Source organism: Defluviimonas salinarum, from assembly GCF_026013545.1.
In the GTDB taxonomy this organism is placed as follows: domain Bacteria; phylum Pseudomonadota; class Alphaproteobacteria; order Rhodobacterales; family Rhodobacteraceae; genus Albidovulum; species Albidovulum salinarum.
Map to the genome: position 1 here is coordinate 220,316 of NZ_JAPDOG010000003.1, position 56,920 is coordinate 277,235.

Here is a 56,920-nt window from a genome sequence, read left to right on the forward strand (position 1 = left end):
CAACGCCAGCGAATCGCCCAGAAAGGTGCCCTCGCACGAGATCACCTACTGCCGACTCCGCGACATGATTCTCTTCGGTCAGCTCGCGCCTGGCCAGCCGGTGACGATCCAGGGTCTGACCGCGACGCTCGAGGCCGGCATGACCCCCGTGCGCGAGGCGATCCGCAAGCTCACCGCCGAAGGTGCGCTCGAACTTCAGGGCAACCGCCGCGTGTCGGTGCCCCAGCTCACCGTCTCGCAACTCGACGAGATCGCCTTTGCCCGCCTGACGATCGAACCGAAGCTGGCACAGATGGCGACCAACCATCTGCGGGCAAATGATATCGCCGCACTGGCGCGGATCGACGGCGAGATCGACCAGGCCATCGCCGGAGGCGATGTCCAGCGCTACCTGCGCGGCAACTTCAACTTTCACTTCACGCTCTATGAACGCGCGGAAGCACCGATTCTGCTGTCGATCGCCCAGATGCTCTGGCTGCGTTTCGGCCCCTCGCTCCGGGTGGTCTGCGGCCGATACGGCACTGCCAACCTGCCCGACCGCCACGGCGAGGCGCTGGATGCGATGCGCTCGGGAGATGCCGCCCAGCTCGCCGCGGCGCTCGAGGGTGACATCGCCCAGGGAATCGAGCAGGTACGGCTTTCGCTCCCCCCTTCCGGAATTTGATCAAATTCTATTGACATCGCCGGTTTTGATCATATCCTGTGCGTGACTGACAGACTGGCCGACGCCCGCCCGACGCGGCGCCGACCGCACTGCGACACCCGCCCTACAGGCCCGAACACGACAGGTTCCGCGATGACCAAGATCACCAATCACATGCCCACGAAAGAACTCCAGGCGCTTGACGCGGCGCATCACATGCACCCCTTCACCGAGGATGCCGCGCTCGCAAAGAAAGGCGCGCGCATCATCACCCGCGGCAAGGGCGTCTATCTCACCGACAGTGAGGGGAATGAGATCCTCGACGGCATGGCCGGCCTCTGGTGCGTGAACCTCGGCTATGGCCGCAAGGACATCGCCGAGGTGGCGGCGCGGCAGATGGAAGAGCTGTGCTATTACAACACCTTCTTCCAGACCAGCCACGTTCCCGCCATCGCGCTCGCGGCGAAGATCGCGGAACTGGCGCCGGGCGACCTGAACCACGTGTTCTACGCCGGATCTGGCTCGGAGGCGAATGACACCAACATCCGCCTCGTCCGCCGCTACTGGGACGTGAAGGGCAAGCCCGAGAAGAACATCATCATCGCCCGCAAGAACGGCTACCACGGCTCGACCATGGGCGGCGGCTCGCTCGGCGGGATGGCCGGCATCCACGCCCAGGGCGGTTTGCCGATTCCGAACATCGTCCATATCGGCCAGCCGCATTGGTACGCCGAGGGCGGCGACATGACGCCCGAGGAATTCGGTCTGGTGCGCGCCCGCGAGCTTGAGGACAAGATTAACGAGTTGGGCGCCGACCGCGTCGCCGCCTTCATCGGCGAGCCGGTCCAGGGTGCGGGCGGCGTGATCATCCCGCCCTCGACCTACTGGCCCGAGATCCAGCGCATCTGCGACAAGTACGGCATTCTCCTGATCGCCGACGAGGTCATCACCGGCTTCGGCCGCACCGGCAACTGGTTCGGCTCCGAGACCATGGGCATCAAGCCGCATATCATGACCATCGCCAAGGGCCTGTCGTCGGGCTACGCGCCGATCGGCGGCTCGATCATCTGCGACGAGGTCTACCACACGGTCGCGAACTCGGGCGACGACTTCAACCACGGTTACACCTATTGCGGCCATCCCGTCGCCGCGGCCGTCGCGCTGCGCAACCTCGAGATCCTGGAAGAGGAAAACATCCTCGACCATGTCCGCAACGTGGCCCATCCCTACCTCGCCGAACGCTGGAACGCCCTGGCCGACCATCCGCTGGTGGGCGAGGCGCGGCTCATCGGCCTCATGGGCTCGATCGCGCTGACGCCGGACAAGGCGAACCGCGCCGCCTTCGCCTCCGAGGCCGGCACCGTCGGCTACCGCTGCCGCGAGCGCTGCTTCGCCAACAACCTCGTGATGCGCCATGTCGGCGACCGCATGATCATTTCGCCGCCCCTCGTCATCACCCCGGCGGAGATCGACGTCTTCATCGCCCGCGCAACGAAGTCGCTCGACGAGACCTATGCTGGGATCAAGGCGGACGGCCTGCTGAAGGCGGCCTGAGCGGGGCCGCATGGACATCCTTTACGCCAATGACAGGGCCGGGGAATATCCCCGGTCCTGGTACGCCGACAGCGCCGAGGCTCCGGGCCCCTACGCGCAAGCCACGGGCGATCTGACCTGCGACGTCTGCGTCGTCGGCGCGGGGTTCACCGGTCTCTCGGCGGCGCTTCACCTCGCCGGGCGCGGCTTCGACGTGATCCTGCTCGACGCGCATCGCGTCGGCTGGGGCGCGTCGGGCCGCAACGGTGGCCAGGTAGGGACCGGCCAGCGGCTCGACCAGGAGGCGCTGGAGAAGCTGGTCGGGCTCGACCACGCCCGGGCGCTCTGGCACCTCGCGCAGGAAAGCGTCGCGCTGACGAAGGCCCTGGCGGCCGAGCACGCGCCGGATGCCGGCTTCGCGCCGGGGATCATCCACGCCTGCCACCGCGCCCGCTATGTCCCCCATGCCCGCGACTACGCCGAGAAGATGGCGCGCGACTACGGCTACGACCTGATCCGCCCGCTCGACCGCGAGGAGATGCGCCACATGGTCGGCTCGCCCGCCTATCACGGCGGCGACATCGACATGGGCGGCGGCCACCTGCATCCCCTGCGCTACGCCTTCGGCCTCGCCCGGGCGGCGCAGGCGAAAGGCGTGCGGATCTTCGAACGCTCCAAGGTCACGGCGATCACTGAGACCGCGCCCGCCACGGTTGCGACGGAGAAGGCGAAGATCATTGCGGGCCATGTCGTCCTTGCCTGCAACGGCTATCTCGGCGACCTAAACAGGCGCGTCGCCACCCGCGTCATGCCGATCAACAATTTCATCGTCGCGACCGAGCCTATGATGCCCGAGAGCCAGGAAAGCCTGATCCGGGGCAACCACGCCGTCGCCGACACCAAGTTCGTGATCAACTACTTCCGCTTCTCGGACGACCACCGCCTCCTGTTTGGCGGCGCAGAGAGCTACGGTTACCGCTTCCCCGATATCGCGGCGCTGGTGCGCAAGCCTATGCTGGAGATCTATCCCCAGCTCAAGGATGCGAAGATCACCCATGCCTGGGGCGGCACGCTCGGCATCACGATGAACCGGATGCCGCATTTCGAACGGCTCGCCGGGAACGTCCTTTCCGCCTCGGGCTATTCGGGGCATGGCGTCGCGCTCGCGACGCTCGGCGGCAAGCTCGCGGCCGAGGCGATCGCCGGCCAGGCCGAACGGTTCGACCTGATGGCCTCGGTCCCGACCCGCGCGTTCCCGGGCGGGATCGCGCTGCGCTGGCCGCTCCTGGTGCTGGCGATGCTGTGGTTCTCGCTCCGCGACCGGCTCTGAGGCGGCGAGGCCGGGGGCGCTGCCCCCGGACCCCCGGGGTATTTCAGCAATGAAGAAGCTCCGGGGCGGAACTGCGGGCCCGCCCTAGGCGCCGGAGCCGAAGCGCGCGAGGCGGAAGGGGCCGAGGTCGTGGCCGGGCGCGCGGCCGTCGACGAGATCGGCGGTGACGCGGCCGATGCCCGGACCGATTCCGAAGCCGTGGCCCGACAGGCCGGTCGCGATGGTGAGGCCCGGCAGCGCCGCGGCGTGGTCGATCACCGGCAGGACATCCGGCATCGTGTCGATCATGCCGGCCCAGGCGGCGGCGATCGGCGGCTTTCCGAGCCCGGGGAAGGCGGCGGCGAACCGGTCGCGCATCCGTTCGACCTGCGGCAGGTCGGGGGCCGGGGCGAGGATGCGCATCCGCTCGAACGGGGTCTCCTCGTCCGCGGTCCAGCGGCGCGGCGTCCGCCAGGCATCGGGGAAGTGGCGCGGCGCGGCGGGCTTGAACCGCGTGCCGGCGATGTCCTTGCGGATCAGGGGCAGATAGGTCCGGAAATGCCGGAACGCATCCGGGCCGAGGTAGAAGTCGTGGGTGAGCCGCAGGGCAAGCGTGTAGCCTCCATCCTGCCGCCGCCGGAGCGCGAAGCGGCTGTCGGCCGCCGCGCCTGCGAAGATCTGCGGCAGGGGGGCGGTCGCTGCAACCGTCGCGCGGACCGAGAGCTGCGGCAGCCCAAGCCCATGCGTCCGGGCGAAGAGTGCGGACCACGATCCGCCGGCGAGCACCACCCGGTCCGCCGCGACGCGCCCCATCTCGGTCATCACGCCCGCGACGCGGCCCGCCGTGATGTCGAGCGCCCGCACGGCGCAGTTCTCGACGATCCGGACGCCGCGCGCCGCCGCCGCCTCGGCGAGCCGCGGCACCGCGATCCAGGGTTCCGCCTGTGCGTCCGAGGCGGTCCAGATCCCGCCGGTCCATCCCGCGTCGCCCGGTAGCATCGCTGCGACCTCGGAGCGCGACAGCACCCGCGTGTCGATCCCGTGCGCCCGCGCATGCGCCGTCCAGGCTTCGTGCGCCGCCATGTCCCTCGCCCCGTTGGCGATGTAGAGAACGCCGGTCTGGCGAAAGCCGAGCGAGGCGCCCGCCTCGGCCTCGAGCCCTTTCCAGATCGACAGCGCCTCGATCATGATCGGCAGTTCGGCCGGATCGCGGCCCTGCTGGCGCACCCAGCCCCAGTTGCGGCTCGACTGTTCCCCGGCGATCCGGCCCTTCTCGCAAAGGACGACCCGGACACCGCGGCGGGCGAGGTACCATGCCGTCATCACGCCGATCACGCCGCCGCCGATCACCACGACGTCGGCGGCCTTCGGCAGCGGGCCGGGGAAGCGGACCGGGCTCGCGACGGAGATCGGAAACGCCACTCTGAAACCTGCCTCCGCCCCGGGCGTGCTCAGTGCATCTTCTGGCGGATCCGCCGGATCATCAGCCAGACGGCGAGCAGCATCGGCGGCACCAGTGCCGCGGTCAACAGGCTTTTCTTCAAGCCCATCGCATCGGCGAGGGGCTGTAGGAAATAGCTGCCGAGGCTCACCGCGTAATAGGAGATCGCGACGACCGAGAGCCCCTCGACCGTGTGCTGGAGCCTGAGCGCGAGGTCGGCGCGGCGGTCCATGCTCTCCAGGAGCTTCTGGTTCTGGCCCGAGCGTTCGACGTCGACGCGGGTCTGCAAGAGCTCGCCGGCGCGTTCGGCCCGCTCGGCCATTTGCTCAAGCCGCCGCTCGGCCGATTTCACCGTCCGCATCGCCGGATCGTAGCGGCGGGTCATGAACTCGGCGAAGGTCTGGCGGCCGTTGAACCGCGTTTCGCGCAGGACCTGCACCCGCTGGGTGACGAGCGCCTCGTAGGCACCGGTCGCACCGAAGCGGAAGGCATGGCGCACGGCCTGCGCCTCAAGCTCGGCGGAGATCGCCAGAAGCTCGTGCAGCGTGTCCTCGGCGTCGCGGCCCTTGTCGGACATCGTCGCGACCAGCTCCGACAGCTTCGGGTCGAGCGCGTTGAGCCGGCCATTGAGCTCACGCGCCCGGCCGAGGCCGAGCATCGACATCGCCCGGTAGGTCTCGATCTCGCAAAGCCTTTGGACGATGCGGCCGATGCGGCGGGCGCCGGTGCCCGGCCGGGGAAAGATCGCGAAGCGCATGAAGCCCGCGGGGTCGATCTGGAAGTCGCCGGCGATGATCGCCGCCTCGTCCAGCACCCAGGAACAGGCGAGACTTTCGGGGACGAACCACTCCTCGAGCCGCGTCTTGACGGTCTCGAGGTCGTCGGGCAGCGGCTCCACCCGGATCAGGATCGCGGCGACGCGCCTGCCGGGCGCCCGCGCGGCCCAGTCGGCGGGGAAGACCTCGGCCTCGGCCGGGTTGAAGGCGCGGTCACCGACGCCCCTGCCGAAGGCAGAATAGGTCACGAACTCGGTATGGCTTTCCCATTTCAGGTCGTGCCGTCCGATCCGCGCGGCGTGGTGGGTTGCGCCGTCGGGCGGATGCGCGGCGCCATGCCGGTCGAGGAGCGACAGGAGATGACCGCGGTCCTCGGCCCGGTCGCGGTTATGGGCGTCGACCGGCTGCTTCACCGCGAAATAGACGGCGTGGCAGGGCAGGTCGAGCGACGGGAAGGGCCGCGCGTGGAGTTCGTTCACAAGCGCGTAGCGCAGGGGATGGTCGTCGATCATGGGTTGCGTCTCCGTGCCGGACCATAGCGCCCGCCAGGGCATTTGCGGGGGGAAAGCGTGCCGGTGACAGGCACACCGAAGTATACTTGCTTTTAAGCAACGCTTTAGCGGTATCGCGGCGCGATGAGAAGGGCCGCGAGCGCCGCCGCGGCGGCGGCCGCGAAGGTGGCGCCCGGCCCCGACAGCGTCCAGAGCGCACCGGCGAGGGCGTTGGCGCCGAGCGTGGCAACGCCGCTCATCAGGTTGAACGCGCCGAAGGCCGTGCCGCGCAGCTCCGACGGGGCGGCGCGGGCGATGGCGGCGGAGAGGAGGCCTTGGCTCAACCCCATATGGACGCCCCAGAGCGCGATGCCCACGAAGGCGGACGCGAGCCCGCCCGTCGCGGCGAAGATCAGATGCGCGGCCGCGAGTGTCAGGATCGAGAGGCGCAGGAGCCCGCCCTGCCCCGCCCGGTCCGACAATGCGCCAGCCGGCCAGGCGACCACGCCGTAGACGAGGTTCATCAGGACGAAGACAGCGGGCGCCCAGGCTGGTTCGAGTCCGGCATCGGCGGATTTGAGGATCAGGAAGGCCTCTGATATTCGCGCAAAAGACAGGGCCGCGCCGAAGGCAGCGACGCGCCAGAAGGCCGGGCCGAGGGCGGCAAGGGTCCGGCGGTCGAGGCGCGGCGGCACCTTCCGCTCGCCGTCGTGTCGCGGCGGCTCGGAAACGCCGCGCCAGAGGACGAGAACCGCGACGGCGGCGGGCAGGACGGCCACGGCGAAGACGAGCCGGATATCGCCACCCGACAAAAGCATCAGCGCGATGGCCAGGAGCGGCCCGAGGAACGCCCCCGCCGTATCGAGCGACTGGCGCAGGCCATAGGCCGCGCCCCTCTGATCCTCGGGCACGAGGTCGGCGACCAGCGCGTCGCGCGGCGCGCCCCTGATGCCCTTGCCGATCCGGTCGGCCATGCGCGCGGCGAGCACCGTTCCCGCGCCACCCGCCACCGCGAAGACCGGCTTCGTCAACGCCGCGAGCCCGTAGCCCGCGATAAGGAGCGGCTTGCGCCGTCCGATCCGGTCCGACCAGGCGCCGGAGAAGACCTTGACGATCTGCGCTGTCGCCTCCCCCGCCCCCTCGATCAAGCCGACCGCGAGCGCCGTCGCGCCGAGCGTCCCGGTCAGGAAGAGCGGCAGGAGCGCATGGATCATCTCGGAGGAGACATCCATGAAGAGGCTGACGAAGCCGAGCGCGACGACGCCTTTCGGAAGGTTTCGGAACATGGCCCCCTCAAAGAAAAACCCCGGCCGCCTGGGCCGGGGTTTCGCTTCAGTCGAGCATCGGCAGGAGGCTGTCCACCGACTTCTTGGCGTCGCCGTAGAACATCCGCGTGTTATCCTTGTAGAACAGGGGGTTCTCGATGCCGGAATAGCCGGTGCCCTGGCCGCGCTTGGAAACGAAGACCTGTTTCGCCTTCCAGACCTCGAGGACCGGCATCCCGGCGATGGGGGAGTTCGGGTCCTCCTGTGCGGCCGGGTTCACGATGTCGTTCGAGCCGATGACGATGGCGACGTCCGTCGAGGGGAAGTCGTCGTTGATCTCGTCCATCTCCAGCACGATGTCGTAGGGCACCTTGGCCTCGGCCAGGAGCACGTTCATGTGGCCCGGCAGCCGGCCCGCGACGGGGTGGATGCCGAAGCGCACCTCCTTGCCCTTGGCGCGGAGCTTGCGGGTCAGTTCCGCGACCGACTGCTGCGCCTGCGCCACCGCCATGCCGTAGCCCGGCACGATGATGACGGAGTCGGCGTCGTTCAGCGCCGCCGCCACGCCGTCGGCGTCGATGGCTATCTGTTCGCCCGCGATCTCCATCGCCGGACCGGCCGTGTTGCCGAAGCCGCCGAGGATGACAGAGATGAAGGACCGGTTCATCGCCTTGCACATGATGTAGCTCAGGATCGCACCCGAGGAACCGACGAGCGCCCCGGTCACGATCAGGAGGTCATTCCCGAGCGAGAAGCCGATCGCCGCCGCGGCCCAGCCCGAATAGGAGTTCAGCATCGAGACGACGACCGGCATATCCGCCCCGCCGATCCCCATGATCAGGTGATAGCCGATGAAGAGCGCCGCCAGCGTCATCAGGAAGAGCGGGAAGAAGCCGCCGGTGTTGAAGTACCAGATGAGGCAGATCACCGAGAGCGCCGCGGCGCCCGCGTTCAGCATGTGCCCGCCCGGCAGCTTCTCGGCCTTCGAGGTCACCTTGCCCGCGAGCTTGCCGAAGGCGATGACCGAGCCGGTGAAGGTCACGGCCCCGATGAAGATGCCGAGGAACAGCTCGACCCTGAGGATCGACTGCTCGACCGGCGTCTTGTGGGCGAGGACGGCGGCGAAGCCTTCGAGCCCGTGACGGGCCTCCTCGCTCATCGCCAGCACGTTGCCGAGCTCAAAATGCGCGTTGAAGCCGACGAAGACGGCCGCGAGGCCGACCAGCGAGTGCATCGCCGCGACGAGCTGCGGCATCTCGGTCATCTGGACCTTGTTGGCGACGTAAGTGCCGATGATGCCGCCGCCCGCGATCAGCAGCACCGACAGGAGCCACAGCCCCGAGCCCGGCCCGATCAGTGTCGCGGCGACGGCGAGGCCCATGCCGACGATGCCGTACCAGACCGCGCGCTTGGCGCTTTCCTGCCCCGAAAGCCCGCCGAGCGACAGGATGAAGAGAACCGCCGCAACGACATAGGCGGCCGTGGTGAAACCGAATTCCATCTCTGCGGCCTCCTTCAGGATTTCTGGAACATGGCGAGCATGCGCCGGGTGACGAGGAAGCCGCCGAAGATGTTGATTCCGGCCATGAAGATCGAAAGCGCCGCGAGCACGATCACCAGGAACGAGCCCGATCCGATCTGCATCAGGGCGCCGAGGATGATGATCGACGAGATCGCGTTGGTGACCGCCATCAAGGGCGTGTGCAGCGAATGCGAGACGTTCCAGATCACCTGGAAGCCGACGAAGACGGCAAGCACGAAGACGATGAAGTGTTGCATGAAGCTCGCCGGAGCCACGAGGCCCACGCCCAGCAGAAGCGCGCCGCCGACGGTCAGAAGCGTGACCTGGCTGCGGGTCTGTTTCCTGAAGAGCGCGATTTCCTGCGCGCGCCGCTCCTCCGGCGTCAGTTCCTTTGCCTTCTCCTTCGGCTTCTGCGCCGCGATCGCCTGCACCTTCGGCGGCGGCGGCGGGAAGGTGATCTCGCCGCCATGGGTCACCGTGGCGCCGCGGATCACGTCATCTTCCATGTTGTGGTTGACGACACCGTCCTTGCCCGGCGTCAAGTCCGCCATCATGTGGCGGACGTTGTTGGCGTAAAGCGTCGAGGACTGCGTCGCCATGCGGCTTGGGAAGTCGGTGTAGCCGACGATGGTCACGCCATTGTCGGTGACGATCTTCTCGTCGGCCTTGGTCAGCTCGCAGTTGCCGCCACGCTCGGCGGCAAGGTCGACGATGACCGAGCCCGGCTTCATCGCCTCGACCATGTCCTTGGTCCAGAGGACCGGGGCATCACGGCCGGGGATGAGCGCGGTGGTGATGACGATGTCCACCTCGGGCGCGAGCTCGCGGAACTTCTTCAGCTGCGCTTCGCGGAACTCGGGGGAGGACGGGGCGGCATAGCCCCCCGTCGCGGCACCGTCGGTCTGGCTCTCGGCGAAGTCGAGATAGACGAACTCGGCACCCATCGATTCGATCTGTTCGGCCACTTCGGGGCGCACGTCGAAGGCATAGGTGATGGCACCGAGCGAGGTCGAGGTGCCGATCGCGGCGAGACCGGCGACGCCGGCGCCGACGACGAGCACCTTCGCGGGGGGCACCTTGCCCGCCGCCGTCACCTGGCCGGTGAAAAAGCGGCCGAAGTTGTTGCCCGCCTCGATCACCGCGCGGTAGCCGGCGATATTGGCCATCGAACTGAGCGCGTCCATCTTCTGCGCGCGGCTGATCCGCGGCACCATGTCCATCGCGACGACGGTGGCGCCCTGCTTGTTCGCGAGCTCCAGAAGTTCCTTGTTCTGCGCCGGATAGAAGAACGAGATCAGGGTCTGGCCCTTCGAGAGCCGCTTGGTCTCGGTTTCCGAGGGCGGCCGCACCTTGGCGACCACGTCGACTTCCTTGAAGAGCGCGGCCGCGGTCTTGACCACCGTCACGCCGGCCGCCTCGTAGGCCTTGTCCGAGAACCCGGCCGCCGCCCCGGCGCCGGTCTCGACGAAACACTCGTGCCCCAGCTTCTTCAGCAGTCCCGCCGAGTCGGGCGTCAGCGCCACCCGCGCCTCGCCCTCGAATATCTCCTTCGGTGCCCCGATCTTCACTGTCCATTCCCCTCCGCGATGGCGCCGATGCCCGTATTCGCCGCATCGTCGCGCGTTTCCGACGTTCGCCCTGCGTTAATAGCTTGCTGCGCCGCAGCGCGACAAGGGTGTTTCCGTTCTGTCAAAGCCACCGACGGGTCCGCTGACGGTAGGCTTCGAACTCTTCTCCGAAATGCTCCGCGAGCCGCTCCTCCTCGCCGCGGATGAAACGCAGGTCGATCACCCACATGAAGACGGCCACCAGCGGCAATGCGACAAGCGCATCCCAGGCGATGAACAGGCCGGCAAGAAGCAGGGCGTCACCGAGATAGATGGGATTTCGGCCGAGGCGGAACACGCCGCCCGTGACCAGCGCACCGGGATCCCGGCGCGGGATCACGGTCGTGCGCGCCAGCAGCATCTGCACCACCGCAACAAACATCAGCGTCACGCCGGCAATCACCAGCGCCGACCCGACATAGGCATTCGCCGCGGTCTCGACCGGAAATATCTTTCCGGCGATCCCTCCGAGCACCGCGAACCCGGCCAGCCAGACCGGCGGGAAATCGATATCCTTGGCCATCAACTGGCGTCCTGTCCCCAAACTTACCGGACCCTAGTTCCCGAAGCCCGTCGAGCGCAAGCCGCCGTCCCGAGAAAGGCGCGTTATCCGGAGGAGTTTGTGTCGCCTCCGCACCGGATACGATCGCGCTGGCGCCGTGGCACGAAGACTCGTACACAAGGAACAGACTTGCGAAGGAGACCGTCCGATGGCCGCCGATTTCGCCGCGACCCGCGCGATGTTCCAGCTTCCCGACGGCGTGATCTATCTCGACGGCAACTCGCTCGGCCCGCTGCCGCGCGGTGCGGCCGAGCGCGTGGCCGCCTGCATCACCGCGGAATGGGGCGGGATGCTGATCACCGCCTGGAACCGGGCAGGCTGGATCGACCTGCCGCGCCGGCTCGGCGACCGGATCGGACGGCTGATTGGGGCGGAACCGGGCACGGTCGTATTAGGCGACACTTTGTCGATCAAGGTCTACCAGGCGCTCGCCTCGGCGCTGGAGCTACGGCCGGGCCGCCGGGTAATCCTGTCGGACACCGGGAACTTCCCGTCCGATCTGTACATGGCTGACGGGCTCGTCCGCACGCTCGGCCAGGGCTACGAGCTGCGCACGGTCGCGCCCGAGGCGGTCGAAGCGGCGATTACCCCCGATCTCGCCGTCCTGATGCTGACCGAGGTCGATTACCGCACCGGGCGCCGCCACGACATGGTGCGCCTGATCGCGAAGGCGCATGATGCCGGGGCGCTGGTGGTCTGGGACCTTGCCCATTCCGCCGGCGCGATCGAGGTCGACCTCGCCGGCGCGGCGGCCGATTTCGCCGTGGGTTGCACCTACAAGTATCTCAATTCCGGCCCCGGCGGCCCGGCCTTCATCTATGTCGCGCCACATCTCGCCGACCGGGTCCGGCCGGCGCTGTCGGGCTGGCTCGGGCATGAAGCCCCCTTCGCCTTCGATCTCGACTACCGCCCCGGCACGGGGATCGAGCGGATGCGCGTCGGCACCCCGCCGATCCTGCAGATGGCCGCCCTCGATGCCTCGCTGGACATCTGGGACCGGGTCGAGATGCCCGATGTGCGGGCCCGCTCAATCACGCTGTCCGAAGCGTTCATTCAGGGCGTCGAGGCCGCCTGCCCGACGCTGGAGCTCGCTTCGCCGCGCGATCCCGAGGCGCGCGGCAGCCAGGTGAGCTTTCGCCATCCCGAGGGCTACGCGATCATGCAGGCATTGATCGCCGCAGGTGTGATCGGCGATTTCCGCGCCCCGGACATTCTGCGCTTCGGCTTCACGCCGCTTTACACGACGATGGAGGAGGTCGAGGCGGCGGTCGGGATCCTCGCCGGGATCATGGCGACATCGGCCTGGGATCGCGCGGAGTTCCGGACCCGCGCGAAGGTGACATGAGGGCTTCCGGGCCTTTTCGGCCCGGACCGGGGCGGGGGGCTCCGCCCCCCGCGCCCCCCGGGGGTATTTACGCAATGAAGAAGGGAAAGGGCGGCACCTGCGGCCCGAGGAGGTGGAATGGCGGATCCCTATGACCCCGGCCGGGAAGGCGCCGAGATGTCCTTCGAGGGGCAGATGTCCTATGGCGATTATCTCGCGCTCGACGCTATCCTCTCCGCGCAGGCACCCCTGAGCGACGCGCATGACGAGATGCTGTTCATCGTCCAGCACCAGACCTCGGAGCTCTGGATGCGGCTGATGCTGCACGAACTTTCGGCGGCGCGGGCGCGCATCGCGGCGGACGATCTCGCGCCGGCATTCAAGATGCTCGCCCGCGTCGCGCGGATCATGGAGCAGCTGAACTCGGCCTGGGATGTGCTTCGAACCATGACGCCGTCGGACTACACGCGGTTCCGGACCGCGCTCGGGGCGTCCTCGGGATTCCAGTCCTGGCAGTACCGGCTGATCGAATATGCCGCCGGCAACCGCAACCCGGCGATGCTGAAGCCGCATGCGCACCGGCCCGACATCCTTGCGCGGCTCGAGGCCGAACTCGCGCGACCCTCGCTCTATGACGAGGCGTTGCGCGCCGCCGCCCGCGCCGGCTTGCCGGTGCCCGAAGAGGTGCTGACGCGCGATCTGAGGGCGCCCTGGACCGCGCATGACGGCGTCGAGGCCGTCTGGCGCATCGTCTACGACGATCCCGAGGCGCATTGGACGCTTTACGATCTGGCCGAGAAGCTCGTCGATTTCGAGGACTACTTCCGGCGCTGGCGGTTCAACCATGTGACCACGGTGGAACGGGTGATCGGATTGAAGCGTGGCACCGGCGGCACCGGCGGCGTGAGCTACCTGCGCCGGATGCTGGAGGTCGAGCTGTTCCCCGAGCTCTGGCACCTGCGCACCGGGCTCTGAGCCGGGGCGCGGGCGCGGTGAGCGGCCTTCATCGCCGGAACGATGCGCCCGCAGGCGCGACATTTGCCGTGGCACCCGACAGGAGACCCGCGACGCGGGGGTCGAGGCTCGGCGAGCCCTTGTCGTAGAGCCCGACCTGCCGCATCGCCGCCCTGAGGTCGATATTGCTGCCGAGGAAGCGCCAGACGATCGGCGCGCTGAAGGGCGCGCGGTTGCGGCTGGTGATGCCGAAGGTGGCGCCGCGCAGGTAGGTCTGCTGGCCGCGCCCCACGGGGTAGAGCACCGTCTCGACCAAAGCGTCCCGCGCGAGGCTCTGGAATTCCATCACGAAGATCCGGTTGCCGAGCATCGCCACCCGGCCGTGGTACTTGGACAGGTAGAGCGTGCCGTCATCCGGGTCGACCGAGCGCTCCACCGACTTGCAGTGCACCATGCCGTCGCGCTCGTCGATCCGCACCAGCGCGCAGATGATCGCGTTGTTCCAGCTCTCGGTCGGAAAGTAGCTGAGGTAGTAGCCGAGGTAGCGGCGCAGCGGGATCGTCTGGCCCTCGAAAGCGCTGTCGAAGCCGCGAGTGCCGGGATGCGGCCGCACCATGCCCTGCAGGCGCGGCGCCACCGTCGGATGGGTCTCGAACTCTTCCGGCGGCAGCAGGAGTTCGGCCGGGCGGACGCCGAAATGCAGGGCGATCCGGCGCAGGTTCGCCGCCGACGGGGTCGAGGCGCCGCTGAGGTACTTGTTGAACTGCTGGCGGTTGATCCCGATCTGCCGGCAGGTCGCCGAGATCGACGAATCGGTCGAGCAGAGAAGCCGCAGATTCGTTGCGATAGCAGTGTCTTCCAAGCGCGGTCCTTGCGTATGGGGCCAGACAGGCGGTTTCATCGCCAATCTATTTCGCGACCTGACGCGAATACAGCGCAAATTCGCGTCAGGTCGCTGCCGGCGGCGAAATTGTTCGCCTGTCGCTTCCGCGCTTTCCTGAGAGCGAACCGCCGCATCCCGGCGCGTCACACAGCAGGGAGAACATCATGACTTCGCAGAACATCACCTGGAGCCGTGTCGGCCTGCCGCGCCGCGCGTTCCTCAAGGGGGCAACGGCGCTCGGGCTGGCGTCGGTCGCCGGTCTTTCGCTGCCGCGCGGCGCGCGGGCCGAGGGCGGCACGCTGAAGACCCGGACCTATGCCGACATCCGCTCGATGGACCCGGCCTTCAGCCAGGGCGTGGTGGACGAGGAGATCCACGCCGCGATCTACAACAAGCTGATACAGTACAAGCCGGGCCGCGAATGGGGCTGGCAGCTCGACGCCGCGGCGATGGTCGAGCAGGCCGACGACACCCATATCAACTTCGCGCTCCGCGACGATATCGGCTTCACGGGCGGCTTCGGCGCGATGACCGCCGAGGACGTGAAGTTCTCGTTCGAGCGGATCATCGACGACGCGCTCGAATCCACCAACAAGCCCGACTGGGGGCCCCTTGACCATGTCGAGGTGACCGGCGAGCGCACCGGCACGATCGTCCTGAAGAACGCCTTCCAGCCGCTGTGGAACATCACCCTGCCCTACATCGCCGGCAACATCGTCTCGAAGGCCGCCTTCGAGCAGGCAGGTGGCAAGATCGACACCCAGCCGGTGGCGACTTCGGGCCCCTACCTGCATGCCGGCTGGGAGCCGAAGCAGAAGACCACGCTGAAGCGCAACCCCGATTGGAAGGGCGAGGCGCCCGCCTACGACGAGATCCAGATCTTCCACATCGACGACGAGAAGGCCGCCGAGATCGCCTTCGAAGCCGGCGAGATCGACTTCACGCGCGTCAGCCTCGACTCGGTGGAGCGGCTGAAATCCGCGCCGATCGAGGGGGCGACGCTCGATGAATACCCCTCGCTCTACTACGCCTGGGTTGGCATGAACCTCGACAATCCGAAGCTTGCCAACATCAAGCTCCGGCAGGCGATCCAGTACGCGATCGACGTGCCCTCGATCATGGCGGGCGCCTATTTCGGCGCGGCCGAGCCCTCGACCGGGATCATCGCGCCGGGCCTCGCCGGCCACCGCGAGGCTTCCATGACCGGCGCGGCTGCCGATCTCGAAAAGGCGCAGGCGCTGATGGCGGAATCGGGCGAGACCAATGTTTCGCTGACCATGGACATCCTCAACAAGTCGGCCAATGTCACCGCGGCGCAGATCATCCAGGCGAACCTCGCCGCGATCGGCATCACGCTGGAAATCAAGCTCAACGAGGGTGCCACCTTCTGGGAGCTCGGCTCGAACGAGGGGCTGGAGCTGGTGCTGAACCGCTTCTCGATGACGCCGGATCCCTATTACGCGACCTCGTGGTTCATCGCCGAACAGGCCGGCATCTGGAACTGGGAGCGCTTCAGGAACGAGGAGTTCGACCAGCTTCACATCGCCGCCCAGTCCGAGGCCGATCAGGCGAAGCGCGCGGAGATGTATGTCCGGATGCAGAACCTGATGGAGGAAAGCGGCGCCTACAAGTTCATAACCCATGAATCGACGCCGGTGATCTACCGCAACACCGTCGCGCCGGCGCTCCGGCCGGACGGCCTGCCGCTCTATCGCTACTTCGGCGCGGCCTAACCAGCTCCCTGCGGACGGAGGGGGCGCGGGTCCGCCCGTGCCCCCTTCACCTTCAGGCGGTCGACAGCGTTCGGGGAGGAACCATGCTGACCTATATTCTGCGCCGGTTGGGACTGGCGGCGCTCATCACCATCCTTGCGGTGACGCTCCTGTTCCTGATCATCCACATGATTCCGGGCGATCCGGTCTCGACCATGCTGGGGCCGAAGGCCTCGCCGGAGCTGCGCGCCGCGCTCGAGGCGCGGATGGGCCTCGACAAGCCCTTGCCGGTGCAGATCGGCCTCTTCTTCGCCAACATGCTGCGGGGCGATCTCGGCATGGATGTGTTCACCAACCGTCCGGTGACCACGATCGTGCTCGGGCAGATCCCCTACACGCTGGTGCTGATCCTGTCCTCGATCCTCTGGTCGGCCGTGCTCGGCATCGCGCTCGGCTGTTACTCGGCGGTCAACCGCAACTCGCTCGGCGACCGGCTCGCCGGCGTACTGTCGGTCTCGGTCATCGCGGTTCCGGCCTTCGTCGTCTCGCTCTACTCGCTTCTGATCTTCGCGGTGAAGCTGCAATGGTTCCCTGCGATCGGCGCGGGCGAGCCGGGCGCCTGGGGCGACCAGTTTCACCACCTGATCCTGCCGAGCCTCGCGATCGGGCTCTCCTGGGTCGGCTACATCGCCCGGCTCGTCCGCGCCTCGATGCTCGAGGTCATGGGCGAGGGCCATGTCCGCACTGCCCGCGCCTTCGGCCTGCCGGAACGCTGGATCACCTACCGCTACGCGCTGCGGCTCGCGATCCTGCCCACCGTCACCGTGATCGGCGTCGGCATGGGCTTCCTCCTCTCGGCCGCCGTCTTCACCGAGATCGTCTTTTCGCGCCCCGGCCTCGGCAAGCTGGTGATCGATAGCATCACCACCCGCAACTACCCGGTCGTGATGGGCTCGGTGCTGTTCTCGACGCTGATCTTCGTCGCCTCCACGACACTCGCCGACATCATCAACGCCATCCTCGACCCGCGCATCCGGGCCGGCAAGTGAGGGGGAGAGAATGACCGATACCGCAATCGTGCTGCCCAGGGCCCGTTCCGAACTGGGCGAGATCCTCTACCACCTCGTCCGCGATCCCCTGGGCCTCGCCGGCCTGATCATCGTCGTGGCGATCGTCGGCTCGGCGCTCCTCGCGCCCTGGATCGCGCCCTACGACCCGGTGGCGATGAACATTCCCGACCGGCTGCAGGGGCCGAACGCCGCCCATCTCCTCGGCACCGACCAGATCGGCCGCGACACCTTCTCCCGCGTGATCTGGGGCGGCCGCGTGGCCCTGAAGGTGGCGCTGCCGACGATCGCCGGGGCGATCGTCTTCGGGCTCCTGCTCGGCATGATCGCGGGCTACGGGCCGAAATGGCTCGACAGCCTCATCGTGCTTCTCTTCGACACCCTGCGCTCCTTCCCGACGGTGATGTTCGCGCTCGCCGTCGTGGCGCTGGTGGGACCGAGCCTCAACACCGTCATCTTCGTCATCATGGTCACCTCGATTCCGACCTACGGACGGGTCGTGCGCACGCTGACCCAGTCGATCAAGCAGTCCGAGTTCATCACGGCCGAACTCTCGCTCGGCGCCACGGTGCCGCGGATCATGGGCATCCACATCCTGCCGAACGTCCTCGGCCCGCTCGCGGTGCTCGCCGCGATGGACATCCCGACCGTTGTCGGGCTCGAGGCCGGCCTCAGCTTCCTCGGCATGGGGGTAAAGCCGCCCACGCCATCCTGGGGCGTGCTTCTCTCGGACGGCTACGCGCTCATTCGCAACACGCCCTGGCTCATCATCGCGGGGGGCATCCCGCTCATCCTGACCACGCTCGGCTTTACCTTCCTCGGCGAGGCATTGCGCGACGTGGTCGATCCGAAACTGCGCGGCAAGGGGGGCAAGTGATGGCCGTTCTCGACATTCGCGACCTCTCGGTCAGCTACTCGACGCCACGCGGGAGCCTCAGGGCGCTCCGGAACGTCTCGATGACGGTGCCCGAGGGCAAGATCGTCGGCATCGTGGGCGAGTCCGGCTGCGGCAAGTCCACGCTGATCTCCTCGATCATCCGGCTGATGGCGCCGAACGCACAGGTTGGCTCGGGCGAGGTGCGCTTCAAGGGGACGGACCTGCTGGCCCGGTCTGAGGCCGAGATGCGGGCGCTGCGCGGCACCGAGATATCGATGGTCTTCCAGGACCCGATGCAGACCCACAACCCGGTCCTGACCGTCGGCCAGCAGATGGTCGACATCCAGTACCGCGACAAGAAACCCAAGGCCGAGAAGCTGAAACGGGCCGCCGAGATGCTGGCGCTCGTCGGCATCCCCGACCCCGAGGCGCGGCTCAACCAGTATCCGTTCGAGTTCTCGGGCGGGATGCGCCAGCGCATCGCGATCGCGATGGCGCTGATGGCCCGGCCGGCACTTCTCATCGCCGACGAGCCGACGACCGCGCTCGATGCCACGCTCGAAGTGCAGATCATCAAGCGGCTGAAGGAGTTGCAGGACGAGATCGGCTGCGGGGTTCTCTTCATCTCGCACCATCTCGGCGTGATCGCCGAGCTCTGCGACGAGGTCGTCGTGATGTACGCCGGGGAAGTGGTGGAAAGCGGCACCGTCCGCGACGTCTTCCACAATCCCGCCCATCCCTACACGGCCGCCCTTCTCGACTGCGATCCCGGCCACATCAAGGTGAAGACGCGGGTTCTGCCGACGATCCCGGGCAACATCCCAGACCTCGTCAACCTGCCCAAGGGCTGCATCTTCGCCGACCGCTGCGACAAGCGCCACAAGGCCTGCGACACGCGCCCCGCGCTGTGGACCGCGCGCGCGGGCCACCGGGCCGCCTGCCACCTGATTGCCGAGAAGGAAACCGCATGAGCGCGCTGCTGCAGATCCGCGACGTCTTCGTCCGCTTCCACCTCCGCGGCGGCATCTTTTCCTCCGCCGGAACGATCGACGCCGTCTCCGGCGTCAGCCTCGATGTCGAGGAGGGCAAGACCTACGGCATCGTCGGCGAGAGCGGCTCGGGCAAGACCACGCTCGCCCGCGCCGTCGCGGGGCTCCACCACGCCTCCGAAGGCTCGATCATTTATCGCGGACAGGAACTCGTGAACCTGCCCGAGGCGGAGTTCCGCAAGCTCCGGCGCGAGATCGTGATGATGTTCCAGGATCCGATCGGCTCGCTCTCGCCCCGTCTCACCATCAAGTCGCTGATCACCGAGCCGTTCCGCATCCAGGGTATGAAGGATCGCGACCTCGACGCCGAGGCGCGGCGGCTCCTGACCATGGTCGGCCTGCCGCCGGAATTCGCGTCGCGCTATCCTTACCAGATCTCCGGCGGTCAGGCGCGTCGGGTGGGCGTGGCGCGGGCGCTGGCACTCGACCCGAAGCTCCTGATCGCCGACGAGCCGACGGCCGGTCTCGACGTCTCGATCCAGGGCGAGATGCTGAACCTCCTTGCCCGCCTTCAAGACGAGCTCGGCCTGGCGATCATGATCATCACCCACAACCTTAACGTCGTGCGCCATATCACTGACAAGGTTGGCATAATGTATCTAGGTAAGCTGGTGGAGGAAGGCGCGACCGAGGAGGTTTTCGTCCGCCCGCAGCACCCCTACACGCTGGCCCTCCTGGCAGCCAACCCCGAGCCCGACCCCGACGCGCAGCTGATGCGGGTGGAGCTTCAGGGCGAGCCGCCGTCGATCCTGCGGCGGCCGAAGGGCTGCGAGTTCCACACCCGCTGCCCCTTCGTCCAGGCCCGCTGTTCGCGCGACGTGCCCGCCTGGACCACCCATGCCAGCGGCGCGCATCGTTGCCATTTCCCGGAAATCTGGACGCGCGAGGTTCAGGCCGCATCATGAGTGCCACGATCTTCACTGGCGGCCCGATCCTGACGATGGATGCGGCCAACTCCACCCCCGAAGCAGTGGGCATCGCGGGTGAGCGCATCGTCGCGGTCGGGCCGCTGCCCGACGTCCGGGTCGCGCTGCCGGGCGCGCGGGAAATCGACCTTGCCGGACGGACGCTGATCCCGGCCTTCATCGACCCGCACGGGCATTTCCCGGATTCGGCCTTCGTGACACTCCTGCGCGCCGATCTCGCCTCGCCGCCGCGGGGGGGGTGCCGCACGCTCGCCGACATATTCGCGCGGCTCCGCGCCAAGGCCGCCGAGACACCGAAGGGCGACTGGGTCATGGGCGCGGCGCTCGACGAGACCCTTCTGACCGAGGGCCGGATGCCGACCCGCGACGAGCTCGACGCGGTGTCTTCCGATCATCCGATCTGGGTGATCCACACCTCGGGTCATTGCGGCGTGGCGAATTCCCTCGCACTCGCCCGCCACGGCGTGGGCGAGGATACGCCCGACCCCGCCGGGGGGCGCTACCTGCGCGATGCCGGCGGCCGACTCACGGGCGGGATCGAGGGGCTGTCGGCCATGGGCGAGATGGGCGACACGCATTTCCTGATCGACGCCAGCAACTTCCGCCGCTGCTTCGACGTCGCGCGCGAAGAATACATCTCCCACGGCGTGACGCTGGCGCAGAATTCCTGGACCGCGCAGCCGCTTCTGGATCTTTTCGCCGAGGTCGCGGCGGCGGGCGATCCGGGCATCGACCTCGTCCTCCTGCCCATCGCCGAGATCGAGCCCGACTTCTCGACCAAGGGGCTCGGAACCCGCTGGCCGGAGCAGGCGCATGTCACGCTCGGGCCGCGCAAGCTCCTGACCGACGGCTCGTTCCTGATGCGCACCGCCTGGCTCACCGAGCCCTACCATACCGGCGCCCCCGGCAAGGCCCCCGATACTGGCCTGCCCTACATGGACCGCGAGACGCTCTTCGCCGAGGTCCGGAAGCTCCACGACCTCGGCTTCCAGATCCACACCCATTGCAACGGCGATGCCGCCTCCGACTTGTTCCTCGATGCCGTCGAGGCGGCAACCGCGGCCAATCCGCGCCCCGATCACCGCCACACCATCATCCATGGACAGGTGATGCGTCAGGACCAGCTCGCGCGCTGCGCAGCACTCGGCGTCACGATCAGCTTCTTTCCCGCCCATGTCTGGTTCTGGGGCGACAAGCACCACGACGAGTTGCTGGGCCCCGAGCGGGCCGCGAACATCTCGCCGGCCGCCTGGGCCGAGGCGGCCGGCGTCCGTTTCACCATCCACAACGACGCCTCGGTGACCCCGACCCGGCCGCTGCAGCTGATCCATACGGTCGTGAACCGGCGCACCCAGAGCGGTCGGCTGCTTGGTGATCACCAGCGCGTTTCCGCCCTGAGCGCGCTCCGCGCCCACACGATCGACGCCGCCTGGCAGGTGTTCCAGGAAGCCGAACGCGGCTCGATCGAGACGGGCAAGCTCGCAGATCTGGCCGTGCTCGACGCGAATCCGCTCGCGAAGCCTGAAAACATCGAAAATGTTCAATTAGTGCAAACTTGGCGGCGCGGATTGCCGATTTTCGCGGCTGAAATAGGAGAAATAAACACCACGAAACGCATCGGAGCCGGCGCATGAGCTACGCGATCTACATCGGCCGCAACCACAGCCGGACCAGTCACGCCTGGCTTGGCGGCTACGGCGACGAACCTTCCTCACACTGGCTCGAGATCGTCCCTGCGGCCGACCATCCCGCCGGCGCGACGATCGGGGTCGGCGTCGGGGCCGAGGCCGACATGCCGGGCGTCCGCAGCTCGATCCCGCAGGTCGGCCATACGCTCCGGCACATGCGGGTCAGCTATTCCTATTACAAGGGCGTGCCGGCACCGATCACCAATGGTGGCGTCAACGAGAAGGGCGTCGCGGTGCGCGACGTCTGGTCGACCTCGCGCGACGAGCTGATCGCGATGACGCCCGTGGACCAGACCGGGCCGAACTACAGCGACCTCGCGCGGGTCGCGCTCGAGCGCGCGGGTACGGCGCGCGCGGCGGTCGAGATCTGCGGCGCGCTGATCGCGGAACATGGCGAAAGCACCTATGGCGGCAACTCCCACCTCTTCGCAGATGCGGACGAGGCCTGGGTGATGATCCAGTTCGCCGGCGGCAAGGGGCTCTGGGTCGCCGAACGACTGGGCCCGGATGCGATCCGCGCCTCGCGCCCCGGCTATGTGCTAGAGGTGCCGGTCGATACGCCCGATCACCCCGATTTCCTCTGGTCGCCCAATTTCGTCAGCTTCGCGCGCGAGATGGGCTGGTATGCCGGTGGCCCCTTCGACGCCAACACGGTCTACGGCGACGGCAAGGGCCGCTGGGACGGCGTCTGCTGGATCGAGGCCGAGATGGCCGAGCGCGCGGCGCGGGCCGGAAAGATCGGGATCGAGGACGTGATCTGGGCGGTGCGAACCGAACGGCTCACCGGCGACACGGCAGGCTACGGCCAGGTCGTGCCGCTCGTGACACCAGCCGATCCGGATCTCTACATGATGTGGCACGCCCCGACCGGCGCGATCGCGGCGCCCTTCGCGCCGGTCTTCCTCGGTCAGCGCGACGTGCCGGCGGAGTTCGGCCCCCACCGCTACCTGACGACGGGCGAGTCGCACCGGTTCATGGACCTGCGCAAGGCCGTGAGCGGCGGAGTCGACACGGTCTCGCTGGTGCCGCAGGCGGCCGAGGCCACCCGCTCCGCGGTCGCGGAATCGAAACGCCTGATGTACCTGCTGCACCTCCTCGGAGAGGACGCGCTTGCGCGCGCGACGCGGGCCTTTGCCGCGCGCGAGGCGGCGCTCGCCGGCCGGACCGAACGGCTGCAGCGCGTGGTCGAAGCCGCGCTCGCGGCGGGTCTGCGCGAGGATGCGCTTGGGCTGCTCGGCGAGTTCAGCGCGAGCGAACTCCGGGCCGGGCTCGACATGGTGATGGCGCTTGCCGGCGGGTTCGCTGCGGAACTGTCGGCGCTCGGTCCGGTCGAGGCGCGCCAAGAGCCGGTCGCGTTCCTTCAGCTCTGGTGACCGGCGTTACCGCGCTACCTCGGCCAGTTCGCGCCTGAGCCGCGCCCATTCGTCCTCGATCAGATCGCCGAGACGGTCGATCTCGTCCCGGCCGGTCGGCTCGGCGATGACCGAGACACGGATCACCGCCCGGCCCTTCCAGTCCGTGGTGCGGAGAAAGACCGTCCCCGTCGCGTTCAGACGCTCGACCAGATGCCGGGTCGCGGCATCGGGAACGGTCCCTTCCCCGCCCTCGCAGGCGAAGACGACCTGATTGCAGTCCACCTGGTTCAGGACCCCGAGCCCCGCGACGCCGGACAACCGCTCCGCGAGCGCCGCCGCCAGCGCGCAATGGCGCCGGACGAGGTCGCGCACCCCGGACCGGCCGAGCCCCTGCAGAACGGCCCAGGCCGCGAAGCCGCGCGCCCGGCGCGACAACTCCGGATTGTAGTCCTTCGGGTCGCGCCCGTCGTCGGGCGCGGGCGCGATATAGGCGGCGGTCATGTCCATCGCCCGCCGGTGCGCCTCGCGGTCGCGGATGATGGCGAAGCCGGAATCGTAGGGCACCTGCAGCCATTTGTGGCCGTCGACCGACCAGCTGTCGGCCCGCTCGATCGCCGAGGTCAGCGCCGCCTTCTCCGGCAGAACGCGGAGCCAGAGGCCGAACGCGCCGTCGACATGGAGCCAGGCGCCATGCGCTTGCGCGAGATCGGCCAGTGCGGCGAAATCGTCGAAACCGCCGGTGTTGATCTGGCCGGCCTGCCCGATCACGATCTTTGGCCCCTCGTGTCGCGCCATCGCCTCTGCCAGTTCCGGCACCCGCATCACGCCCTGGCCGTCGGACCCGATCCGCACGAGGTTCGCCTCGCCGAAGCCGAGGAACCGCAACGCGGTATGGTTGGAGACATGCGCTTCGTCGGAGAGGTAGATCTTGACCAGCGGCGCGCCCTGAAGCCCCAGCCGGTCGATGTCATGCCCGGCGCGCCGGAGCACGGCGCCGCGCGCCGCCGCGAGGCCGACGAAACCGGCCATCGTCGCGCCGGTGACGAACCCCACCGAGCTTTCGCGCGGCAGGTCGAGCAGATCGAGGATCCAGCCCTCCACCGCCTCCTCGGCGATCGCTGCGGCAGGCGAGCACTGGTAGGTCGCCGCGTTCTGGCCCCAGACCGAGGCGAGCCAATCAGCCGCGACGCCGGTCAGGTTCGATCCGCCCATCACCCAGGCGAAGAACGCGCCGTCGGTATTGCCGACTAGGCCGGGCTCGGCGGCGGCGATCAGATCCTCGATCACCGCCGCGCCGTCGCGCCCGGCTTCGTCAAGCGGGCGGCAGAACCGGCGCCGGAGCGCCGGCGCGCCCTCGACCGGATGGAGCGGATGGCCCTTGTGGCGAAACGCGGCGCCGTAGTCGGCGGCGCGCCGCAGGGCGGAAACCTCGGCCGCCATGATCACCTCCGGTTTCATCGCGGATGCAGCCAGTTCGGCAGGAAGCTGTAGGCGTTCTTCTTCATCTCGGGATCGAACGCCACGCCGTGCTCGGTCAGGAGCGCCTTCAGGCTGCCGTCGTTGAAGGCGTCGAAGGTCTCGGTCGCTCCGCCGAGATGCCGACCGCCCACGAAGATCTGCGGGATCGTCGGCACGCCCAGCCGCTCCAGCAGCGCCGCGCGAAGGTCGCCGCCGAGATCGTCCTTCTGGTAGGCGACCGAGTCGAGGTCGACCGACCGGTATTCGATCCCCGCCGCGGCGAAGAGCTTGCGCACCGACCAGCAGAACTCGCACCATTCGAGCGCGAACAGCACGACCGGCCGATCCGGGTCGGTCACCATCTCCTCGACCATCGCGAGGGCCTCCGGCTTCGCCCCGGCGCCAGCCGCCGCCGGCACGGGCGTCGCGGCAGTGTCGAACCGGTAGCGCGGGGTCGACTGGGCGATCTCCATCTCCTCGCCGGTCATCGTCTCCTCGATATCGGCGAAGAGCGGGGTCGAGAGGTAGCGCTCGCCGGTATCGGGCAGCATCGCGAGGATGCGCGTGCCTTCCGGTGCGGCCTCGGCCACCTTCAACGCGGCGGCAAACGTCGCGCCGGCGCTGGTGCCACAGAAGATGCCCTCCTTCGCCGCCAGGTCGCGCGCGCATTGCAGCGCGTCGTCGCCGGAAACCGGCTGGTAGAGGTCGATCAACTCAGCATCGAGCACGTCGCCCGCGAGCTTGGGAATGAAGTCGGGCGTCCAGCCCTGCATCAGGTGCGGGCGGAAGCCCGGATGGCTGGCCGCGGCGCTGCCGTCGGGATTGCGCGCCTGCTCGATCCCGCTCGACAGGATCCGGGCGTTGTCGGGCTCGGCGACGACGACCCGCGTGCCGGGGCTCTTCTCCTTCAGGACCCGCGACACGCCCTTGAGCGTCCCGCCGGTGCCGAAGCCCGACACCCAGTAGTCGAGCCCGATCCCCTCGAAATCGGCGAGGATCTCCTCGGCGGTGGTGCGCGAGTGGACGTCGGGATTGGCCTCGTTCTCGAACTGGCGGCAGAGGAACCAGCCGTGCTTCTCGGCCAGCTCGCGCGCCTTGGCGATCATGCCGGTGCCCTTCTCCGAAGCCGGGGTCAGGACCACCTTCGCGCCAAGAAAGCGCATCAGCTTGCGCCGTTCGACGCTGAAGTTCTCGGCCATCGTGACGACGAGCGGATAGCCCTTCTGGGCGCAGACCATGGCGAGCCCGATCCCGGTATTGCCCGAAGTCGCCTCGATCACGGTCTGGCCGGGCTTCAGCGTGCCGTCACGTTCGGCCGCCTCGATCACGCCCAGCGCGAGCCGGTCCTTGACGGAACCCATCGGGTTGAAGGCCTCGATCTTGACGTAGAGCTCGACATGCTTCGGGCCGAGGTTGTTGATCCGCACGATCGGGGTGTGTCCGACGGTGTCGAGGATCGAGGCGCGGATGCCGGTCGAGGCATGGCGCTCCCGGTCGGCGCGGGATTGGTCGGTGAGTCTGGTCTCGAACTTGGTCATGGGTCCGTCCTGTCCTGATCTCGGTGCCGCTTCAGACGAGAAGCGGCACGGCGCAGTGGGCGAAGATGCCGAGGGCGGCGAGGCCCGAGGCATAGGCGATGGCGCGGCGGCGGCGCGGTGTCCCAGCCCGCAGCTTCTCGCGGCGCGGCCACTCCGAATAGGGACCGATGATCTCGGGAACGGGCAGATCGGCGGTCGAAAACTTGGTCATCGCGGTCATTGTCAGTCTCCCAGTTTTGGCTTTCGCTGATAAGACCTTTTTGCCCGAACCTTGGGATCGCGCCGTGATCCCGGGGCAAAAGCCACCGTGAATTCGCCGTCAATTCTGGATTCTCCTGCAAATTCCGTCGGTTCCGACCGAAACCTTTCCCTTGTCGGGCAATTTTGCGTACACTTTCCCTTGGGGGGACGCACTGCGATGCTCACGATCAGGCTCTTTGGCAAGCTGACGGTGGCCGGTCCCGACGGGGCCGAGGTGCCGATCGCGGGCGCCAAGACGCAAGGGCTCGTCGCCTATCTGGCGCTCAACACCGGCATGCCGCCGTCACGCGACCGGCTCATGGCGCTGTTCTGGGGCGACCGGTTCCCTGAACAGGCGCGGCAGAGCCTGCGCCAGGCGATCTCGAAGCTGCGCAGGAGCTTCGACGGCGATGCCGATACAATCCGCACCGAGGGCGACCGCGTCGGTTTCGCCGCAGAGGCGGTGAGCGTCGATGTCGACCGCTTCGCCGAACTGGCCGCCGACCCCGCGCCCGAGGCCGCGATCCGCGCCATCGAGTTGATGGAAGGGCCGTTGCTCGACGGGCTTTATGGTCAGCAGAGCGATTTCGAGGACTGGATCGTCTCGGAGCGCCAGCGGTTCGGCAGCCTCGCCTGCCGGGTGTTCGAGCGCGCCGCCGAAGCGCAGCTGAAGGCCGGCAATGCCGATGCGGCGCTCGACACCGCGCGCCGGCTTGTCGCGCTCGACCCGCTGCGCGACGCCTCCCACATGGTGCTGGTCCGCATCCTCGCCCAGTCGGGCGAACGGGCGGCGGCGATCCAGCATTACAAGCTCTACGAAGCCCAGCTGATGAAGGAGCTCGGCGTCGGCCCCGGGCACGAATTGCAGCGGCTGATGAGCGAGATCCGCGGCGAGGCCTTCATGGCACCGGTCGAAGCGGCGGAGCGACTGCCCGAACCCGGCCCCACCGAGGCCGAGGAGGTGGCCCAAACGACCCGCCCCGCCATCGCCGTCGTACCCTTCGCGACGATCATGCCCGGCGCCGAGGAGAACGCCTTCGCCGAGGGCCTCTGCGACGACATCACCACGAACCTGTCGCGCTTCCGCTGGCTCGACGTCCGCGCCAGTCCCGGCCTCGGGGGCAAGCGGCTGACGGCGAGCGAACTCGGCGCGCTCGGCCGCGATCTCGGGCTCGATTACATCGTGCATGGGTCGCTGCGCACCCTGGGGCCAAATCTGCGCCTGACCGTGCAACTCGCCGAACCGGGCACCGGCCGCTACCTTTGGGTGACGCGTTACGACCGTGCCGGCGAGACACTTGACGCGGTGCTCGACGAGCTTGCCGAAACCATCGCCGCCTCGGTCGAGGCTGAGCTGGAGCGGCTCGCCGGGCGCGCGGCCCGAACGCTCGGCATTGACGAGATGAACGCATGGGACTGCTATCACCGCGGTCTCGCGATCCAGTACGAATTCGCCGCCGAGACGAATGCCGAGGCGCAGCGCTATTTCCGCCGCGCTGTAGAGCTTAACCCGAACTTCGCCGCGGCCTATGCGCGGCTCTCCTACGCGATGGTGATCTCCGCCATCTATTTCGAGGCGGGAGACGTCGCCGCCCTTCTCGACGAGGCGCTGGAGCTTGCGCGCAAGTCCTGCCGGCTGGATCCCGACGACGCCGTCGGCCGCTTCGCTCTGGGCCGGGTGTACCTCGCGCGCGGGGAATACGACCGCTCACTGGCCGAGCTTCGGACCGCCACGGAACTCAACCCGAACATGGCGCAGGCGCATTGCGGGCTCGGGGATTCGCTCGCCTATGCCGGCGAGCTCGACCGCGCCATGCCGTGCTTCGACGAGGCGGTGCGGCTCAGCCCCGCGGATCCCTACCGATGGGCTTTTCTCGCCTATGGCGCGACGGCGCTACTGTTCAAGGAGGATTTCGAGGCCGCCGCCGACTGGGCCGAGCGCGCCGAGGCGGTGCCCAACTCGCATTACTGGTCGACCGCGATCAAGGCCTCTGCCCTCGGCAATCTGGGCGAGGCGGAGCGCGCGGCGCAGGCGGTGGCGGAGCTCAAGGAACGGCGCCCCGGCATCACCTGCGCCTTCGTCGCGGAACGGCTGTTCTACCTGCGCGATCCAAAGCAACTGGAGATCTATGTCGGCGGATTGCGCAAGGCGGGGCTGGACTGAACCGGCCGCCGCGCACGTTCCGCCGCAAGGCCCCTGGCGCGCCCCGGCCGAGACCGGGGGCGCTACCGCATCAGGCCATCAGCCCCGCGAGATACGACGGCCGCGCCCTCAGAAACTCCGTCAGCCGCTCGGGATAGTCCGCGGCGACAGCCCCGAGGACCGAGGGCCTTGCCGCGAGCGCCCGGCGCCAGCGGTCGAGCCTCGGCAGCGCCCCGATGCCCGCGAAATCGCCGGTTCGGTCGAGAACGTCGAAATAGCGGAAGACCGGCGCGAAGACCGCGTCAACCAGCGAAAAGCCGCGCCGGTCAAACAGCTCGCCCTCGCCGAGCCGCGCTTCGATCCGGGCAAACTTCGCGCCGAGCGCCTGCCGCTTCGCCTCGAACGCCTCGGCCGTCGCCGCCGAGTAGAGCCCGGCGATGTCGTTCAGGACCGCCGATCCGAACTCCATCCATCCGCGGTGCTCGGCGCGCTCGAGCGCCGAGTCCGGGTGTAGCGGCTCAGGGCCGATTTCCTCGAGATACTCAAGGATCACGGCGGATTCGAAGATCGGCCTGCCATCCACGGTCAGAACCGGAGTCTTGCCGAGCGGCGATAGCTCGAGGAACCAGTCCGGCTTGTTGGACAGGTCGATGTTGATGCGCTCGAACTCCATCCCCTTCTCGGCAAGGGCGATGGCGACGCGCTGTACATAGGGGCAGAGGTGATGGCTGATCAGCACGAGTTTCGCAGGCATGTGAGGATCCTTTCGCGGAAGTAGATGCATGCGCATGCATATAATCGGATTCATTCCCTCTTCAATCCGGATGCATACGCATGTATATGTTCGCGGATGCACAGCGATGACACGCGTTCGCGGCCCGGACAGGCGATCTGGATCCGCCTCGCGCGGGCATCCGAAAGGGCCCGGGACCGGATCGAACGCGATCTGGCCGATGCCGGTCTGCCGTGCCTGCAATGGTACGACGCGCTTCTCGAGATCGAGCGCGCGGGCCCGGACGGCCTGCGCCAGAACACGTTGCAGCAGCGTCTGCTCCTTCCGCAATACGGGCTGTCGCGGCTCTTGCAGCGGATCGCGGCGGCGGGGCTGATCTCGCGAACCCCCTGCCCCGAGGACGGGCGCGGTCAGATCCTGACGATCACCGCGAAAGGCCGGCGGACGCGCAGCGCGATGTGGCCGGTATATGCGGCCGCGATGGAGGCTGCGATCGGCGCAAAGCTCCACCCGCGCGAGGCCGCACGGCTCGCTGAGCTGCTCGACCGGCTCCTCGGTTGACGCTGCGGCGGCCGTTCAGCCCGGCAGGGCGAGTCCGTCCATTGCTCGCGCAAGTTCTTCGCGGCACTTGGCGACGATGAAATCGGTGAAGACCCGGATTTTCGGGTCGCGCAGCCTTCGGTGCTGGGTCAGGCAGGAAAGCTGCACCGGCACCGGCGGCGTCGCGTGCGCGACCGGCACCAGCCGCCCGTCGCGCAGATACTCGGCCACCTCGAAGATCGGCTTCATCACGATCCCCCGACCGTCGAGCGCCCAGCCGGTGAGTACATCGCCGTCATCCGTCTCGAACGGCCCGGCGACCTCGTAGCGCCGCGGCCCCTCGGGAGTGACCAGCGTCCACTGGAACTCCGGCGCGCCGGGAAAGCGCAGGTTCAGGCAATCGTGGCGCCCCTGCACCAGCGCCTCGCCATCGGCCGGATCACCCCGGGCCGCGACATAGGCGGGCGCGGCGCAGAGGATGCGCGGGCATTCCGCCACGAGCCGCATCTTAAGGGTCGAATCCTCCAGAAGCCCGAGGTGGAACGCCATATCGAGCCCCTCGCCGATCACGTCGATCTTGCGGTCCGAGAGCCGCAGCCGGACATCGATCTGGGGGTACTCGTCCTTGAACTCCGGCACGTGCGGGGCGATGAAGCGTCGCCCGACGCCGAGGGGGGCGGCGACGAAGACCGTGCCGCGCAGGTTCCGGGTGGAGGCCATGACCGCCGCCTCTGCATCGTCGATCGCTTCCAGCACCTTGCGGGCGCCTTCATAGAAAAGCCGCCCGTTCTCGGTCGGCTGCAGCCGTCGCGTCGTGCGGTTGAAGAGCCTGACGCCGAGATGCTTCTCAAGCTCGGCGATCCGCGCCGAGGCGACCGCGGGCGAGGTGCGCTGATCGCGCGCCGCCGCCGACATCGAGCCAAGCTCGAAGACCCGCACGAACATCTTGATATTGTTCACATAGGCCATTGCCGCGCCCCAGCCAGGTATTATTCGGCATTCATTGAAAGTTCTGAGATATTCCAAGGATTATCAGGAAGATGAACTTCGGTATAGCGTCATTCGCAAGACAATCCTGAAGGAGGAGCCGAATGTACGACTTCATCGTGCTGGCCGACTGGCTGGAATTCGCGGTGCGCTGGTTGCATGTGATCACCGCGATCGCCTGGATCGGCTCATCCTTTTACTTCATCGCGCTCGACCTCGGGCTGCACCGCGACCGCAATCTCGCGAGCGGGGCGGATGGCGAGGAATGGCAGGTCCACGGCGGCGGCTTCTACCACATCCAGAAATACCTCGTGGCGCCGGAAAAGATGCCGGACGACCTCGTCTGGTTCAAATGGGAGAGCTACGCGACCTGGCTGTCGGGTGCAGCGCTGCTGGCGCTCGTCTACTATCTTGGCGCCGATCTCTATCTCGTCGATCCGCAGGTGCTCGACATCTCCGTCTGGCTGGCGATCGTCATCTCCGTCGCCTCGCTCGGGCTCGGCTGGCTTCTCTACGACAACATCTGCAAATCGAAGTTCGGCGACGACAACACGCGCCTCATGATCGCGCTCTATGTGATCCTGGTCATCATGGCCTGGGGCTACACGCAGGTCTTCTCGGGGCGCGCCGCCCTCCTGCATCTCGGCGCCTTCACCGCGACCGTGATGAGCGCGAACGTGTTCTTCGTCATCATCCCGAACCAGAAGGTCGTCGTCGCCGACCTCGTGGCCGGCCGTACTCCTGACCCGAAATACGGCAAGATCGCCAAGCAGCGCTCGACCCACAACAACTACCTGACGCTGCCCGTGCTCTTCATGATGCTGTCGAACCACTACCCGCTGGCCTTCGCCACCGAGTACAACTGGATCATCGCCAGCCTCGTCTTCCTGATGGGGGTCACGATCCGGCACTACTTCAACACGGTCCACGCCCGGAAGGGCAACCCGACTTGGACCTGGGCCGTGACCGCGCTGCTGTTCCTCGTCATCGCCTGGCTCTCGACCGCGCCGATGTTCCGCGCCGAGGAGCCGACCGAGGCCCGGCTCACCCCCGCCGCGACGCGCTTCGCGGCGGCGGCCGATTTCGAGGACGTCGAGAACATCGTCCTTGGCCGCTGCTCGATGTGCCACGCCTCCGAGCCGTTCTTCGAGGGCATTCCCTACGCACCGAAGGGGGTCATTCTCGAAACACGCGAGCAGGTCGCCTCCTGGGCGCGCGAGATCTACCTGCAGGCCGGCGTGAGCCACGCGATGCCGCCCGCCAACACCTCGTTCATGGAACCCGAGGAACGGTCGAAGATCGTCAGCTGGTATCGCGGCGTGACACGGGGAGAGGGCTGATTCGCAGGGCAGGTAAGGTGGGTTCCAACCCACCGACCGCACGGGCGTTGCGTAAGGGGGGGCTTATCCCCCTTACGATCGATCCGGCCCCGAGAACCGCCATTCGGTGACTTGTTCGCACGCCTTCCCCGGCATGAGCTCAATCGACGGAAATCCGGGATGGTTCGGCGCATCGGGTCAGCCCTGTGTCTCGATGGCCAGCCCCTCATAGCCGACCCGTCCCGGCCGGATCGCATCCCGCCCGTCATAGACCTGAACACCGGGTTCCGTCGTCGCGACCTCCATCGTCACGCCGGATCGGCCGCGAAGCCGCAGCACGGGCCGGAGCGGCCGTCGATCATCGGAGAGGCAGAAACAGCTGTCGAGCGCCGGATCGCCGGGCGCGATCTCGCGGTCCGTGCGGAAATCGAATGTCGCTCCGGTCACCTCCCTGATCTCACCGGTTGGCACGACATCATCGGTGACCGCGAGCATCCGGGCGGCGTCGATCCGCAGCCGGTGGCCCGTCCAGCTTTCCGACCCGTCGAGGTTCCAGTAACTGTGATTGGTCGCGTTGAAGAGTGTCGGACGATCGGTCCGCGCCTTCACCGCCAGCCGCAGCGACGTGGGCGTCACCGAATACTCCGCCCGGATGTTGCGCCGGCCCGGAAACCCGCCCTCGCCATGCGCCAGATTCACGGCAAGCGTGACGCGGTCCGGCGCGAGATCCTCGATCCGCCACAGCCTGGCATGGGTGCCTGCGGCCCCGGAATGCAGAAGATGATTCTCTTGCGCCGCCCGTTCCAGAACGATCTCGCGTCCCTGCAGCCACGCCCGCCCCGCGCCCAGCCGATTGGCCACCGGCGCGATCAGCGCGCCATGCCAACACATCGCGCCTTCGTAGTCCGCCAGCCGGTCGGAACCGAGCGTCAGGCTATGTGGAACGCCACCGAACCGGACATCCTGCAGGATGGCCCCATAGGTCAGGACCGAGGCCCGCAAACCGCCCGCCGACAGCTCCACCCTTTCGACGGCATCGCCCGCCCGGGTGGTGCCGAACGGTGTGCGGACGCCGCTCACACCGCGCCGCGCTTCAGGTACGGGAACCAGTCCTCCCTGAGCCGCGCGCCCGGCTGCATCCCGTGCCCCGGAAAGGGCGGCGAGGTGCGGCCCGGGCGTTCGACGTAGCGGGCGTCCGCGCCGACGAGCCGGAGCGAAAAGGCCCGCCGACGGGTCGACGTCAGGTTGCCGCGCGCACCGTGCAGCGTGCGGAAATCGAAGGCCACCGCGTCGCCCGGTTCCATCGCCCATTCGAGGATCCGCATTCCCTCGGCATCGGGATCGGGCACCGGCATGTAGGTCTCGGGATCGGGATAGAAATTCTCCTCCGACAACCAGCGCGTCGGCAGCACCTCCTTTTCCCAGAGGTGCGAGCCCGCGACGCAGCGCAGGGAAGCCTCGCGCACCGGATCGACCGGCGACCAGAAACTGACCGTTTGGCGCCCCTCTACGAAGTAGTAGGGGCCATCCTGATGCCAGGGCGTGGGCTTTGAGGTGCCCGGCTCCTTCACCAGCACATGGTCGTGGAAGACCTGAACCGTATCGCTGCCCATCAGCCGCGCCGCCACCTCGGCCACGTCCGAGTTCCGAATCACCTCGGAAAACTCCGGGATCCGGCTCCAGTTGCAGTAATCGTCGAAGAACCGCCCGCCCTCGCCGGGCTTGAGGTTCTCGGCCGCGTAAGGCCCGGGCTCGGCCATGTTGCGCTCGATGCCCGCCCGGATCACGTCGACCCAGTCCTTCCACAGGCCTTTGACCAGCACGACCCCGTCGCGCTGATAGGCCTCCGCCATTTCCGTCGTCACGAGGGGCGTTTCCATGCTTTCTCCTTCCGTTCGCTTGCGCCGACCCTGCCGTCACGCCATCATTAACTCAAATAATAATTCGAAATCGAAGCCATAATCCCATGCTATCCATTACGCTCCGCCAGCTCGAATATGCCACCGCTGTCGCCCGCGCCGGCGGCATGACCTCGGCGGCCGAGGCGCTGAACGTCTCCCAGCCGGCGCTCTCGGTCGCGCTGACCCAGCTCGAGGCGCAACTCGGCAACGCACTGTTCCTGCGCCGGCCCGGCGGGCCGGTGACGCCGACCTCGTTCGGACGTGACTTCCTTGACGAGGCCGAGCGCATCCTCGCCGATCTGCGCCGGCTGACCCGCGGCGAGACCCGCCGCGCCGCGCCTGTGGCGCTCGGCCTCTTCGAGGATCTGGCCTCGCTGATGCTCGCGCCGCTGCTCGCCGGATTGGCGGCGGAGCGTCCCGACCTGACGGTAACGCCTCGCATCGGCGGCTTCGAAGCGCTCGCCGACGATCTGGCCCATGGCCGGATCGACCTCGCGATCACCTACGACCTCGGCCTCGATGCAGGTTTCGAGCGGCGCGAAATCGCCCGGCTGCAGCCCCATGCGATCCTCGCGGCCGCGCATCCTCTTGCCGCCCTGCCCGACCTGAGCCTCGCAGCGCTGGCGGCCGAGCCGCTGATCCTCGCCGACCAGGGTCTGAGCCTCAGCCACATGAGGGCGCTCTTCACCCGCGCCGGGTTTGACCCGCGGATCGCTCATCGCGCGCATTCGCTGGAAACCATGCGCAGCCTCGCTGCAAACGGGTTCGGAATCGGCCTCAGCTATACCTGTCCGCGGACCGGGCACAGCCATGATGGCAGACCACTCGTCGCCCGCCCGCTCACCGACGCCGGGCCGGGCGAGCCCATTGTTCTCGTGCGCCATGCCGCCAACCCGCTCTCGGCCGCCGCCGAGGCGCTTGCCGAGATCGTTGCCGCGACGCGCATCCTCGCTCAGTAACGCGTCGTCATCCGGTGACCGCGCGCGAAATAGAGCCGGACATGGGTGATCCCCCTGCCCTCCCACCAGGTCGTGCGCTCGGCGGTGAAGACCGGCTCGCCCGGATCCATCGACAGGTAGCCGGCGATCCGCGGGTCCGCCGCCGTGGCGAGGAAGCTGATTTCGACCTCCGAATAGGGGACGGCCTTGACCAGCCATTCGTTGGGGCCCGACGCGGCGAAGTCGGCCTCCTCGGCCGCCGGCAGTGCCGTAAGGCTGATCCAGCGGTCCTCGAACTGGTAGGGCGCGCCGTCCGCACTGTGCAGGCAGGCCAGATGCAGCGCCCGCGCGCCCTTTGCGAGCCCGAGCCGCGCGCGTAGCCAATCCGGTGCCTGCCGCGCGTCCCGCGACAGGAGCGCGTAGCGGTAAACCGCGCCGGTCGCCTCGATCTCTGCCCGCACCAAAGGGATCTCGAACCGGGCGGAGCGCAGCGGCATCGGCCGCACCCGCGTGCCGGCCTTGCGCCGACGCTCCAGAAGCCCTTCGTCGGTCAACTCCCGCATCGCCCGGTTGACCGTCGCCCGTGCCACGCCGAAGCTTTCGGCAAGCTCCACCTCGCCCGGCAGCAGCGTCCCCGGCGCCCAGTGGCCCTCGGTGATCCGGCGCAGGATATCCGCCTTCACGTCGCGGTAGCTGCTTATGTCGGCGCTCGGGTCATCATTCATGGACAGAAACCGTCTTTGTGCTATTTGTCCGATCATATCGGCTTTTTGACTGAGGAAAAGCGCAAGCAATGCAGGTGATCCCCCCCTTCGGTTTCGCAACGCAGCCGTGGAAGAACGGCGGCGGCATCACGCATGAGATCGCCCGGAGCGAAGAGCAGGACGCGCTTCTCTGGCGGCTGTCGATCGCCGAGGTCGGCACCGACGGCCCGTTCTCGGCCTTTCCGGGTCTGGCGCGGATCCTCACCGTGATCGACGGCAAGGGTCTCATCCTCGACACGCCGGAAGGCCGGCTGTCGGCGCTGCCGTTCGCGCCGCTGGCCTTTCCGGGCGACCTGCCGGCGGAGTGCTCGCGGATCGCCGGCGCGGTCCGCGACTTCAACGTGATCTACGATCCCGCGCGGATCCGGGCCGCCGTGCGCGTGCTCGACGCCGGAACGGAAACCGCGCTCGACGACGCGCCGGGCCGCCTGCACGCGCTGCTTTCCCTCGGGCCGGACTGCCGCGTGGGCGGCAGCGTGCTACCCGAGGGCGCCGTCGCGCTTCTCGACCGTGCCGCGCGCACAGCGACTGAAGGCGCGCCGGCCCTTGTTGCGGTGCTCGACCGGGTCTGAGCCGACCTACAGACGTGCCACGAGGCCAGCCACAGTCTTGCGGTAGGCATCCGTGACGGACGCGCGCGCGACATGCCGGCCCTCCCGAACCCGGTGCCGCCCGGCCGACCAGAGGTCGGTGACCACCGCGTCCGAGGCCGCGAAGCAGAGCCCGTCGAGAAGCTGTTCGTCGCCCAGACCGCAGAGCGCCGGGTGGCCGGCGTCGATCGCGACGAGATCGGCCCAGAGCCCCGCCTCGATCGCCCCGGCCGAACGGCCGAGTGCCTGCGCGCCGCCTCGCGCAGCTTCGGTGTAGAGGAACCCTCCGACGGACCCCGCGCCCGGCACCATCACGTTGCGTTCCAGATCGCGCAGGCGCTGCGAATACTCGAGCGTCCGGAGCTCCTCGGTCAGCGATATCCGCACGTTGGAATCCGATCCGAGACCAAAAAGCCCGCCCGCAGCGATCCATCCCGGCCCGTTAAACGGCCCGTCGCCGAGATTGGCCTCGGTGATCGGGCAGAGCCCCGCCACGGCCCCGCTCCGTGCCAGAGCCTCCGTCTCGACGGCGGTCATGTGGGTCGCATGCACCGCGCACCAATTGGCGCCGACCGGCGCGTTCGCCATGAGCCACTCGACCGGACGGGCGCCGAGCCAGCCGGAGATATCGGCCACTTCCTTCGGCTGTTCGGCGATGTGGATGTGGATCGGCGCGCCCCCGGCGAGTGCCGGAACCTCGGCCAGATCTTCCGGGCAGGTCGCGCGCAGCGAATGCGGCGCGACACCGACGCTTGTGTCGGCCGACGCCCCGCCCGCCACGCGGCGCACCGCGGCCAAAAGGCCCGCGTACCCGTCGAGATCGTTACCGAAACGAAGCTGGCCGCCACCGAGCGCCTGCCGCCCCGCGCCGCCATAGGTGTAGAGGACCGGCAGATGCGTGAGCCCGATGCCGGTCGCCTCCGCCGCGGCGAGGATCCGCGCCGACAGTTCCGCCGGATCGGCGTAGCGCGCCCCGCCGGGCTGGTGATGGACATAGTGGAACTCGCCCACCGCGGCATAGCCCGCCTCCTGCATCTCGACGAACGTCATCGCCGCGATCGCCTCGACATCCTCGGGCGTGAGCCGGTCGAGGAAACGGTACATCAGCTCGCGCCAGGTCCAGAAACTCTCGCGCCCCTCGGCGCGGTACTCGGTCATCCCGGCCATCGCGCGCTGGAACGTGTGCGAATGCAGGTTCGAAAGCGCGGGCAGGAGCGTGTCGACGACGGCATCGCCGGGCTCGGCCTGCCGCCCTGCCGCGACACCGGCAATCCGCCCCTCCCCCACCGTCACCCGGACATCCCGCGTCCATCCTTGGGCCAAGAGCGCACGTTTCGCAAAGATCATGTCGGCCCCTTTATGTCTAGACATATTACCTATACTGGCCTAGAACATGAGTCGGCAACCGAATTCGCCCAACACCGGTCCCTTCCATGCGACAGCCCAACGCCCTTTTCGTGAACTGCCGTGCCGCGACGCTGACTGGCGACGCGCCTTACGGTTTGATCGAGGACGCCGCGACCGCGGTGACCCCCGACGGAATCCTCTGGACCGGCAAGGCCGACGAGATCCCCGCCGCCGTCGCGCACTATCCGCGCCACGATCTCGGCGGCAGGCTGGTCACGCCGGCGCTGATCGACTGCCACACTCACCTCGTCCACGGCGGCAACCGCGCGAACGAATTCGAGATGCGGCTCAACGGCGCGAGCTACGAGGAGGTGGCGCGCGCCGGCGGTGGCATCGTCTCCACCGTCCGCGCGACCCGTGCCGCGAGCGAGGAGGATCTGATCGCCGCCGCCCTGCCCCGGATCGACGCGCTGATCGCCGAGGGCGTCTCGACCGTCGAGATCAAGTCTGGCTACGGACTCGATATCGACACCGAACTCAGGATGCTGCGCGCCGCGCGCCGGCTTGCCGCCCTGCGGCCGGTTGAGGTTCATACGAGCTTTCTTGGCGCCCATGCGATCCCGCCCGACTACAAGGGCCGCGCCGACGCCTATCTCGACGAGGTCTGCCTGCCCGCGCTCAAGGCCGCGCACGCAGAGGGGCTGGTCGATGCGGTCGATGGTTTCTGCGAGGGCATCGCCTTTGCGCCGCAGGAAATCGCCCGCGTCTTCGACGCGGCCAGGGCGCTCGGCCTGCCAGTGAAACTCCACGCCGAGCAGCTCTCCAACCTCGGCGGCGCGGCGATGGCGGCGGGCTACGGCGCGCTTTCGGCCGATCACCTCGAGTATCTCGACGAGGCCGGCGTCAACGCGATGGCGGAGGCCGGCACCGTTGCCGTGATCCTGCCGGGCGCCTTCTACGCGCTGCGCGAAACCAAAGTCCCGCCCATCGACCTCTTGCGCAAGCATGGTGTCCCGATGGCGGTCGCGACCGATCTCAATCCCGGCTCCTCGCCGATGAACTCGCTTCTGCTGGCGATGAACATGGCCTGCACGCTCTTCCGCATGACGCCGGAAGAGGCGCTGGCCGGGACCACCTGCAACGCCGCGAAAGCCCTTGGCCTGAGCGACCGGGGCAGGATCGCCCCGGGCCTGCGCGCCGATTTCGCAGTCTGGAACGCCGAGCATCCGGCCGAACTCAGCTACCGTTTCGGCTTCAACCCTCTCCATCAGTGCATCATCGGAGGCTGGATTGACATCCCTCTCGCTTAAGCCCGGCGCCGTCACCCTCGCGGAACTCGCAAGGCTCTATTTCGAGGAACTGCCCGCCCGCCTCCACCGCGACGCGAAAGGGGCGGTGGACCGCGCGGCGGCCGCCATCGCCGCTGCCGCCGCCGGCGACGTACCGGTCTACGGCGTCAACACCGGCTTTGGAAAGCTCGCCTCGGTCCGTGTCGCGCCCAAGGACACAGCGACGCTCCAGCGCAACCTGATCCTGTCGCATTGCTGCGGCGTGGGTGCGCCGATCCCGCGCGCCCATGCCCGGCTGATGATGGCGCTGAAGCTGCTCTCACTGGGCCGCGGCGCCTCGGGTGTGCGCTGGGAGTTGATCGAGCTACTCGAAGAGATGCTCGCCCGCGGCGTGACACCGGTCATCCCAGCGCAGGGCTCGGTCGGCGCCTCCGGCGATCTCGCCCCCCTCGCCCATATGACCGCGGTGATGATCGGCGAAGGTGAGGCCGAGTTCGAGGGCCGCGTGCTGCCCGGCGCCGAGGCGCTGGCGGCGGCGGGCCTCTCCCCGATCCCGCCCGGGCCGAAGGAAGGGCTCGCCTTCATCAACGGCACCCAGTTCTCCACCGCCTTCGCGCTCGCAGGCCTCTTTGAGGCCTGGCGCGCGGCGCAAGCCGCGCTCGTGACCTCGGCGCTGTCGACCGACGCGATCATGGGCTCCACCGCGCCGCTGCAGCCCGAGATCCACAGCCTGCGCGGCCATGCCGGCCAGATCGAATCCGCCGCCTTCCTGCGCACCCTTCTCGACGGCTCGGAGATCCGCGAAAGCCACCGCGACGGCGACACCCGCGTGCAGGACCCCTACTGCATCCGCTGCCAGCCGCAGGTCACGGGTGCAGCAATGGACGTCCTGCGCATGGCCGCACGGACGCTCGAGATCGAGGCAAATGCCGCCACCGACAACCCGCTTGTCCTCACCGAGGCCGGGATGATCGTCTCCGGCGGCAATTTCCACGCCGAACCCGTGGGCTTCGCCGCCGACATGATCGCGCTGGCGCTGGCCGAGATCGGCGCCATCGCCCAGCGCCGCGTGGCGCTGATGGTGGATCCGACACTGTCCCATGACCTGCCGCCCTTCCTGACCCCCGACCCCGGCCTGAACTCTGGCTACATGATCGCCGAGGTCACGACGGCCGCGCTGATGAGCGAGAACAAGCACCTCGCCCATCCGACGGTGACGGATTCCACACCCACCTCCGCCAACCAGGAGGATCACGTCTCGATGGCCGCCCATGGCGCCCGGCGCCTCCGCCGCATGGTCGAGAACCTCGACCGCATCCTCGGCGTGGAGCTTCTCTGCGCCGTGCAGGGCATCGAGTTCCGCGCGCCGCTGAGAACCTCTGGGCCGCTGCAGGACGTTATCGCCCGGCTGCGCCGCGACGTCGCCCCCCTTGCCGAGGACCGTTACCTCGCGCCCGACCTCGAGACCGCCGCCCGGCTCGTCGCGACCGGCGACATCGCCGCCGCCGCCGGCCTCGCCCTGCCGGAGCTCGTCACATGAACATCTTCGAGGTGGAACGGGGCGACAGCCCGATCGTGCTCGGCCAGCCCCACGGTGGGACCTGGCTTCCCGACGAGCTCACCGGCCGGCTCAACGCGAACGGCCGCGCGCTCGCCGACACCGACTGGCATATCGGCCGCCTCTACGACGGGCTGCTCGACGGCGCGACGGTGGTGCGTATGAACGTCCACCGCTACGCGATCGACGCCAACCGCGACCCCGACGGCATCTCGCTCTATCCCGGACAGAACACGACCGCGCTCTGCCCGGTCACGGATTTCGATGGCGAGCCGATCTGGGAAGACGGGCAAACCCCGTCCGAAGACGAGATCCTCGCCCGCCGCGACAGCTACCACGCGCCCTACCACGCCGCGCTCGCCGAGGAGATCGCCCGCGTCAAGGCCCGGCATGGCGTGGCGGTGCTCTACGACTGCCATTCGATCCGCTCGACCATCCCGTTCCTGTTCGAGGGCAGGCTCCCGGTCTTCTCGATCGGCACCAACGGCGGCGAGACCTGCGCCGCGCGGATGCAATGCGCGACCGCCGATCCCTGCCTGAAGACCGAGGGCGCGGACACCGTCATCAACGGCCGCTTCAAGGGCGGCTGGACCACACGCCATTACGGCCGTCCGGAAACCGGCGTCCACGCGATCCAGATGGAGCTCGCCCAGCGCGCCTATCTCGCCGCCGAGGCCGCACCGTGGAGCTACTGCATCAATACCGCCCAACCCACCCGCGCCACCCTGCGCCGGGTTCTCACCAATCTCGACCGCCTCGCCCGCTCCGGCGCGCTGAACTGACGGAGACCCAGATGCTCGACCTCGACCGCAAGAACACCCGCGACATTTACCCGCCCACCGGTACGGAACTGAATGCGAAAAGCTGGCTCACCGAGGCCCCGCTTCGGATGCTGATGAACAACCTCCATCCCGACGTTGCCGAGAACCCGCACGAGCTCGTCGTCTACGGCGGCATCGGCCGGGCGGCGCGCAGCTGGGGCGATTTCGACCGCATCGTCGCGACGCTGAAGGACCTCGAGGCCGACGAGACCCTCCTCGTCCAGTCCGGCCGCCCCGTGGCGGTCGTCAAGACCCATCCCGACGCCCCACGCGTGCTCATCGCCAATTCGAACCTCGTGCCGCACTGGGCCACCTGGGAGCATTTCAACGAGCTCGACCGCAAGGGCCTCATGATGTACGGTCAGATGACGGCCGGATCGTGGATTTACATTGGAACCCAAGGCATTGTGCAGGGAACCTATGAAACTTTCGCCGAGGCCGGCCGCCAGCACTACGGCGGCGACCTCACGGGCAAGTGGATCCTGACCGCGGGCCTCGGCGGCATGGGCGGGGCCCAGCCGCTCGCCGCGGTCTTCGCGGGCGCCTGCTGCCTCGCCGTGGAATGCGACGAGACGCGGATCGATTTTCGCTTGCGCACCAGGTACCTCGACGAGAAAGCGAAGACGCTCGATGAAGCGCTCGCCCTCATCGACAAATGGACCAAGGCCGGCGAGGCCAAGTCCGTCGGCCTCCTCGGCAACGCCGCCGAGATCGTCCCCGAACTCGCGCGCCGCATGAGGGCGGGCGGACCCCGCCCCGACATCGTCACCGACCAGACCTCGGCCCATGACCCTGTCCACGGCTACCTGCCGCTCGGCTGGAGCGTCGCCGAATGGCGCGCGGCGCAGGAAAGCGACCCGAAACGGGTGGAAGCCGAGGCCCGCGCCTCGATGAAGCGCCATGTCGCCGCGATGGTCGCGTTCCACGAGGCGGGCGTGCCCACGGTCGATTACGGCAACAACATCCGCCAGGTCGCGAAGGACGAAGGGCTCGAGAATGCCTTCGCCTTCCCCGGCTTCGTCCCGGCCTACATCCGCCCCTTGTTCTGCAAGGGCATCGGCCCCTTCCGCTGGTGCGCGCTCTCGGGCGATCCCGAGGACATCGCCAAGACCGACGCGGCAATGAAGAAGCTCTTCTCGGAGAACCAGCACCTCCACCGCTGGCTCGACATGGCGGCCGAGCGCATCGCCTTCCAGGGGCTCCCCGCCCGCATCTGCTGGATCGGCCTCGGCGACCGCCACCGCGCCGGGCTCATGTTCAACGAAATGGTCGCTTCCGGTGAACTGAAGGCACCGGTCGTCATCGGCCGCGACCACCTCGACAGCGGCTCCGTCGCCTCGCCCAACCGCGAGACCGAAGCGATGAAGGACGGCTCCGACGCCGTCTCCGACTGGCCGCTCCTCAACGCGCTCGTCAACACCGCCTCGGGCGCGACCTGGGTGAGCCTCCATCACGGCGGCGGCGTCGGCATGGGCTTCAGTCAGCATTCCGGCGTCGTGATCGTCGCCGACGGCACGCCGGAGGCCGCGAAACGCCTCGAACGCGTCCTGTGGAACGATCCCGCCTCGGGCGTCTGGCGCCACGCCGACGCAGGCTACGACATTGCCAGGGACTGCGCCCGCGACCACGGTCTGAGACTGCCGACCATCCTCGGCAACTGACCTTCTTCATTGCAGAAATACCCCGGGAGGGTCCGGGAGGGCAGCGCCCTCCCGGCTCCCGCCGGGGCCCGCACACCCCTTGCCATGCCCCGCCGCGGCTGGTCTAGTCCGACCCGACCGCAACAAGGCCGGCCCGTCGTGCTCCTCTACCGCCTCCTCGCCCAGATCGCCTTCCGGCTTTACGCGCTCCGACTGCAGATCGCGGTGGCGATGGGCCGCCTCGCACACGAGAGCTTCGACGAAAGGCTCGGGCGCGGGCCGAAGCGCGATGGCGCGGCCCCGCTCGTCTGGATCCATGGCGCCTCGAACGGTGAACTGGCCTCGGCCCGGCCGGTGATCGACACCCTCATCGCCCGCGCACCGGGCCTGTCGATCCTCGTCACCGCGAATACCGAGACCGGGCGCGACCTCGCGCGAAGCTGGCAGCAGACACGCCTGCACGCCGACCTCGCGCCCCTCGATTATCCCGGCGCGGTCCGCCGCTTCCTTGACCGCTGGCGGCCCGCCGCGCTCGTCGTCATCGAGAACGAGCTCTGGCCCGAACGCCTCGCCGCCTGCGCCGCGCGTGGTATCCCGGTCCTCGTGATCGGCGCCCGGATGTCGGCGCGTAGTTATCGCAACTGGACCCGCCTGCGCTCGCTCACCGCCCGGATCCTCGGCGCGATCCGCTACCTGTCGGCACAGGATTCCGGCTCCGAAGGCCGGTTCCGCGACCTCGGCCTCGTCTCCGCCCGGTTCGGCCCGGTCGTGAATCTCAAATCCGCAACAACCGCCCGCAACACCTCTGAATCGCTTCCATTTCCTCGTGAAACCACGCTCCTCGCCGCCTCGACCCACGAGGGCGAGGAGGCGGCGGTCCTCGACGCCTTCGCCAGGGCGCGCCTGAAGATCCCCGGCCTCCGGCTGATCCTCGCCCCGCGTCATCCGCGGCGCCGCGACGCCATCGAGGCGCTGATCCGCGCGAGCGGCCTTGCCTTCGCCACCCGCTCGCGCGGCGCGCGACCCGACCCGGACACGACCGTCTACCTCGCCGACACGATGGGCGAGATGGACCTCTGGTACCGGGCCGCCGGGATGACCTTCGTCGGCGGATCGCTCGTCGACCGCGGCGGCCACACGCCGTTCGAGCCCGCCGCCCACGGCTCGGCGATCCTGCACGGCCCGCACATTTCCAACTCCGCCCCCGCCTACACCGCGCTCGCCGAAGCCAAGGCCGCGATCGACGTCGCAAGCGCCGCCGAGCTCGCGGCCGGAATCGTCGCGCTTGCCGACGGGGAGGCCGGGGCGCGGCTCGCCGCCGCCGCCACCGCGGCCCTCGCCCCCCTTGCCGCCGGTGCGGCACTCGACCCCTTCTACACGGCACTCGGGGAGGCAACCGGCCTGCCCGCGCTCGCCTCCTGAAACCTGAAAGACCGATGCTCTTCACGCTCCCTGAGATCGAGGACGCTGCCCGCCTCGTCCACCGCCACATGCCGCCGACGCCGCAATATGCCTGGCCCCAGCTCGCCGCGCGGACCGGCGCCGAGGTCTGGGTCAAGCACGAGAACCACGGCCCCACCGGCGCCTTCAAGGCCCGCGGCGCGATCACCTTCATCGACTGGCTGAGGCGTACCCACCCCGACTGCCCCGGCATCATCACCGCGACGCGCGGCAACCACGGCCAGGCCCAGGCCCGCGCCGCCCGCGCCGTCGGCCTACGCGCCGTCGTCTATGTGCCCCACGGTAACTCGGTCGAGAAGAACGCCGCGATGCGCGCCTTCGGCGCCGAACTGCGCGAGTTCGGCGAGGATTTCGACACCGCCCGCGAGGAGGCGATGCGCACCGCCGCGGCCGAGGGTCTCTTCCCCGTGCCGCCCTACCACACCGAGCTGGTGCGCGGCGTGGCAAGCTACGGGCTCGAGTTCTTCCGCGCCGCCCCGCCGCTCGACGCCGTCTACGTGCCGATCGGCTGCGGCTCGGGCATCTGCGGCGTGATCGCGGCGCGCGACGCGCTCGGGCTCTCGACCGAGGTAATCGGCGTGGTCTCGACCGAGGCCGCCGGCGCGAAGCTCTCGGCCGAGGCCGGGCAGCCGGTGGAGACCGCGAGCGCCCGCACCTTCGCCGACGGGATGGCGGTCCGGGTTCCCGTGCAGTCCGCGCTCGACGTCTACGGACCGGGCGCGGCCCGGATCCTCGCGGTGAGCGAGGATGAGGTCGCCGCCGCGGTCAGAATCCTCTTCGCCGATACCCATAATGTCGCCGAGGGTGCCGGGGCGGCGGCGCTCGCCGCGCTCCTGCAGGAAGGCGCGCGGATGCGCGGCCGTCGGGTCGGCGTGATCCTGTCGGGCGGCAATATCGACACCGGTCCTTTCGCCGCGATCCTCGGCGGGACCACGCCCGCCCCGTGACAGTGGCGACGCCCGCGGTTCCGTGCTAGGCTCGTCACATTCCCACGAAAGAACGGGATGCAAAGAGCGGTATCTATTGAGGGACTGGGGTCTCCGAGGGCCTCGGGCAGCCAATGAAGAAGCATGACGGGAAATCCTCTGCCGCGAGAAAGGCGGCAACGCAGTTCGCAGCCCTGTGCTACCGGCAGACGAAGAAGAAGGGGGTCGAGATCCTCCTGATCACCAGCCGCGACACCGGGCGCTGGGTCATCCCCAAGGGATGGCCGATGAAAGGCAAGAGCGATGCCGAAGCGGCTCGCCAGGAGGCGTTCGAGGAAGCCGGCGCCAAGGGCTGGGCCTGCGACCACTGCACCGGGCTCTTCACCTATGACAAGGTCATGGACGACGGCTCGGTCCAGCCCGTCGTCGTCTCGGTCTTCCCGCTTGAAGTCGAGAAAATGTGCTCCGACTATCCCGAGAAGGGCCAGCGGCGCCGCAAATGGTTCGCACCGGCCAAGGCCGCCGCGCGCGTGGACGAGCCCGAATTGAAGGACATGCTCGCGAGTTTCGACCCGTCGAAGCTGAACTGCTGCATCGCCGGAAACGCTTGATTTTTGCGGCGTTCTGCACAAATAGAGCAGTGACTCTTCAGGGTGGGACCATGATCCGCTACGCGCTTTCCTGCGCCGACGACCACAGCTTCGAAAGCTGGTTCCAGTCCGCCGAGGCCTTCGACCGGCTGCTCGGCGCGGGCATGATTTCCTGCACGGTCTGCGGCTCGACATCGGTCACCAAGACCCTGATGGCCCCGGCCGTGCGCCCGGCGCGCAAGGCGGCGGCGGTCGAGGCTCCGCTGTCGAAACCCGCGAGCAAGGCCGAGGAGGCGCTTGCCGCGATGCGCCGCCAGATCGAGCAGAACTCCGATTATGTCGGCCTCAACTTCGCCGCCGAGGCGCGGGCGATGCACGAGGGCGAGGCGCCGGAACGCTCGATCTACGGCGAGGCGCGGGTAGAGGATGCCAAGCGCCTGATCGAGGACGGCATCCCGGTCGCGCCCCTGCCCTTCATGCCGGCGCGAAAAACCAACTGACGCCCGGCCGTCGTCGGCGGCGGCGCGATGCCCGCGGGGTTTTCCGGCGCCCCGCCTTGGGTTAGGCTGAGGCCCAACCCACCTTTCGGCCCGCGCTCGGGGCGGATGATCCAACGGAAGGGCAGATGCGGATATTGATCACCGGCGCGAACCGGGGCATCGGACGAGCCCTCTTCGACGCCTGCCGGGCGCGCGGTGACGCGGTGATCGGCACGACGCGCCATGGCGCCGGCGCAGGCTTTCTCACCCTCGACGTGATCGACCCGGCGTCGATCCGGGCGATGGCCGAGGCGTTCGGGGCGGCACCGCTCGACCTGCTCGTGTGCAATGCCGGGGTCTATCTCGACCGGGGCGAGCACCTCGCGGACGGTTATCCGGCCTCGATCTGGGCCGAGAGCTTCGCCGCCAATGTCACCGGCGTCTTTTTGACCGTCCAGGCGCTCCTGCCCAATCTCCGCGCCGCGCAGGGCAAGATCGCGATCATCCCCTCGGTGATGGGTTCACAGGCCCGTGCGCCCGGCGGCAGCTATGTCTACCGCGCCTCCAAGGCCGCCGCCGTCAACCTTGGCCGCAACCTCGCGGCCGATCTCGCGCTCGATAGCATCGCCGTCGGCATCTATCACCCGGGCTGGGTCCAGACCGAAATGGGCGGCACCGACGCGGATATCGACGTCGCGACCTCGGTCGACGGGCTGCTGAACCGGTTCGACGCGCTCGGCGTCGCGACGACCGGCTGCTACGAGGATTACGCCGGACGACCCATTCCCCTGTGACGCGGACAGAACCGACCATGACATTCCGGGACGAGGCGCAAGCCCTCTTCGACCGCATGGTGACCGCCTATCGCGCCGGCGACGCCAGGGGCTGCGCGGCGCTCTTCACATTGGACGCGGTTCTCCTGTCACCTTACGCGCCCGAAACGAAGGGACGCGCCGCGATCGAGGCGCTGCACCGCGACTGGACCGCGCCTGGCGGCGCCAAGACGCTGACCGTGATCGAGGCAGGATCGGCCGGCGACCTCGGCTGGTGCCTCGTGGCCTATTCCGAGGGCGACGGCTCGGATGACGGCAAGTCGCTGAACCTGCTCAGGCGGCAGGAGGACGGCAGCTGGCTCATCAGCCATTGCTCGCTGACGAGCGACGATCCGCCGCTGCTCGGGGCTTGACGCGACGTCGGTCGCCCCTTGCCCTTCGCCCAACGCCCGCATAAGAAGCGCGCGACTTGACTCGGGGCGACAGGGGGGCCGGAATGCCGCTTCTCGTGATGAAATTCGGCGGCACCTCGGTGGCCGATCTCGACCGCATCGCCAACGCCGCCGAAAAGGTCAAGCGCGAGGTCGAGCGCGGCTATGACGTGATCGTCATCGTCTCGGCCATGTCGGGCAAGACCAACGAACTCGTGGGCTGGGTCGAGACGACCTCGCATCTCTACGACGCGCGCGAATATGACGCGGTCGTGGCGAGCGGCGAGAACGTGACCGCCGGGCTCATGGCGCTCCGCCTGCAGGAGATGGGCGTCCCGGCGCGCAGCTGGCAGGGCTGGCAGGTGCCGATCAACACCACCTCGGCCCATTCCTCGGCGCGCTTCGTGTCGATCCCGCGCGAGAACATCGACGCCAAGTTCGAGGAAGGCTTCAAGGTCGCCGTCGTCGCCGGCTTCCAAGGCCTCAGCGAAGAAGGCCGGATCACCACGCTCGGCCGTGGCGGCTCCGACACCACTGCCGTCGCCTTCGCCGCCGCCTTCGGGGCGGAACGCTGCGACATCTATACTGACGTGGACGGGGTCTACACCACCGACCCGCGCATCACCTCGAAGGCCCGCAAGCTCGACAAGATCGCCTTCGAGGAGATGCTGGAACTGGCCTCGCTCGGCGCCAAGGTCCTGCAGACCCGCTCGGTCGAGCTGGCGATGCGCTACAAGGTGCGCCTCAGGGTGCTCTCCTCGTTCGAGGAAACCGACGAAAACTCCGGAACCCTGGTCTGTGACGAGGAGGATATCATGGAATCGAAAGCCGTCTCGGGCGTCGCCTACAGCCGCGACGAAGCCAAGATCACGCTCGTCACGGTCGAGGACCGGCCGGGCATCGCCGCCGGCATCTTCGGCCCCCTCGCCGAAGCCGGGATCAACGTGGACATGATCGTCCAGAACATCTCGGAGAAGAACTACGAGGGTCACACGATGGCGGTGACCGACATGACCTTCTCCTGCCCGACCAACCAGGTCGCGCGGGCCCGGAAGGCGCTCGAGGATGCCCGCGCCGCCGGCACCATCGTCTATGACGATCTCGTGGTGGACACCGAGGTCGCCAAGGTCTCGGTCGTCGGCATCGGCATGCGCTCGCAGTCGGGCGTGGCCTCGCGGATGTTCGCGGCCCTCGCGGCCGAGAACATCAACATCAAGGTCATCGCGACCTCCGAGATCAAGGTCTCGGTGCTGATCGACCGCAAGTACATGGAACTTGCGGTGCAGGCGCTGCACGACGCCTTCGCGCTCGAGAAGGCCTGAGCGGTCCGGCGGCCCCGGACGGGCCGCCGCTTCTCTCGGCAACCGGACTCCGGCCGCTAGAGCCCGAGCTGCTCCATCATCGTCGCGGAATCCATCACGCCCCAATGTTCGGCGATGCGGCCGTCTTCGATGCGCAGGATGTCGACCGCCTCGATGTTGAAGGTCTTGCCGGTCGCCGGCGCCCCCATGAACGATCCGAGCTGGGACCCGCTGACCGCGAAGCGCCAGGTGACCATGTTGCCCTGGGCCACCGTCTGCAGCACCTCGACCCGGAAGTCGGGAAAGGCCTCGGTCATCTCCGCGAGCCCCGCGGTGAAGCCCGCCGCGTCGGGGGTATGGCCCGGCCAGGGCGCGTGATCGACGAAGCCGGGGCTGAAGAGATCCGTGGCAAGTGCGGCGTCATGCCCGTTCACGGCGGTTTCGAACCGGGCGACGAGATCGGTGAGCTGGGTATCGGTCATGGCGGATTCCTCTGCTGGGGATGGCTGGGCGGTAACGAGCGTCACGGCAAGAATGCATGACGCGGCGGTTCGATGCACACGCATCGTTTCCTCCTTTCTCAGGCGGTATCCTGTTGTATCGTTGAGTTTTCTTGTGACCTCTTGGCCTGTGGTCGAGTATCGCCGACGACGGCACCCGTCGAAAACAAGTGATTTCACCGTTTCGGCATGCAAAAATGCAGCCATGAACTGGGACGATCTGAAATACGTTCTCGCGGTGGCCCGCGAAGGCACCCTCGCGGCGGCCGGGCGCAGCCTGCAGGTCGATCCCACCACCGTCGGACGGCGGGTTCTCGCGCTCGAGTCCCAGCTCGCGACGCGGCTCTTCGACCGGCTCACAGACGGCTACCGGCCGACCGCCGCGGGCGAGATCGCCGTCGCCCAGGCCGAGCAGATGGAGGAAATGGCGCTGTCGGCCGAGGGCCGGATCCAGGGCCACGACACCCGGGTCGAGGGGCCGGTGCGGCTGACTGCACTCGACGCGATGATCGACGCGCTGATCGTGCCCAACCTGCCGCGCCTCCTGGCGAAGCATCCGGGGCTCGAACTGACGCTCGCCTCTGGCTTCGACGTCCTGCGCCTGTCGCGCCGTGATGCCGACATCGCGCTGCGCGTCATGCAGCCAACCGAGCCCGACGCGGTGGGCATCAGGATCGGGCCGACGGCGATGTCGCTCTATTGCGCGGCCGAGAGCGATTTCGGCCCGGCCCCGCCGGTCATCGGCCTGCCCCGCGAACGCGAGGCGCTCGGGTTCATGCAACTGCTCGCGCGGCACCTGCCGGAGAGCCGGGTGGCGCTGCGCGGCAACACCGAAGGCCACCTGATCGCGGCGGTGCGCGCGGGGCTCGGCGTGGGGTTCATAGATTGCGTCGTCGCCGATGCCGATCCGAGGCTGCGACGGTGGCGGCCGGATATCGTCGAACGCAGCACGCTCTGGGCGGTGACCCATATCGACATCCACCGGGCGCCCCGCGTTCGCGCGGTGATCGATTTCCTGACCGAACTGCACAATGAAAAGGCAGACCTCTTCGACGGACGCTGCCCGTTTCCGTCCTGCTAACAGTCCCTTGTCCGGCACATCATCAGGTTGTTTCGTTTTCGCTCACGCTGTGCTCTAACCGGGGCAGGCGCCGCGCAGGGCGTTGAGGAAAGACGATGCCTGACCGTACCGAAAGCGAAAGCCGAAAGCTGCTACGCCGTCTGCGCGACACGCTCGCCGAGCCCGGCGCCGGGCAGGAAAGGCTCGACCGCATCACCCACCTGATCGCCGATTCGATGCGATCCGAGGTCTGCTCGATCTACCTTTTCCGCGATGACGAGACGCTGGAGCTGTGCGCCACCGAAGGCCTGAAGCCGGAATCGGTTCACAAGACCCGGATGCGGCTCGGCGAGGGTCTGGTCGGCCGCGTCGCCAAGTCCTCGGTGCCGGTCAACACCGCCAACGCGCCCGCAGAGAAGGGTTTCCGCTACATGCCCGAGACCGGCGAGGAGATCTATTCCTCGTTCCTCGGCGTTCCGATCCAGCGTCTCGGCGAGAAGCTCGGCGTGCTCGTCGTGCAGTCGAAGCAGGCCCGGCTCTTTTCCGACGACGAGATCTACGCGCTCGAGGTCGTCGCGATGGTGCTGGCCGAGATGACCGAGCTCGGCGCCTTCGTCGGCGAGGGCGAGGCGTTGTCGGCGCTGCACCAGCAGCCGGTGCTCTACAAGGGCGCAACCGGCCAGGAGGGCGCGGCCGAGGGAAAGGTCTGGCTGCACGAGCCCCGGGTCGTGATCACCAACCCGGTCGGCGACGATCCGAAGAAGGAACGCGCGCGCCTCAAGGAGGCGGTCGAGCAGCTCCGGTTCTCGGTCGACGCGATGCTGACCATGACCGACGGTCAGGACAAGGAGCAGAGCCAGGTCCTCGAAGCCTACCGGATGTTCGCCAATTCCCGCGGCTGGATGCGGCGGATGGAAGAGGACATCGCCCGCGGCCTCTCGGCCGAGGCAGCGGTGGAGAAGGAGCAGTCGGCGGCGCGGGCGCGGCTCGAGTCGGTGCCCGACCCCTACCTGCGCGACCGGCTCCATGACCTCGACGACCTGTCGAACCGGCTTCTCAGGATCCTGACCGGACAGGGCGCCGATACCGGTGCCGAGATGCCGGAGAACCCGATCCTCGTCGCGCGCAACATCGGCCCGGCCGAGCTTCTCGACTACGGCCGCAAGCTGTCGGGGATCGTGCTCGAGGAGGGTTCCGTCGGCTCCCACGCCGCCGTGGTCGCCCGCGCGCTCGCGATCCCTCTGGTGATCCATGCCGAACGGATCACCACCGAGGCGCTGAATGGCGACGCGATCCTCGTCGACGGCGACCAGGGCGTCGTCCACCTGCGCCCAGAGGACACCGTCGCCGCCGCCTTCCGCGACAAGATCGCGATGCAGGCCGAGGCGCAGAGCCGCTACGCCTCCTTGCGCGACCTGCCCGCGACCGCGAAATGCGGCACGACGGTCGCGCTGCACATGAACGCGGGGCTGATGGCCGACCTGCCCTCGCTCGCCGGTTCCGGCGCCGAGGGGGTGGGCCTCTTCCGCACCGAGCTGCAGTTCCTGATCCGCGCCCATGTGCCGAAGCGGGGCGAGCTGGCCGACATCTATTCCGGCGTTCTCGATGCCGCGAAGGGCAAGCGCGTGGTGTTCCGCACCCTCGACATCGGCTCGGACAAGGTGCTGCCCTACATGAAGCGCGTCGAGGAGCCCAACCCGGCGATGGGCTGGCGCGCGATCCGCGTCGCGCTCGACAAGCCGGGCGTAATGCGGATGCAGCTCCAGGCGCTCCTGCGCGCGGCCAAGGGCCGGCCGCTCTCGGTCATGTTCCCCTTCATCGCGGAGTTCGACGAGTTCCGCACCGCCCGCCAGATGCTGCTCGACGAGGTCAAGCGCGAGCGCCAGTTCGGCCACCAGCTGCCCGGCGCGCTCGAGATCGGCGCTATGCTGGAGACGCCGTCGCTCGCCTTCGCGCCGAAGGAGTTCTTCGAGCTTGCCGATTTCATCTCGATCGGCGGCAACGACCTCAAACAGTTCTTCTTCGCCGCCGACCGCGAGAACGAGCAGGTCCGGCGCCGCTACGACATGCTGAACGCGAGCTTCCTTTCGTTCATCCGCCAGATTGTCGCCCGCTGCGAGGAAGCCCGCACCGAGCTGTCGTTCTGCGGCGAGGATGCCGGCCGGCCGATCGAGGCGCTATGCCTCGCCGCGCTCGGCCTCAGGACGCTGTCGATGCGGCCGGCATCAATCGGTCCGGTCAAGCACCTGATCCGGCGGGTCGACCTCACCGAACTGCGCGAGGTGATCGACCGCGAATGCGCGAGCGGCGTCACGAACATCCGCGCCGGCGTGATGAACTGGCTGTCGACGCAGGACATCTGACAACCGAGGCGCGGACCTAACCCGCGCGGAGGCGTCTCACGTCCTCGCGGAACGCGGTATCGACCGGCGCGGCCCCGTACCGATCGGCAAGCCGTTTCAGGCCGAACCGGACATGCGCCATCTCCTGGTAGTAGGACAGGAAGGCGAGGTTGAGACCCGCGCCTGCCGCCGCCCCGATCACCGGAACCGCCTGGGTTGCGAGCTTGCGCCCGATCACCGCCGCGAGCGTCGGCGCCACCTGCTGGATGAGCGCCTGCACCGCGCGGCCATTGACCGCGAGCCGCGTGCCGAGAAAGCTCGTGTTGACACCGTCATCCTCCGCGAGCGGCCCGCCGGCGCCGAAGACCTCGATGCAGACCGCCCGCGTCTCGGCCGAGGCCGGGTCGAAGCCATATTGCCCGGCGACCTTCTGCATCGCCCCGAAAAACAACGCGATGGTGGCCGGAAGCTCCACCAGCGCCGTACCGAGCCCGCCGACCCCACCGAGCGCCCCGCCCGTCGCGACGGCGGCGCGGTGGCCCCAGTTGCCCGTGTCCGGCAACGCCCGGTGCGCTCCTACCCGGCCGGCGACCTCGTAGGCACCGGCAAGGATCTCGACCATCCCGGTCTCGATCAGGCGGCGCAGGTTCTCCGGCAGGCCGGTCATCCGCGCCTCGATCCGCCCCCCGAAGGCGTTCAGAGCCCGCATCACCGGCCCGTTCGCGCGCTGGAGCCTGAGCGCCAGCACCGAAATCTCGGCCAGCGCGTCAGGTGGCAGCGCTGTAACCGGCAGTTGCGGCGGCACCGGCTCGGGAAGGGCGGCATCGTTCTTCATCTTCCAGAGATATGCACCGCTCCGCGCCGCTTCAATCGGGCCGCGTCTCCTGGAACTTGGTGACCGTGCCCCTCACCCCGTCCCATGCGCCGGGCTTGAGTGCCCGGCCGAGCACCCGGTCCGGGTTGGTCGGCGGCGGCATCTCGACACCCTCCAACCTGGCAAAACCGAACCTGCGATAATAGGGCAGATCGCCGACGAGAAGCACCCGCTCCCAGCCGAGCCGCGCCGCCTCGGCGAGGCTCTCGTGGATGAGAATGCCGCCCAGCCCCTCGCCCTGGCGGGTCGGGTGGACCGCGACCGGCCCGAGGAGCAGCACCCGCCGCCCGCCGACGAGGACCGGCCAGTACCGGATCACCGCTGCGAGCGTGCCGTCAACGTCGCGCAGGACGAGGCACAGCTCCGCCACCTTCGCGACGCCGTCGCGCAGGCGATAGGAGGACAGCGCCGTCCGCCCAGGCGCGAAGCAGAGGTCGTAAAGCGCCTCCACTTCCCACCAGTCCGCCTCGGTCTCCTCCTCGAGCCTGTACAAGCCGCGCCACTCCCCGAATCCGCTGGAAATCGCCCCTAACATGCGGGCAGGATCGGTTCAAACCCTATGAGGTCCGCAATGTTCTACCGCCCGGCCGACGGCCACGGACTGCCGCACAACCCGTTCAACGCGATCATCACGCCCAGGCCGATCGGCTGGATCTCCTCGCGCGGGACGACGGGCGACAACCTCGCGCCCTATTCCTTCTTCAACGGCATCGCCTACACACCGCCGCAGGTCATGTTCGCCTCGACCGGTCGCAAGGACAGCCTTCGAAACATCGAGGAGAGCGGCGTCTTCGCGGTCAACATCGTCGAATACGCGGCCCGAGAGCGCATGAACCTGACCTCAGGCACCTACCCGCCCGACACCGACGAGTTCACCCTCGCCGGGGTCGAGCGCGACGACTGCGTGACCATCCCCTGCCCGCATGTCCGTGGCGCGCCGGCGGTGCTCGAATGCCGGATCAACCGGATCGTGGAGCTGCTCGGCCGCGACAATTTCCTCGTCCTCGGAGAGGTCACCGGGATCCACCTCCGCGACGACTGCCTCGTCGACGGACGCTTCGACGTGACCCGGTTCCAGCCGCTCGCGCGCGGCGGGTACCGCGATTACTCGGTGGTGACCGAGGTCTTCGAGATGCTGCGACCCGGTCAGGAGTAAGCGCCTCAAGCGGTCAATGCGCCGCGCCGAACGCCCCGGCCTTCACGTCGTAATCGACCGCGATCCCGTATTCGGGGTCGTCGTCGCTGTCGATCATCAGCTGGCCGGCACGATTGAGAAGCCGGTGGCAGTCGCGGCTGAGATGGCGCAGTGACAGCGTTTTCCCAAAGGCCTCGTAGCGCGCCGCCAGCGCCTCGATCGCGGCCAGCGCCGACTGGTCGGCAACCCTACTCGCGGCGAAGTCGACGATCACCCGGTCGGGATCGGCCTCGGGCGTGAAAAGCTCGCCAAACCCGTCGGTCGAACCGAAGAAGAGCGGCCCCTCGACCGCGTAAACCTTCGCCCCGTCCTCGGTCTCGCGGATCGTCGCATGGATGCGCTTGGCGTTCTGCCAGGCATAGGCGAGTGCCGAGACGATGACTCCGGCGACGACAGCGGTGGCGAGGTCGGTCGCCACCGTGATCGCGGTGACGAGGACGATCACCACGGCGTCGGTCGCTGGCACCTTCATCAGGACGCGGAAGCTCTGCCAGGCGAAGGTGCCGATCACCACCATGAACATCACGCCAACGAGCGCGGCGAGCGGGATCTCCTCGATCAACGGCGCGGCGAAGAGGATGAATGAGAGAAGGAACAGCGCCGCGGCGACGGCAGCGAGCCGGGTGCGCCCGCCCGAGGTGACGTTGATCATCGACTGGCCGATCATCGCGCAGCCGCCCATGCCGCCGAAGAAGCCGGTGACCGTGTTGGCCACGCCCTGCGCCACGCATTCCTGGCTCGCCCCGCCGCGCTTGCCGGTGATCTCGCCGACGAGGTTGAGGGTCAGGAGGCTCTCGATGAGGCCGATCGCGGCGAGGATGACGGAATAGGGCAGGATGATCTCGAACGTCTGCCAGTTCAACGGCACGGCGGGGATGTGGAAGGACGGCAGCCCGCCCTGGATCGAGGCGAGGTCGCCGACCCGCGGCACCTCGATGCCGAAGCCAATCACCAGCGCGGCGACGATACCGATTCCGGCCAGCGGCGCGGGAATGGCGCGGGTGAGCCGCGGCATCACCCAGATGATCGCCATCGTGGCGATGACGAGCGCCAGCATCGTCGCGAGTGGCCCGCCGCTCAGCCACGCATGCCCGCCCTGCCCGTCCGGCAGGCGGAAATGTTCGAGTTGTGCGAGGCCGATGACGATCGCTAGGCCGTTGACGAAGCCGAGCATTACCGGATGCGGCACGAGCCGGATGAACTTGCCGAGCTTCAGGAGACCCGCAGCGATCTGGATCAGCCCCATCAGGACGACGGTGGCGAAGAGGTACTCGACCCCATGCGCGGCGACGAGGCTGACCATGACCACCGCGAGCGCGCCGGTAGCGCCCGAGATCATGCCGGGCCGGCCGCCGATCAGCGCCGTGATCAGCCCGACGAGGAAGGCCGCATAGAGCCCGACGAGAGGATGGACACCGGCCACGAAGGCGAAGGCCACCGCCTCGGGCACCAGAGCGAGCGCCACGGTGAGGCCCGACAGCACCTCGGTCCGGATCCCTGCGGCGGAAAGCGGGAAGGCCGGCGCATGGGACGGCGAGACGGCAGCGGCAAAAGCCGCAAGCGCGGATCGGGGCATCGTGGACCTCGGGGATTTTCTGTTCGCGACGCCCCGTCTAGCGGCAAACGGCCGCGAAATAAACCCTCAAGCGGCATGCCCCCGGAGCACCGGGCACCCTTTTCACCGCCCGGCCCCGCATCTAGGCTGCGGCCAAGAAAACGAACGGGCAGGCTTCGGCATGGCGACGGGCGGATCACGATGGTGAGCCGGGTTCTTGTCCTCGGCGCGGACGGGTTTATCGGCCGTCACATCGCGTTTGCGCTGCGAGCGGGGGGGCACGCGGTCGTGGCCGTGGCGCGGCGGCCGGAGCGGCTAGCGGCCATGGGGTTCGCCGTGCTCCGCGTCGATCTTTGCGATCCCGCCTGTCACACTCCGGCCTTCTGGACGCCGCATCTGGCCGACGGCACGCATCTCGTCATCGCAGCGGGGCTGCTGACCGGCGCGGACGCGGCCTTTGCCGCGGTCCACGAGGCCGCGCCACGCGCGGCCTACGCGGCGCGGGACGGGGGCCGGGCGGTGCTGATCTCGGCGGTAGGGATCACGGCCGACACGCCTTTCGCCGCTTGGCGTCGGCGCGGCGAGGCGGTGGCGCGCGCCGCAGGAAATGTGACGATCCTCCGGCCCGGCCTGGTTCTGGCCG

Annotated in this window: 52 protein-coding genes and 1 pseudogene (2 of these 53 cut by a window edge); 32 read left to right on the forward strand and 21 right to left on the reverse strand. The window is 68.3% G+C overall.

Going from position 1 to position 56,920, the window contains the following annotated elements; translation table 11 throughout:
- The 3 genes from OM960_RS05110 to OM960_RS05120 all read left to right on the forward strand — a co-directional run.
- Positions 1-664 carry the 3' portion of a GntR family transcriptional regulator gene (locus OM960_RS05110; protein ID WP_263333440.1) on the forward strand. It extends 14 nt beyond the left edge of the window, so 664 of the gene's 678 nt are visible here — the last part of the coding sequence; its start codon lies beyond the left edge, outside the window; the stop codon is at positions 662-664.
- Between the two features lie 132 nt (positions 665-796).
- On the forward strand, positions 797-2,197 hold the full coding sequence (locus tag OM960_RS05115) for an aspartate aminotransferase family protein (protein ID WP_263333442.1): 1,401 nt from the start codon (positions 797-799) through the stop codon (positions 2,195-2,197).
- Positions 2,198-2,207: 10 nt separating this feature from the next.
- Entirely contained in the window at positions 2,208-3,506 is a 1,299-nt protein-coding gene (locus OM960_RS05120) for an NAD(P)/FAD-dependent oxidoreductase (protein WP_264771253.1), read from the forward strand.
- 84 nt (positions 3,507-3,590) lie between these two features.
- On the opposite strand, the gene OM960_RS05125 is transcribed toward OM960_RS05120, so the two are convergent.
- The 6 genes from OM960_RS05125 to OM960_RS05150 all read right to left on the reverse strand — a co-directional run bounded on the left by OM960_RS05125 (position 3,591) and on the right by OM960_RS05150 (position 11,110).
- Entirely contained in the window at positions 3,591-4,907 is a 1,317-nt protein-coding gene (locus tag OM960_RS05125; RefSeq protein WP_264771254.1) for an NAD(P)/FAD-dependent oxidoreductase, read from the reverse strand.
- Between the two features lie 29 nt (positions 4,908-4,936).
- Complete coding sequence (locus OM960_RS05130; RefSeq protein WP_264771255.1) at positions 4,937-6,214, reverse strand: DUF3422 family protein; 1,278 nt, start codon at positions 6,212-6,214, stop codon at positions 4,937-4,939.
- Positions 6,215-6,318: 104 nt separating this feature from the next.
- Entirely contained in the window at positions 6,319-7,479 is a 1,161-nt protein-coding gene (locus OM960_RS05135; protein ID WP_264771256.1) for an MFS transporter, read from the reverse strand.
- Positions 7,480-7,525: 46 nt separating this feature from the next.
- Positions 7,526-8,959, reverse strand: a complete 1,434-nt coding sequence (locus OM960_RS05140; RefSeq protein ID WP_264771257.1) for an NAD(P)(+) transhydrogenase (Re/Si-specific) subunit beta — start codon at positions 8,957-8,959, stop codon at positions 7,526-7,528.
- A gap of 14 nt (positions 8,960-8,973) precedes the next feature.
- A complete protein-coding gene (locus tag OM960_RS05145; RefSeq protein ID WP_264771258.1) occupies positions 8,974-10,548 on the reverse strand; it encodes a Re/Si-specific NAD(P)(+) transhydrogenase subunit alpha in 1,575 nt (524 codons plus the stop codon).
- Between the two features lie 121 nt (positions 10,549-10,669).
- Positions 10,670-11,110 (reverse strand): methyltransferase family protein, encoded by a 441-nt coding sequence (locus tag OM960_RS05150; RefSeq protein WP_263333457.1) that lies wholly within the window; start codon positions 11,108-11,110, stop codon positions 10,670-10,672.
- Positions 11,111-11,297: 187 nt separating this feature from the next.
- Here OM960_RS05150 and kynU point away from each other — a divergent pair, with 187 nt between their 5' ends.
- Entirely contained in the window at positions 11,298-12,494 is a 1,197-nt protein-coding gene (gene kynU / locus OM960_RS05155; protein ID WP_263333459.1) for a kynureninase, read from the forward strand.
- A gap of 117 nt (positions 12,495-12,611) precedes the next feature.
- Positions 12,612-13,448: a tryptophan 2,3-dioxygenase gene (gene kynA, locus OM960_RS05160; protein ID WP_263333460.1), complete on the forward strand. Its 837-nt coding sequence runs from the start codon at positions 12,612-12,614 to the stop codon at positions 13,446-13,448.
- 28 nt (positions 13,449-13,476) lie between these two features.
- Here the strand turns inward: kynA and OM960_RS05165 are convergent, their stop codons facing one another.
- Positions 13,477-14,289: a helix-turn-helix domain-containing protein gene (locus OM960_RS05165; RefSeq protein WP_263333462.1), complete on the reverse strand. Its 813-nt coding sequence runs from the start codon at positions 14,287-14,289 to the stop codon at positions 13,477-13,479.
- Between the two features lie 185 nt (positions 14,290-14,474).
- On the opposite strand from OM960_RS05165, the gene OM960_RS05170 reads away from it, so the two are divergent.
- The 7 genes from OM960_RS05170 (at position 14,475) to OM960_RS05200 (ending at position 23,002) form a co-directional block, all read left to right on the forward strand.
- Positions 14,475-16,043, forward strand: coding sequence for an ABC transporter substrate-binding protein (locus OM960_RS05170; protein WP_263333464.1), 1,569 nt, complete (start codon positions 14,475-14,477; stop codon positions 16,041-16,043).
- An 83-nt stretch (positions 16,044-16,126) separates the two neighbouring features.
- Positions 16,127-17,071 carry an ABC transporter permease gene (locus OM960_RS05175; RefSeq protein WP_264771259.1) on the forward strand — a complete coding sequence of 315 codons (945 nt, stop codon included), beginning with the start codon at positions 16,127-16,129 and terminating at the stop codon, positions 17,069-17,071.
- A 10-nt stretch (positions 17,072-17,081) separates the two neighbouring features.
- A complete protein-coding gene (locus OM960_RS05180) occupies positions 17,082-17,966 on the forward strand; it encodes an ABC transporter permease (RefSeq protein ID WP_264771260.1) in 885 nt (294 codons plus the stop codon).
- Positions 17,966-18,937, forward strand: coding sequence for an ABC transporter ATP-binding protein (locus OM960_RS05185; RefSeq protein ID WP_264771261.1), 972 nt, complete (start codon positions 17,966-17,968; stop codon positions 18,935-18,937). The genes OM960_RS05180 and OM960_RS05185 overlap by 1 nt, the downstream gene beginning before the upstream one ends.
- A complete protein-coding gene (locus OM960_RS05190) occupies positions 18,934-19,920 on the forward strand; it encodes an ABC transporter ATP-binding protein (RefSeq protein ID WP_264771262.1) in 987 nt (328 codons plus the stop codon). Before OM960_RS05185 ends, OM960_RS05190 begins: the two co-directional genes overlap by 4 nt.
- Entirely contained in the window at positions 19,917-21,575 is a 1,659-nt protein-coding gene (locus tag OM960_RS05195) for an amidohydrolase (RefSeq protein ID WP_264771263.1), read from the forward strand. Before OM960_RS05190 ends, OM960_RS05195 begins: the two co-directional genes overlap by 4 nt.
- Positions 21,572-23,002, forward strand: coding sequence for a C69 family dipeptidase (locus OM960_RS05200; protein ID WP_264771264.1), 1,431 nt, complete (start codon positions 21,572-21,574; stop codon positions 23,000-23,002). The genes OM960_RS05195 and OM960_RS05200 overlap by 4 nt, the downstream gene beginning before the upstream one ends.
- Positions 23,003-23,008: 6 nt before the next feature.
- On the opposite strand, the gene OM960_RS05205 is transcribed toward OM960_RS05200, so the two are convergent.
- The 4 genes and pseudogenes from OM960_RS05205 to OM960_RS05220 all read right to left on the reverse strand — a co-directional run bounded on the left by OM960_RS05205 (position 23,009) and on the right by OM960_RS05220 (position 26,200).
- Positions 23,009-24,442: a pyridoxal phosphate-dependent decarboxylase family protein gene (locus tag OM960_RS05205; protein WP_264771265.1), complete on the reverse strand. Its 1,434-nt coding sequence runs from the start codon at positions 24,440-24,442 to the stop codon at positions 23,009-23,011.
- Positions 24,439-24,816, reverse strand: coding sequence for a glutaredoxin domain-containing protein (locus OM960_RS05210; RefSeq protein WP_317852818.1), 378 nt, complete (start codon positions 24,814-24,816; stop codon positions 24,439-24,441). The genes OM960_RS05205 and OM960_RS05210 overlap by 4 nt, the downstream gene beginning before the upstream one ends.
- Positions 24,817-24,882: 66 nt before the next feature.
- Positions 24,883-25,911: pseudogene (cysK, locus tag OM960_RS05215) on the reverse strand (cysteine synthase A); the annotation flags it as partial.
- 100 nt (positions 25,912-26,011) lie between these two features.
- Complete coding sequence (locus tag OM960_RS05220) at positions 26,012-26,200, reverse strand: hypothetical protein (RefSeq protein ID WP_263333480.1); 189 nt, start codon at positions 26,198-26,200, stop codon at positions 26,012-26,014.
- Positions 26,201-26,398: 198 nt separating this feature from the next.
- Between OM960_RS05220 and OM960_RS05225 the strand changes: the two genes are divergently transcribed.
- A complete protein-coding gene (locus tag OM960_RS05225) occupies positions 26,399-28,384 on the forward strand; it encodes a BTAD domain-containing putative transcriptional regulator (protein ID WP_264771266.1) in 1,986 nt (661 codons plus the stop codon).
- 70 nt (positions 28,385-28,454) lie between these two features.
- Here OM960_RS05225 and OM960_RS05230 read toward each other — a convergent pair whose 3' ends face one another.
- On the reverse strand, positions 28,455-29,117 hold the full coding sequence (locus tag OM960_RS05230) for a glutathione S-transferase family protein (RefSeq protein WP_264771267.1): 663 nt from the start codon (positions 29,115-29,117) through the stop codon (positions 28,455-28,457).
- Between the two features lie 96 nt (positions 29,118-29,213).
- Between OM960_RS05230 and OM960_RS05235 the strand changes: the two genes are divergently transcribed.
- On the forward strand, positions 29,214-29,657 hold the full coding sequence (locus OM960_RS05235) for a MarR family winged helix-turn-helix transcriptional regulator (RefSeq protein ID WP_264771268.1): 444 nt from the start codon (positions 29,214-29,216) through the stop codon (positions 29,655-29,657).
- A gap of 15 nt (positions 29,658-29,672) precedes the next feature.
- Here OM960_RS05235 and OM960_RS05240 read toward each other — a convergent pair whose 3' ends face one another.
- Positions 29,673-30,605 (reverse strand): LysR family transcriptional regulator, encoded by a 933-nt coding sequence (locus OM960_RS05240; RefSeq protein ID WP_263333488.1) that lies wholly within the window; start codon positions 30,603-30,605, stop codon positions 29,673-29,675.
- 122 nt (positions 30,606-30,727) lie between these two features.
- Here OM960_RS05240 and OM960_RS05245 point away from each other — a divergent pair, with 122 nt between their 5' ends.
- On the forward strand, positions 30,728-31,963 hold the full coding sequence (locus OM960_RS05245) for a urate hydroxylase PuuD (protein WP_264771269.1): 1,236 nt from the start codon (positions 30,728-30,730) through the stop codon (positions 31,961-31,963).
- A 177-nt stretch (positions 31,964-32,140) separates the two neighbouring features.
- On the opposite strand, the gene OM960_RS05250 is transcribed toward OM960_RS05245, so the two are convergent.
- Positions 32,141-33,022 (reverse strand): aldose epimerase family protein, encoded by an 882-nt coding sequence (locus tag OM960_RS05250; protein WP_264771270.1) that lies wholly within the window; start codon positions 33,020-33,022, stop codon positions 32,141-32,143.
- A complete protein-coding gene (locus OM960_RS05255) occupies positions 33,019-33,822 on the reverse strand; it encodes a phytanoyl-CoA dioxygenase family protein (protein ID WP_263333495.1) in 804 nt (267 codons plus the stop codon). The genes OM960_RS05250 and OM960_RS05255 overlap by 4 nt, the downstream gene beginning before the upstream one ends.
- Positions 33,823-33,908: 86 nt before the next feature.
- Between OM960_RS05255 and OM960_RS05260 the strand changes: the two genes are divergently transcribed.
- Positions 33,909-34,802, forward strand: coding sequence for a LysR family transcriptional regulator (locus OM960_RS05260; RefSeq protein WP_263333497.1), 894 nt, complete (start codon positions 33,909-33,911; stop codon positions 34,800-34,802).
- Here OM960_RS05260 and hutC read toward each other — a convergent pair.
- Positions 34,796-35,506, reverse strand: coding sequence for a histidine utilization transcriptional repressor HutC (gene hutC / locus OM960_RS05265; protein ID WP_264771271.1), 711 nt, complete (start codon positions 35,504-35,506; stop codon positions 34,796-34,798). The genes OM960_RS05260 and hutC overlap by 7 nt on opposite strands.
- Before the next feature lie 68 nt (positions 35,507-35,574).
- On the opposite strand from hutC, the gene OM960_RS05270 reads away from it, so the two are divergent.
- On the forward strand, positions 35,575-36,117 hold the full coding sequence (locus OM960_RS05270) for a HutD/Ves family protein (RefSeq protein ID WP_264771272.1): 543 nt from the start codon (positions 35,575-35,577) through the stop codon (positions 36,115-36,117).
- A 6-nt stretch (positions 36,118-36,123) separates the two neighbouring features.
- Here the strand turns inward: OM960_RS05270 and OM960_RS05275 are convergent, their stop codons facing one another.
- Entirely contained in the window at positions 36,124-37,482 is a 1,359-nt protein-coding gene (locus OM960_RS05275; protein ID WP_264771273.1) for a formimidoylglutamate deiminase, read from the reverse strand.
- Between the two features lie 86 nt (positions 37,483-37,568).
- Between OM960_RS05275 and hutI the strand changes: the two genes are divergently transcribed.
- The 11 genes from hutI to OM960_RS05330 all read left to right on the forward strand — a co-directional run bounded on the left by hutI (position 37,569) and on the right by OM960_RS05330 (position 48,772).
- Positions 37,569-38,792 (forward strand): imidazolonepropionase, encoded by a 1,224-nt coding sequence (gene hutI, locus OM960_RS05280; protein ID WP_264771274.1) that lies wholly within the window; start codon positions 37,569-37,571, stop codon positions 38,790-38,792.
- Complete coding sequence (gene hutH, locus OM960_RS05285; RefSeq protein WP_264771275.1) at positions 38,773-40,311, forward strand: histidine ammonia-lyase; 1,539 nt, start codon at positions 38,773-38,775, stop codon at positions 40,309-40,311. Before hutI ends, hutH begins: the two co-directional genes overlap by 20 nt.
- The gene (hutG, locus tag OM960_RS05290) at positions 40,308-41,111 is read left to right on the forward strand and encodes an N-formylglutamate deformylase (RefSeq protein WP_264771276.1); all 804 of its coding nucleotides are present in this window, start codon (positions 40,308-40,310) and stop codon (positions 41,109-41,111) included. The genes hutH and hutG overlap by 4 nt, the downstream gene beginning before the upstream one ends.
- 11 nt (positions 41,112-41,122) lie before the next feature.
- The gene (gene hutU / locus OM960_RS05295; protein WP_264771277.1) at positions 41,123-42,811 is read left to right on the forward strand and encodes a urocanate hydratase; all 1,689 of its coding nucleotides are present in this window, start codon (positions 41,123-41,125) and stop codon (positions 42,809-42,811) included.
- 138 nt (positions 42,812-42,949) lie between these two features.
- Positions 42,950-44,212, forward strand: coding sequence for a 3-deoxy-D-manno-octulosonic acid transferase (locus OM960_RS05300; RefSeq protein WP_264771278.1), 1,263 nt, complete (start codon positions 42,950-42,952; stop codon positions 44,210-44,212).
- A 14-nt stretch (positions 44,213-44,226) separates the two neighbouring features.
- Positions 44,227-45,198, forward strand: coding sequence for a threonine dehydratase (locus OM960_RS05305; RefSeq protein WP_264771279.1), 972 nt, complete (start codon positions 44,227-44,229; stop codon positions 45,196-45,198).
- Between the two features lie 113 nt (positions 45,199-45,311).
- Positions 45,312-45,788: an NUDIX hydrolase gene (locus tag OM960_RS05310; RefSeq protein WP_264771280.1), complete on the forward strand. Its 477-nt coding sequence runs from the start codon at positions 45,312-45,314 to the stop codon at positions 45,786-45,788.
- 50 nt (positions 45,789-45,838) lie between these two features.
- Positions 45,839-46,267, forward strand: a complete 429-nt coding sequence (locus OM960_RS05315) for a DUF1178 family protein (protein ID WP_264771281.1) — start codon at positions 45,839-45,841, stop codon at positions 46,265-46,267.
- A gap of 125 nt (positions 46,268-46,392) precedes the next feature.
- Positions 46,393-47,040: an SDR family NAD(P)-dependent oxidoreductase gene (locus OM960_RS05320; RefSeq protein ID WP_264771282.1), complete on the forward strand. Its 648-nt coding sequence runs from the start codon at positions 46,393-46,395 to the stop codon at positions 47,038-47,040.
- 17 nt (positions 47,041-47,057) lie between these two features.
- Positions 47,058-47,432 (forward strand): YybH family protein, encoded by a 375-nt coding sequence (locus OM960_RS05325; protein ID WP_264771283.1) that lies wholly within the window; start codon positions 47,058-47,060, stop codon positions 47,430-47,432.
- An 83-nt stretch (positions 47,433-47,515) separates the two neighbouring features.
- Entirely contained in the window at positions 47,516-48,772 is a 1,257-nt protein-coding gene (locus tag OM960_RS05330) for an aspartate kinase (RefSeq protein WP_263333526.1), read from the forward strand.
- Positions 48,773-48,828: 56 nt separating this feature from the next.
- Here OM960_RS05330 and OM960_RS05335 read toward each other — a convergent pair whose 3' ends face one another.
- The gene (locus OM960_RS05335) at positions 48,829-49,233 is read right to left on the reverse strand and encodes an ester cyclase (RefSeq protein WP_264771284.1); all 405 of its coding nucleotides are present in this window, start codon (positions 49,231-49,233) and stop codon (positions 48,829-48,831) included.
- Between the two features lie 223 nt (positions 49,234-49,456).
- Here OM960_RS05335 and OM960_RS05340 point away from each other — a divergent pair, with 223 nt between their 5' ends.
- The gene (locus OM960_RS05340) at positions 49,457-50,332 is read left to right on the forward strand and encodes a LysR family transcriptional regulator (protein WP_264771285.1); all 876 of its coding nucleotides are present in this window, start codon (positions 49,457-49,459) and stop codon (positions 50,330-50,332) included.
- Between the two features lie 95 nt (positions 50,333-50,427).
- The gene (gene ptsP, locus OM960_RS05345) at positions 50,428-52,674 is read left to right on the forward strand and encodes a phosphoenolpyruvate--protein phosphotransferase (protein ID WP_264771286.1); all 2,247 of its coding nucleotides are present in this window, start codon (positions 50,428-50,430) and stop codon (positions 52,672-52,674) included.
- A gap of 16 nt (positions 52,675-52,690) precedes the next feature.
- On the opposite strand, the gene OM960_RS05350 is transcribed toward ptsP, so the two are convergent.
- Together OM960_RS05350 and OM960_RS05355 are read right to left on the reverse strand one after the other, a co-directional pair.
- Positions 52,691-53,488, reverse strand: coding sequence for an EcsC family protein (locus OM960_RS05350; protein WP_263333535.1), 798 nt, complete (start codon positions 53,486-53,488; stop codon positions 52,691-52,693).
- 31 nt (positions 53,489-53,519) lie between these two features.
- Positions 53,520-54,020 (reverse strand): GNAT family N-acetyltransferase, encoded by a 501-nt coding sequence (locus OM960_RS05355; protein ID WP_263333537.1) that lies wholly within the window; start codon positions 54,018-54,020, stop codon positions 53,520-53,522.
- Between the two features lie 78 nt (positions 54,021-54,098).
- Between OM960_RS05355 and OM960_RS05360 the strand changes: the two genes are divergently transcribed.
- Positions 54,099-54,683, forward strand: coding sequence for a flavin reductase family protein (locus OM960_RS05360; protein WP_264771287.1), 585 nt, complete (start codon positions 54,099-54,101; stop codon positions 54,681-54,683).
- Positions 54,684-54,696: 13 nt separating this feature from the next.
- On the opposite strand, the gene OM960_RS05365 is transcribed toward OM960_RS05360, so the two are convergent.
- Positions 54,697-56,298 carry a SulP family inorganic anion transporter gene (locus OM960_RS05365; protein WP_264771288.1) on the reverse strand — a complete coding sequence of 534 codons (1,602 nt, stop codon included), beginning with the start codon at positions 56,296-56,298 and terminating at the stop codon, positions 54,697-54,699.
- 183 nt (positions 56,299-56,481) lie between these two features.
- Between OM960_RS05365 and OM960_RS05370 the strand changes: the two genes are divergently transcribed.
- Positions 56,482-56,920, forward strand: partial view of an SDR family oxidoreductase gene (locus tag OM960_RS05370; RefSeq protein ID WP_264771289.1) — the start only. It continues 842 nt past the right edge of the window; the window shows 439 of its 1,281 coding nt (coding positions 1-439); its start codon is at positions 56,482-56,484; the stop codon falls past the right edge of the window.

Bases quoted from the DNA above. Each gene is read 5' to 3' on its own strand.
- OM960_RS05200 (WP_264771264.1), top strand. From the start codon at position 21,572: ATGAGCTACGCGATCTACATCGGCCGCAACCACAGCCGGACCAGTCAC.
- OM960_RS05120 (WP_264771253.1), top strand. From the start codon at position 2,208: ATGGACATCCTTTACGCCAATGACAGGGCCGGGGAATATCCCCGGTCC.
- OM960_RS05140 (WP_264771257.1), bottom strand. From the start codon at position 8,959: ATGGAATTCGGTTTCACCACGGCCGCCTATGTCGTTGCGGCGGTTCTC.
- OM960_RS05260 (WP_263333497.1), top strand. From the start codon at position 33,909: ATGCTATCCATTACGCTCCGCCAGCTCGAATATGCCACCGCTGTCGCC.
- kynU (WP_263333459.1), top strand. From the start codon at position 11,298: ATGGCCGCCGATTTCGCCGCGACCCGCGCGATGTTCCAGCTTCCCGAC.
- ptsP (WP_264771286.1), top strand. From the start codon at position 50,428: ATGCCTGACCGTACCGAAAGCGAAAGCCGAAAGCTGCTACGCCGTCTG.
- OM960_RS05230 (WP_264771267.1), bottom strand. From the start codon at position 29,117: ATGCCTGCGAAACTCGTGCTGATCAGCCATCACCTCTGCCCCTATGTA.
- OM960_RS05310 (WP_264771280.1), top strand. From the start codon at position 45,312: ATGAAGAAGCATGACGGGAAATCCTCTGCCGCGAGAAAGGCGGCAACG.
- OM960_RS05365 (WP_264771288.1), bottom strand. From the start codon at position 56,298: ATGCCCCGATCCGCGCTTGCGGCTTTTGCCGCTGCCGTCTCGCCGTCC.
- hutI (WP_264771274.1), top strand. From the start codon at position 37,569: ATGCGACAGCCCAACGCCCTTTTCGTGAACTGCCGTGCCGCGACGCTG.
- OM960_RS05320 (WP_264771282.1), top strand. From the start codon at position 46,393: ATGCGGATATTGATCACCGGCGCGAACCGGGGCATCGGACGAGCCCTC.
- OM960_RS05235 (WP_264771268.1), top strand. From the start codon at position 29,214: ATGCACAGCGATGACACGCGTTCGCGGCCCGGACAGGCGATCTGGATC.
- hutG (WP_264771276.1), top strand. From the start codon at position 40,308: ATGAACATCTTCGAGGTGGAACGGGGCGACAGCCCGATCGTGCTCGGC.
- OM960_RS05255 (WP_263333495.1), bottom strand. From the start codon at position 33,822: ATGGAAACGCCCCTCGTGACGACGGAAATGGCGGAGGCCTATCAGCGC.
- OM960_RS05275 (WP_264771273.1), bottom strand. From the start codon at position 37,482: ATGATCTTTGCGAAACGTGCGCTCTTGGCCCAAGGATGGACGCGGGAT.
- OM960_RS05170 (WP_263333464.1), top strand. From the start codon at position 14,475: ATGACTTCGCAGAACATCACCTGGAGCCGTGTCGGCCTGCCGCGCCGC.
- OM960_RS05180 (WP_264771260.1), top strand. From the start codon at position 17,082: ATGACCGATACCGCAATCGTGCTGCCCAGGGCCCGTTCCGAACTGGGC.
- OM960_RS05330 (WP_263333526.1), top strand. From the start codon at position 47,516: ATGCCGCTTCTCGTGATGAAATTCGGCGGCACCTCGGTGGCCGATCTC.
- OM960_RS05210 (WP_317852818.1), bottom strand. From the start codon at position 24,816: ATGGTCGAGGAGATGGTGACCGACCCGGATCGGCCGGTCGTGCTGTTC.
- OM960_RS05115 (WP_263333442.1), top strand. From the start codon at position 797: ATGACCAAGATCACCAATCACATGCCCACGAAAGAACTCCAGGCGCTT.
- OM960_RS05245 (WP_264771269.1), top strand. From the start codon at position 30,728: ATGTACGACTTCATCGTGCTGGCCGACTGGCTGGAATTCGCGGTGCGC.
- OM960_RS05225 (WP_264771266.1), top strand. From the start codon at position 26,399: ATGCTCACGATCAGGCTCTTTGGCAAGCTGACGGTGGCCGGTCCCGAC.
- OM960_RS05335 (WP_264771284.1), bottom strand. From the start codon at position 49,233: ATGACCGATACCCAGCTCACCGATCTCGTCGCCCGGTTCGAAACCGCC.
- OM960_RS05195 (WP_264771263.1), top strand. From the start codon at position 19,917: ATGAGTGCCACGATCTTCACTGGCGGCCCGATCCTGACGATGGATGCG.
- hutU (WP_264771277.1), top strand. From the start codon at position 41,123: ATGCTCGACCTCGACCGCAAGAACACCCGCGACATTTACCCGCCCACC.
- OM960_RS05220 (WP_263333480.1), bottom strand. From the start codon at position 26,200: ATGACCGCGATGACCAAGTTTTCGACCGCCGATCTGCCCGTTCCCGAG.
- OM960_RS05130 (WP_264771255.1), bottom strand. From the start codon at position 6,214: ATGATCGACGACCATCCCCTGCGCTACGCGCTTGTGAACGAACTCCAC.
- OM960_RS05270 (WP_264771272.1), top strand. From the start codon at position 35,575: ATGCAGGTGATCCCCCCCTTCGGTTTCGCAACGCAGCCGTGGAAGAAC.
- hutC (WP_264771271.1), bottom strand. From the start codon at position 35,506: ATGAATGATGACCCGAGCGCCGACATAAGCAGCTACCGCGACGTGAAG.
- OM960_RS05175 (WP_264771259.1), top strand. From the start codon at position 16,127: ATGCTGACCTATATTCTGCGCCGGTTGGGACTGGCGGCGCTCATCACC.
- OM960_RS05325 (WP_264771283.1), top strand. From the start codon at position 47,058: ATGACATTCCGGGACGAGGCGCAAGCCCTCTTCGACCGCATGGTGACC.
- OM960_RS05340 (WP_264771285.1), top strand. From the start codon at position 49,457: ATGAACTGGGACGATCTGAAATACGTTCTCGCGGTGGCCCGCGAAGGC.
- OM960_RS05360 (WP_264771287.1), top strand. From the start codon at position 54,099: ATGTTCTACCGCCCGGCCGACGGCCACGGACTGCCGCACAACCCGTTC.
- OM960_RS05305 (WP_264771279.1), top strand. From the start codon at position 44,227: ATGCTCTTCACGCTCCCTGAGATCGAGGACGCTGCCCGCCTCGTCCAC.
- OM960_RS05190 (WP_264771262.1), top strand. From the start codon at position 18,934: ATGAGCGCGCTGCTGCAGATCCGCGACGTCTTCGTCCGCTTCCACCTC.
- OM960_RS05185 (WP_264771261.1), top strand. From the start codon at position 17,966: ATGGCCGTTCTCGACATTCGCGACCTCTCGGTCAGCTACTCGACGCCA.
- OM960_RS05315 (WP_264771281.1), top strand. From the start codon at position 45,839: ATGATCCGCTACGCGCTTTCCTGCGCCGACGACCACAGCTTCGAAAGC.
- OM960_RS05350 (WP_263333535.1), bottom strand. From the start codon at position 53,488: ATGAAGAACGATGCCGCCCTTCCCGAGCCGGTGCCGCCGCAACTGCCG.
- OM960_RS05150 (WP_263333457.1), bottom strand. From the start codon at position 11,110: ATGGCCAAGGATATCGATTTCCCGCCGGTCTGGCTGGCCGGGTTCGCG.
- OM960_RS05240 (WP_263333488.1), bottom strand. From the start codon at position 30,605: ATGGCCTATGTGAACAATATCAAGATGTTCGTGCGGGTCTTCGAGCTT.
- kynA (WP_263333460.1), top strand. From the start codon at position 12,612: ATGGCGGATCCCTATGACCCCGGCCGGGAAGGCGCCGAGATGTCCTTC.
- OM960_RS05135 (WP_264771256.1), bottom strand. From the start codon at position 7,479: ATGTTCCGAAACCTTCCGAAAGGCGTCGTCGCGCTCGGCTTCGTCAGC.
- OM960_RS05205 (WP_264771265.1), bottom strand. From the start codon at position 24,442: ATGAAACCGGAGGTGATCATGGCGGCCGAGGTTTCCGCCCTGCGGCGC.